Here is a 49740-nt window from a genome sequence, read left to right as displayed (position 1 = left end):
TGATCAAGCGGTGGCCGTGCCCATGTCAAAGATCAACAGCCCCCTGGTTAAAACACCAGATCCACGTGAGGTGGATGAAAGAGCCCTTCATCGGTCTTACCGGTAGGTGCCTACAGGTAGGTGCCGGTGTTCGTGGCCGTGTCGATCGCGCGGCCCGCCTCCTGGTTCTTCCCGGTGACGAGCGTGCGGATGTAGACGATCCGCTCGCCCTTCTTGCCCGAGATGCGAGCCCAGTCGTCGGGGTTCGTCGTGTTCGGCAGGTCCTCGTTCTCGGCGAACTCGTCGATGATGGCCGCCTGCAGGTGCCGGACCGAGAGGCCGGGCTGCTTGGTGTCGAGCAGCGACTTGATCGCCGCCTTCTTGGCCCTGTCGACGATGTTCTGGATCATCGCGCCGGAGTTGAAGTCCCGGAAGTACAGGACCTCCTTGTCACCGTTGGCGTAGGTGACCTCCAGGAAGCGGTTCTCCTCGGACTCCTCGTACATGCGCTCCACGGTGTGCTGCACCATGCCCTCGATGCAGGCCTTCGGGTCCCCGCCGAACTCGGCGAGGTCGTCGGCGTGCAGCGGGAGGTTGGGCGTCAGGTACTTGTTGAAGATGTCCTTCGCGCCCTCGGCGTCCGGTCGCTCGATCTTGATCTTCACGTCGAGGCGGCCGGGGCGGAGGATCGCCGGGTCGATCATGTCCTCGCGGTTGGAGGCGCCGATGACGATGACGTTCTCCAGGCCCTCGACACCGTCGATCTCGGAGAGCAGCTGGGGCACGATCGTCGTCTCGACGTCGGACGACACGCCGGAACCGCGGGTGCGGAAGATCGAGTCCATCTCGTCGAAGAACACGATCACCGGGGTGCCCTCCGACGCCTTCTCGCGAGCTCGCTGGAAGATCAGGCGGATGTGCCGCTCGGTCTCGCCGACGAACTTGTTGAGCAGCTCGGGGCCCTTGATGTTGAGGAAGTAGGACTTGGCCTGCTTGTCGGTCTCGCCGCGGATCTCCCGCACCTTCTTGGCCAGGGAGTTCGCCACCGCCTTGGCGATGAGCGTCTTGCCGCAGCCGGGAGGGCCGTAGAGCAGCACGCCCTTGGGCGGGCGCAGCTCGTACTCGCGGAAGAGGTCCGCGTGCAGGAAGGGCAGCTCCACGGCGTCGCGGATCTGCTCGATCTGCCGGGACAGGCCGCCGATGTCGCTGTAGTCGATGTCCGGGACCTCTTCGAGCACGAGGTCCTCGACCTCGGCCTTGGGGACCCGCTCGTAGGCGAAGCCCGCCTTCGAGTCGACCAGCAGCGAGTCGCCGGGCTTGAGCGGCGAGTCGAGCAGCGGCTGGGCGAGCCAGACCACCCTCTCCTCGTCCGCGTGGCCGACGACCAGCGCGCGGGCGATCTGGTCCTCGCCTTCCTCGGCGAGCACCTCCCGCAGTGCGCAGACCTCACCCGACCGCTCGAAGCCGCCGGCCTCGACGACGGTCAGCGCCTCGTTGAGGCGGACCGACTGGCCGAACGCCAGCTTCTCCGGCTCGACGGCGGGGGACACGGCGACCCGCATCCGCCGGCCGGACGTGAAGACGTCCACCGTCCCGTCGTCGAAACGCGCCATGAAGACGCCGTACCCGCTGGGCGGCTGGGCCAGCCGGTCGACCTCCTCACGCAGCGCGAGCAGCTGGCTTCGTGCTTCGCGGAGGGTGTCTATGAGCTTCGTGTTTCGCTCGGTCAGTTGGCTGACCCGCTCCGTCGCCTCGGCCAGCCGCTGCTCGAGCAACCGGACGTGGCGCGGGGACTCGGTCAGCTTGCGACGCAACGACGCGATCTCGTCCTCGAGGAACCTGATCTGCGCTGTCAGCTCAGCAGAATTGTTGCCCTGGTTCAGCTCGCCACCCTCGTCGGGCTGGCTGCCGGGATGACCGTGCTGCATGTCGGCACCCTCCTCCCGTGTTCGTACCGATTACGGTACCGGCGATCACCGACAAAATGGGGTACTCACAACATCATCTTCGCTCGTGTGACGCAACGGTCACGCCTCCAACAGAGGTCAACTGCTCCATCTCGGTGTCAGGTGGAACCGCCCACCCGCTACGGTGCGTCCCAGAAACCGCGACCGGCGTTTCGCCCAGCGACACGCCGATCGACCTGCGAGAAGTCCGAGGAGAGGGTCATGGGAGCACCAGGGCGGGCGCCCGGTCCCCACGCTCCGCGACCACCCTCGGACGAGGGTGACCACGCCTCGTGCGGCTCGCGGCCCGGCGACGGGCGGCAACCCGTCGTCGTCCCACCAGGTGGACCAGAGGCTGGTCCGATCGGTGGTCACGCACCGCAACACACCCCGTCCGCGTTCGTCGGAGGACCCGCTCCCGCGCGGCTCCGGTGCGACCGGAGGCCGTGCAGCCAACCGGGTGGTTCTGCCGGCGCAACCGGCGCACCACCCCGACAGCGCAGTGCATCGCGCTCGATTCGCGCTGGAGTTGCCGCAATCGTTATCAGACACGGCCTTCGCGCGGCCAGATGGCAACTGCACATGGTGTGCATAACCACTCGTGCGTGTCGATAGGCCCCATTCGGCCGCGCATTAGTCCACGACGTACCACAATGTCCACCTGAAAGATCACCTCATCCGCATCGGGGGAGTTTCATGACCTACCCGCCGCAGCAGCCCGGCCCCTACGGGCAGCAGCCGCCGCCCGGTGGGCCGTACGGGCAGCAGCCGCCGCAGCAGCCGGGATACGGCCAGCAGCCGCCTCCCGGCTACGGCCAGCAGCCGCCACCGGGTTACGGCCAGCAGCCCGGTCCGTACGGCCAGCCGCAGCAGGACCCGTTCGGCCAGCAGGGTCCGTCCAGCGGTGGCTTCCCGCAGCAGGGATTCGGCCAGCCCGGCCAGCCCGGTCCGTACGGGCAGCAGCAGCCCGGCTACGGCAGCTTCGGCGGCCCGCCGCCCAAGAAGAGCAACACCGGCCTGATCATCGGTGTCGTCGTCGGCGTACTGGTGCTCGTCGGTGGCGGCATCACGACCGCCGTGATGCTCTCCGGCAACGACTCGAAGAGCAGCTCGTCGAGCTCGTCCGACTCGGGCAGCAAGGACAGCAGCAGCAGCGGCAGCGACGACGCGGCCGAGGTCAAGAAGGTCGCCGAGGAGTACTTCTCCCTCGACTACCGCAAGGACCAGAGCAAGGCGAAGACGATGGTCTGCCAGGAGGTCATCACCGAGGCCGAGGAGGCCGAGAAGAGGCTCACGCCCGAGCAGCGCAAGGCGGCCGAGCAGGCGAAGAACCTGCCGCTGCCGGAGACCAAGTTCACGGTGAAGGACGTCTCGGTCTCCGGTGACGAGGCGAAGGTCAAGGCGAACATGACCATGTCCTACCAAGGCCAGACCCAGAGCCTGGACACCGAGTACAAGTTCAAGAAGATCTCGGGCGACTGGAAGTTCTGCACGCTGGCGAAGGACATCAAGCTCCCGACCACCAAGTGACGGTGTGTGCGGTGCCCGGCCGCGTTCATCCCGGCCGGGCGCCCACCGCGAACGTCGTGCCGAAAAGATCAATCTCATTCATGTCGGGGGATTTCCGATGACGTACCCGCCGCAGCAGCCCGGGCCCTACGGGCAGCAGCCGCCCAATCCGTACGGCCAGCCGCAACCGGGCTACGGCCAGCAGCCGGGGTACGGCCAGCAGCCGGGACCGTACGGCCAGCCGCAGCAGGACCCGTTCGGGCAGCAGGGCCCGTCCAGCGGTGGCTTCCCGCAGCAGGGGTTCGGCCAGCCCCAGCCGGGGTTCGGCCAGCAGCCCGGCTACGGCGGCTTCGGCGGGCCGCCGCCCAAGAAGAGCAACACCGGCCTGATCATCGGCGTCGTCGTCGGTGTCCTGGTGCTCGTCGGCGGTGGCATCACGGCCGCCGTGCTGCTCTCCGGCGACGACTCGAAGAGCAACAACACGGCGTCGACGGACACGAGCTCGCAGCCGACGAACGGCAGCACGAAGCCGACCACTCCGTCGTCGAAGAGCTCGTCGGGCGGCGGCGACTCGGCCGCGAAGGAAGTCGCCGAGGAGTTCACCGAGATCGTCCTGAAGGGCGTTCGTGCGGGCAACAGCAAGCCGGAGGACGTCAAGGCCCTGGTGTGCTCCGCGGAGTACCCCAAGCTGAAGTCCCAGCCCACCACGCCGCAGCCGACAGCGTCAGCCACGGTGACGGACGTCAAGGTGTCGGGCGGCAGCGGCACGTTCACGCAGAAGCTCAGCGGGCTCGCCGATCCGAGCAAGCCGGGCACGACCACCTCGGGCAGCATCATCTACAAGCTGTCCAAGGAGGGCGGCGACTGGAAGGTCTGCGGCATCGAGAAGATCGAGTCCAACTGACCCGACGCGAAGGGCCCCGCACTTCGGTGAAGTGCGGGGCCCTTCGCATGTCTCAGCGAGTCGCGCTGGCACCGATCGCGCGGCCGTACGTGTCACAGGACGCCCGGGAAGTGGCACCAGGCCCAGCCCAGTTGCCGTAGACGGTGTAGACGACGCCGCCCATCATGTCGTGACAGGTCAACATGAGCCGCTGAACCCCGTCGCTGCAGGTCGACGCACCGGAACCGCGCTGCGTGGACTGGTTGTACTCCTCATACGCCGCCGAACAGCCCGGAACAGCGTGTGCCGCCGGAACATGCAGCAGCGGCGCCCCCACCGCAACGACCGCGATCATGAACTTGCGCAAGTCAGCCCCCTCGAGTTGGACGTTCCCTCTCCGCCGTGATCCAACTGGATCCGCTGGCGCGCTCGGACCCAAATGTTGATCTTTGTCCGGAACCGGACAAAGATCAGCCCTTGCTGGGACGGCGCTGCGGCTTCGGTGCCGTGACCCCGTCCGCGAGCTTGCGCGTGGTCAGCAGGAACGCCGTGTGCGCGATCATCCGGTGCTCCGGCCGCACCGCGAGGCCCACGACGTGCCACGGGCGCACGAGCGTCTCCCACGCGTGGGGCTCGGTCCAGCACGTCATCTCCCGCAGCGCCTCCGTGACCGTGGAGAGCTGGGTGGTGGTGGCGACGTACACGACGAGGACGCCACCGGGGATGAGGTTCTTCGCGATCGTGGGCAGGACCTCCCACGGCGAGAGCATGTCGAGGATGACCCGGTCGACCTCGCCCTCGTGGTTCTTCACGTCGTCGACGGTGATCGACCAGTTGCCGGGCCGTTCGCCGAAGAACTGCTCGACGTTGCGGATCGCGTGGACGGCGTGGTCGTCGCGCACCTCGTACGACTGGACGCTGCCCTTCTCCCCCACCGCGCGCAGCAGCGAGCAGGACAACGCACCGGAGCCCGCGCCCGCCTCCAGGACGCGCGCGCCGGGGAAGATGTCGCCGTACATGACGATCTGCGCGGCGTCCTTCGGGTAGATCACCTGCGCGCCGCGCGGCATCGACAGCACGTAGTCCGGCAGCAGCGGGCGCAGGGCCAGGAAGTTCGTGCCGCCCACCGACTGCACCACGGACCCCTCCGGCTGCCCGATGAGCAGGTCGTGCGGGATCGCACCGCGGTGGGTGTGGTACTCCTTGCCGGGTTCGAGGACAACGGTGTAGTGCCGCCCCTTGGGGTCGGTCAGCTGAACCCGGTCGCCCGGACGGAACGGGCCACTTGCGCTAATCACCGCGCAATGGTGTCAAACGCCCTTCTCAATGGCCGCACGCAGGTCCTCCCTGCGCAGCACACCGGCCGGCCTGCCCTCCAGGTCGACGACGAGGAACTGCCACGCCGCGGTGCCCTGGACGCGTTCGACGATCTCCTCGCCGGGCTCGTCGGCGAGCAGCACCGTCTCGGGCAGGATCGGTTCGGCGGCCTGTTCCGCCGGCGCGAACGGGCGTGCGGCGGCGAGCTTCTCCGCGGCTTCGGTGTCGAGCAGCCCCGCCGCGACGCCGTCCGCCCTGACCAGCACCACACCGCGGCCCGCCGACGTGCTCAGGGCGTCGGCCACGGGGCTTTCCGCCGGCAGCTGGAGCACGGGGCGGATGAGGTCGTTGAGCGTGACGCCTTCGGGCCACGTGCGGCGTCGTTCGCTGGCCAGCTCGCTCTTCGCGCCGGCGACGACGACCCACGCCGTGAGCGCGCACACGCCGAAGCGCAGCCACCGGTCCTCAGCGCCTTCGGCAACGCCGTAGAGCGCCCACGCCATCAGTGCGATGGCGACGGCGAAACCACCGACCACGGCGACGCGCGTGCCCATCGCCCGTTGCCCTGTCACGGCCCACACGCCCGCCCTGACGATCCGGCCGCCGTCGAGCGGCAGGCCGGGCAGAAGGTTGAAGACGGCGACCGCGACGTTGGCGGCGGCGATCTGGAAGACCAGCACCCACACGACGTCGCCCGGTTCCATCACGAACGCGCCGACGCCGAAGACGACCGCCAGCGCCACCGACACGACGGGTCCCGCGCCCGCGACCACGCCTTCGTGGCTGGGTTTGCCGGGCGTGCGCATGATCTCGGACAGCCCGCCCAGCAGGTACAGGCGCAGCCTGCGCACCGGCAGGCCGAGCCGCAGCGCCGCGACGCAGTGGCCGAGCTCGTGGGCCAGCACGCTCAGGCCCAGGAACACGGCGAAGAGCGCGGCCAGGAGAAGACCCACACCGGGCGGTGTGCCGGGCGCGAGGTCGTCGACGAGCGGCGCGTAGAAGGCCACCACGATCGCCGACCCGATCCACCACGACGGCGCGAGCAGCACCGGGATGCCCGCCACCCGGAACAGCAGCAGGCCGCCCTCTCGCTCACTGATCCGCGCGGCCACGGGTGCACTGTAGATCGGCCGGTGTGATCTCGCGGTGTACCGCTTCCGGGAATTGTCAGACCTCTGTCCTAGGGTGCCAATCATGAGCACCACGTTGCGCAGGCCCGCCCTGTCCCCGTCACGAGCAGGGGACTTCAAGCAGTGCCCGCTGCTCTACCGGTTCCGCGCGGTCGACCGGCTGCCGGAGAAGCCGACGAAGGCGCAGGTGCGCGGCACGGTGGTGCACGCGGTGCTGGAAGATCTCTTCGCCCTGCCCGCCGCGGACCGCGTTCCCGACCGCGCCCGCGCGATGATCGCGCCCGCCTGGGAGCGGGTGAAGGCGGAACGTCCGGAGTTCTCCTCGTTGTTCGAGGCCGAGGGCACCGACGAGGAAGCGCAGTGGCTGGAGTCGGCCTCCGCCCTGCTGGACGGCTACTTCGGCCTGGAGGACCCGCGCCGCCTCGAACCGGAGTCGCGCGAGCTGCTGGTCGAGTCCGAGCTCCCGTCCGGCGTGCTGCTGCGCGGCTACATCGACCGCGTGGACGTGGCCCCGACGGGTGAGATCCGCGTGGTGGACTACAAGACCGGCGCCGCGCCCCGCGAGGTGGGCGAGGCGAAGGCGTTGTTCCAGATGAAGTTCTACGCGCTGGTGCTGTGGAAGCTGCGCGGCGTCGTCCCCCGCCAGCTGCGCCTGATGTACCTGGCCGACCGCCAGGCCCTCGCCTACACGCCGGACGAGTCGGAGCTCTCCCGCTTCGAACGCACCCTGGAGGCCATCTGGCAGGCGATCATGCGCGCGGCGCCGACCGGCGACTTCCGCCCGTCCCCCAGCCGCCTGTGCGACTACTGCGACCACAAGGCGTTCTGCCCGGCGTTCGACGGCACCCCGCCGCCCTACCCCGGCTGGCCGGAGCCGGACGACACCGAACCCCTCCAGGACCGCGACTGATGCCGGCCTTCTACCTGCCCCTGGGCGACAACGCGTTCCGCTCCACCGACCACACGGTCGGCCCGTGGGGCCCGGACAGCCAGCACCTGGGCCCGCCGTCCGCCCTGCTGATCCACTCGCTGCTGACGCACCGCCCGACCTTCGCCCGCGTGACGTTCGAGGTGCTCGGCCCGGTACCGGTGGCCAACCTGACGGTGTCCACGTCGGTCGAACGCCCCGGCCGCTCCGTGGAACTGCTGTCGGCCACCCTGTCCCACGAGGGCCGCGCGGTGCTGACCGCCCGCGCCTGGCACATCGTCGGCTCGGACACCACCGCCGTCGCGGGCGGCGCCGTCGCCCCGATGCCACCACCCGCCTCGGCCGTGCCGATGGAGATCCCCGACTTCTGGTCCGGCGGCTACCTGGCCGCCGTCGAGTGGCTGTCGGTGTCGGGCGGCATCTTCACGCCGGGCGACGCCCAGGTGTGGGCCCGCCCGCGCGTCGCCGTGGTCGAAGGCTCCGAGCCCTCACCGCTGGAACTGTTGTTCGCGGTGGTCGACTCGGCGAGCGGCGTGTCGTCCCGAGTGGACATCCGCAAGTGGTACGCCATCAACACCGACCTGACGGTCCACCTGCACCGGCAACCCGTCGGCGAGTGGGTGGGCCTGGACGCGCGGACCACGATCGGGCCGGACGGTGTCGGCATCGCCACCAGCGTGGTGCACGACGTGGAAGGTCCGGTGGGCACGACGGCGCAGGCGCTGTTCGTCCGCGAGCGAGGCTAGAGATATCGGTGGAACGGTCCGTCAGAGACCGTGCGCGAGGTCGCTCATCGTCGACCGGAGCGCGATGGCGAAGTCGCGTTCATAGCCCACGCGCGTCTGGAACTCCCAGTCGTCCACCAGTTCCAGCGCCTCGTTGACCGAGCCCATCAGGGTGAGGAACTCCGCCTTCGTCAGCGACAGGGTGAGTTCCTCGCCGTCGGAACGGATCATCTCCACGTTGCTCTCCCCCAATGCACAGTGCCAGTGACCGAAATATGGTACTGGCTAGTTCCGCAAACACCTGGGCGGGCCTCGCGACCGCGCGATCTCTCGTCTCTTCGGGGTTCTCGTGATCTTCTGCGCCGTCGCGATCAACCGCGAGAACCACTGGCGCGCGGTGACGTTCGCCGTCGTGGCGGTCTGCTGGATCAGCGCCGCGCGCTTCCCCGTCAAGTGCGCTGTGACCACGGACGAGCCCCGGCGGGCCACCGTTCTCTTCTGGCTGACCGTCGTCGCGACCAGCGCGGGCTTCATCTCGATGACCACCGACGTCATCGCGCTGTTCGACCGAGGCGTGAACCGGCGTACCGTCAACCGACTGTGAAGAGGTTCGCGAACCGGCGGGAGGCGGGCCGCGCACTGGCCGCGCGGCTGGCGGACCACGCCTGGCACGAGCCGCTGGTGCTGGGGCTGCCGCGCGGCGGGGTGCCCGTCGCCAAGGAGATCGCCGCGCACCTCGACGCCGAGCTGGACGTCGTGGTGGCGCGCAAGATCGGGGCGCCTGGGCATCCCGAGTACGGGGTCGGGGCGGTCACGGCCGACAGCGAACCGATCTACGACCCGGCGGTGCTGCGGGCGTTGAACCTCACCGAGGAGCAGTTGTCCGGCACGTGCGACCGGGAGCGCGAGGAGGCGGCCAGGCGCACGACGCTGTACCGGAAGGACAGGCCGCCGCTCGACCTCCGGGACCGTGACGTGATCGTCGTCGACGACGGGCTGGCGACGGGGGTCACGGCCAAGGCGGCGCTGCACTGGATCGCGGGACACGCGCCGCGGAGCGTGACGCTGGCGGTGCCGGTGGCCGCGCGGGAGTCGCTCGGCACGTTCCGGACGCCGGTGGTCGCCGTGCTCGTGCCGAAGCACTTCGGCGCGGTCAGCCGGTGGTACGAGCGGTTCGATCAGACCACGGACGCCGAGGTGCTCAGCGCGCTCGAGTAGTGCTCGACCGTCGGGAACGGCGAGTAGAACCCGTGCAGCAGCGACGACCAGCGTTCGTAGGACGGCCCCTGGCGGAAGCCGACCGTGTGCGCCTCGACCGACTCCCACCGCACCAGGAGCAGGTAGCGCGAGGGCGTTTCCAGGCACCGCAGCAGTTCGAGGCCGAGGAAGCCCGGCGAGGCGGAGATCAGCTCCCGCGCCTCGCCGAACGCCCACTCGAAGTTCGTCTCCTGGCCCGGCAGCACGTCCAGGACGGCGTGCTCCAGGATCACAGGCGGCAGAACCTGATGTCCGAGGCCAGCACGGCCTTGGCGCCGATCGCGGCCAGCTCGTCCATCACCTGGTTCGCCTCCTTGCGCGACACCATCGCGCGGACGGCCACCCAGTTGTCGTCGGCCAGCGGTGCGACGGTCGGCGACTCCAGGCCCGGCGTCAGGCTGACGGCCTTGTCCAGGATCGAGCGCGGGCAGTCGTAGTCGAGCATCAGGTACTGCTGCGCGAACACGACGCCCTGCAGGCGGGCCGTGAGCTGCTTCTTCGCGGCGGAGAGCTCCGAGCCGGCCCGGTGCACCAGCACGGCCTCGGACTCGCAGATCGGCTCGCCGAACGGCACCAGGTCGTGCTGGCGCAGCGTGCGGCCGGAGCCCACGACGTCGGCGATCAGGTCGGCCACGCCGAGCTGGATCGAGATCTCCACGGCGCCGTCGAGGCGGATCACCTTCGCGTTGATGCCGCGGGCGGCGAGGTCTCGGTTGACCAGCTTCGGGTACGCCGTGGCGAGGCGCTTGCCCTCGAGGTCGGAGACCTTCCAGTCGGTGCCGCGGGGACCGGCGTAGCGGAAGGTCGACGAGCCGAAGCCGAGTGCGAGGAGCTCCTCGACCGAGGAGCCGTTGTCGTCGGCGCCCGAGTCGGCGGCCAGGTCGCGGCCGGTGATGCCGAGGTCGAGGTCGCCGGACGCCACGTAGATCGCGATGTCCTTGGGGCGCAGGAAGAAGAACTCAACGTCGTTGTTCGGGTCGAGCACGGTCAGGTCGCGCGGCTCGTGCCGCTGCCGGTAGCCGGCCTCGGTCAGCATGGCGGAGGCGCGTTCGGCGAGCGCGCCCTTGTTCGGGACTGCTACGCGCAGCATGTGAATGTCTTCCGTCAGAGGTACTTGTAGACGTCTTCGAGGGTCAGGCCGCGGCCCAGCATGATCACCTGGAGGCGGTACAGCAGCTGCGAGATCTCTTCGGCGAGCTTCTCGTCGGACTCGTACTCGGCGGCGATCCAGACCTCGCCCGCCTCCTCCAGGACCTTCTTGCCCTGCGCATGGACGCCGGCCTCGAGCGCTGCGACGGTGCCGGAACCCTCCGGCTTGGTGGCGGCTCGTTCGGTCAGTTCGGCGAACAGGGAGTCGAAGGTCTTCACGACTCGACATCCTCCCATCTCGCGCACCCCGGTCCACACCGCGGTCACATCGGTCCCACGCCGTGGACGTGATCTGTCCTGCATGGACACCCGGTACGGTGAATTCTCGTGTCGGAGTTCGCGGAGGTTCTGGAAGCGCTGCGCCGGGTGCGCGGCATCAACCCGTTCTTCGCGCTCGACGTGGGCCGCCCGGACGAGACGTGGCTGCCGGGGACGGCGCTTCTCGAAGGCCCTGCTCTCAAAACCACCATCGACGCCATCGCGACCCGGTACAAAGCCGAGGAACCCCGCGTCGCGGCGAGCCTGTTCTTCCTGAGCTACACCGCCCGGCTGCTGAGCCCGCTCACCGCCGCGAACCTCCCGATCGACGTGCGGCCGGAAAACCTGTGGTGGCGCCACGACATCGCGAACGGTCTGAGCGTCCGCATCGACGAACCGCGGCTCGGCCCACCGGCAGCGGAAGCGCTCGAACCCGTGGTGGAAGCGATTCAGGCCGTCACGCCGGTGGCGCGCGGATTGTTGTGGGGCAACGCGATGTCGAACATCGCGGGTGCGCTCAAAATGGTTGTCCGCGCACGCATGCTCACGGCCGAGGAAGCAGAAGAACGCGGCATCGAGCTGATGAGCGCGCCACCGTTCGAACAGGCGGGAGAATTTCTGAGCTTCCCCGGCGAGGTCACGTTCCGGCGTCGGTCCTGCTGCCTTTACTACCGCGTCGCCGCTGGTGGGAAGTGCGGCGACTGTCCACTCGTGAAGTGAGGAACGCAACAACTCTTATGGCCGGTTGTGCTTCAGCCCCGGCTCAAATTACGGTTCACGCGCCGCAGTGACGGGAAGCCGGTGAAAATCCGGCGCGGTCCTCGCCACTGTGACCGGGAAGCGATCCCCGCCGAGAACGTCACTGGCACCCGTGAGGGCGCTGGGAAGACGCGGGGGCAGCGTTGATCCGGGAGTCAGGAGACCGGCTGCGGCGCCGCAAGGAGAGTTGACCTTCCACGAGGTATGGAGGAGCCCGTCATGACGAGCCCCGCAGCACATCTGTCCGCCGTCCGCGTGCCCAAGTGGGCCTTCGCCGTCGCTTTGCTCGGCCTGATCGTCACCTACCTGGTCCTGCAGGAGAACGGCCTCGCGCTCGGTGCGAGCTCGGAGCTGCTGCACGAGTTCTTCCACGACGGCCGGCACGCGCTCGGCGTCCCGTGCCACTGATCTGATCTCCAGATCAAGCCCATGATCACGACGTACAGGTCCCTCGCGCTGCGGGGGATCGCGGCGGGCGGCATCGCCGGTGCCGCCTCCGCGCTCGTGCAACTGCTGGTCACCGAGATCCCGATCAGGGCGGCGCTCGCGGTCGAGGAGGCCAGGGAACCAGCCGCCGGCGAAGGCCATTCGCACGGTGAGGAAGAGCTGGTCAGCCGCGGCGCCCAGGTCGTGGGCGGCATGCTCGGTGTGATCATCGTCGGCATCGCCGTCGGGCTCGTGTTCGCCACGGCCTACGCGCTGTCGAAGCGGTGGTTCACCGACCGCACGCCGTTCAGCCGCAGCCTCGCGCTCGGTGCCGCGGTGTTCGGTGCCGTCGCGCTGCTGCCGTGGATCAAGTACCCCGGCAACCCGCCCGCGGTCGGCGACCCGGAGACGGTGAACTACCGGACCGCGCTCTACCTCGGTGTGGTGGCGGCCGGACTGGTGATCGTGTGGGGTGCGAGCTGGCTCGCCGAGCGGCTGCGGACCCTGACGCAGCCGGTGCGGGTCACGGCGGTGCTGCTCGCGGTGGTCGCGGCCGTCGCGGTGGTGCTGCTCGCGTTCCCCGCGCCGCCGGACACCATCCCGGCGGACATGCCGGTGACCGTGCTGTGGCAGTTCCGCCTCAGCTCACTCGCCCAGCTGGCCACGCTCCACGTCGGTCTCGGCGTGGTGTTCGGCCTGCTGATCGACCCGGCCACGCGCAGGAGCAAGGCCGCCCAGACGGCCGCTGTCGCCTGATGGTGTGGGGTGGCCGCGGATGCGGCCACCCCACCCAGGCGGCGTTGGTACGTTCGGCGCATGCCGGACAGCGCTGAGTTGCTGGACCAGATGCGTCAGAAGCTCGAGTTCTTCGAGCAGGCCAACCGCGCGGCCGAGGCCCGTGCCGCCGGGTACGACGCGATGGGCACCGAACTCAGAACCGTCGAAGCCAGCGCCCAGTCCCCCGACCGTTCCGTCACGGTCGTCGCCGGCTTGTCCGGTTCCATCAAGGACATCCGGTTCACCGAGGACGCGAGGCGCCTCTCGCCCACCCAGCTCTCCCAGGCGGTGATGTCGGCGCTGCAGCAGGCCGTCGCGGCCGCCGCGCGTCAGCAGGCCGAGATCGTGCAGAGCCACGTCGGCACGGACATCCCGGTCGCCGAACGCGTCATGAAGACCCAGCAGGAGATCTTCGGTCGGCCCGCTGATCAACCCCCTCGCCCGCCGGTGGACGACGACGAGGACACCGGCAGCATCTTCCGCGGGGACGACCGCTGGTGAGCGACTTCATCGTGCACCCCGGCGAGCTCACCACGTGCGCCAGGAACATCGGCGCGCTCTCCGGCACCTCCACCAAGCTCAACGACGCGGCCACGACCGCGTCCGTCCCGGCGGTCAGCTGGGGCGCGCTCGGGCACCTGCTCGGCCTGTACGAGCAGTACGACGGCCTGCTCGGCGACCTGCACGGCCACTTCGGCAAGATGACCGAGGGCTTCGGCAAGATCGACGCCGCCCTCGTGGCCACCGCGCAGACCTACGCCGACAACGAGAAGGCGACCGCCGACGCGTTCGGCAAGACCCTCCGAACAGGACTGGACAACGCGACCGCGCCGCCGATGGTCAGCGGTGGCAAGGCGAAGTCGAACCTGGGCGCGATCGGCGGCAGCTACGGCGACCAGTACTCCGGGAGCAACGTCGGCAAGCAGGCGGCGAAGCTGGTCCCGTTCGGCGGCAGCAGCTACTCGTTGATGAAGGACAGCTCCAAGCTGGCGGACGACCTGAAGAACGGCGACGGCGTGGCCATCGCCCGGGACGTCGTCACCGTCCTCTCCGACATGAACAACTTCATGCAGGACGGCATGAAGCTCGCCGGCTCGATAGCCGACCCGTTGAACTTCCTGATCAGCAAGGGACTCGGCTTCCTGCTGGAGCTCGTCGCCCCGCTCAAGCAGGCGGTGGACCTGGTGACCGGCGACCCCGCCGCCACGAGCAAGGCCGCCGGGACGTTCAACGACATCGCGAAGCAGACCGAGGAGCTCGCGAGGACCTTCGACGAGAACCTGAAGGAAGGCCTGCGGAGCTGGAAGTCCGAAGCCGGCGACAAGGCCGCGGAGAAGCTCGGCGGCTTCCACCACGGCATCGAGGGCACCGCGGCCACCGCAGGCCACATCGCGTCGCTGTTGCAGGGCAGCTCGATGTTCATGCAGGTGGCCGAGGACATCGTCAAGGGGATCCTGAGCGACCTGATCGAGTGGCTCGTCGTCACGTGGATCGCCGCGCAGCTCGCGGCCGTGCCGACCTGCGGCGCGTCCGAGGTCGCGGCGGCCGGTGCGTCCACGGTCGAGGCGGGTGTCTCGACGGCGAAGGCCACCGGCGAGGTCAACAAGGTCCGCTCGCTGATCCAGAAGATCATGGACGTGCTGCGCAAGATCCGCGCCGTGCTCGGCCGTTCCAAGATCGGCAAGGCCTTCGTCGAGGGCGCCGCGAAGAGGCCCGACTCGTTCGGCAAGGCGCTGTCGGAGGCCGGGTTCAAAGCCGGGGAGAAAGCGCTCGGCCTCGACCAGAGTGGTCCGGACGGCATGAAGTACACCGACCCGGTCAAGATCGCGAACAAGGTGGCAGGGTACGCCGACGGCATCTACAAGACCGTGGCGTACGACCAGCACGGCGCCGACCAGGAAGCTGGCAAGACGGACCAGGAGCTCGACATCTGATGTTCGGGTCCAGGCGACGGCCCACCGTGCAGACCGTCGGCGGGCGCTCCTTCACCGTGTACTCGGAGATGCGCAATGTCGGCCCGGAGACGGCAGCCGGGACCCAGTACGAGGAGAGGCACGTCTGGATCAGCACGGCCATCGGCCCGTGCCCGCCGCTGCGCGTCTCCGTCCGTGGCAGCAACCACCTCGACGACCGCAACGACGGAGCGGTGGCGACCGGGGTGCCCGCCTTCGACGACAGGTTCCTCGTGCACTGCGACGACATCGCCTTCGTCCGGCGGGTGACACCAGCGCTGACGGCCGCGCCCCGCGAGTCGACAGGATTCCTCGAACTGCGTGGCGGATGGATCACCGTGCACCGCACGGGCACGGAGCACGACGGTCCCGCCGCGAACTACCTGAACGCCTTGATCCCCCTGCTGCCACCGGAGCTGCGCCGATGACCGACGCGCCGATCGTGGTGCCGCTGTCGCCCGACGTGGCCGTCGTGATCGAGCAGAACCGCGTGTACTTCAGCCGTCTGGTGGCCGGCGCCCCTGTCGACTCGCCGGTGTTCGGCACACCGCTCGCCGCCGTGCTCCTGGTGCAACCCGGCGAGTTGCGCAAGGAGCTCAAGTACAAGATCGACCAGCGCGACGGCCTGCGGACGAAGGTCGCGCTGCCACCGGGCCCGGCCGTGTGGATCCGCTACAAGGAGGACATCTTCGTCCCCACCCCCGACCCGCGCCGGCTCGCGGCCGAGATCGAACGCCGCCGCCGCAGGGTGGCCCGCTACGGCGGCCTGGCGGCGCCCGAGGTGTGGAAGATCAATCCCAAGCTGCGGGTCACGGGTCCGCACGGCTTCGAGCCCGGTGGCGCGGAGTTCGCTCCCGCGCGTCCGGACAAGGCCAAGTGGGAGGCACTCACTCCCGGTCCGGTCGGCGAGCCTTCACCGGGCAGGCCGCCGTCGGCGCCCGTCGTGCCCTCCTCGGTGCCGTACCCGGAATCGCTGCCGGTGATCACCGAGACGCTCGCCACCGGGGTGCGGTTCTCGGTGTCGGTGCGCAGGACGTTCCTCGGGTACGAACCGGTGCCGGCCGGGCTGGTCACCGAGACCCCGCCGGTGTCGTCGCTGCACGTGCCGCTGGCGGCCTGGCACGTGGTGCAGGCGGGCACGCTGCGCGGCGGGCTCGCGCCGATCCGGTGGTGCGCCGCCGACGGGCGGACCGAGATCAGGATGGACCTGTCCGACGGACCCGCGCTGTGGCTGTGGGGCCCGTTGCGCGAGTGGGTGGTCGCCACGCCGCGGGCCGCCGAGCTGGCGGAGGAGATCCGGCTGCGGCAGGCCGTGGGGATGATGTTCCCGCTGTCGAGCGATCTCGGGGCCGAGCGCAGGACGTGGCTGGACCTGCCGACGACCAGGCCCGTCGACACGCCGTCGGGGCGGGCGCTGCCCGGCGTCCCGGAGTGGGCGCCGGTGTCGCCCACCCTCGTCCCGCCGGGGTGCTGGATCACGAACGACTGACGAGGTGTCGCGCCAGGTCGACGATCGGGCCGATCGAGGTGTCGTAGTTGCCGAGCACCACGGCCACCCACTCGTCGCCGGGGAAGACGTCGAGGTTGGTGGCCCGGCCGGGACCGCTGCCGGGATGCCCGAAGACGTGCCGGCGGCCGTACACGTGATCCTCGAACCCGTAGCCGGTCAGCCACTGGTCGGCCGTGGTGGGCCGTTCTCCCGGCGGCACGGGCAGCTTGCCGCCGGTGACCAGGCCGACGAGCGCGGGAGGCAGCAACCGGCCCGCCCGCAACGCCGTTGCGAACCGGAGCAGGTCCCCGGCGGTGGCGTAGGCGCCGCCGTCCGGTCCGCCGACGAACCAGTGGTGCGGCGTGGCGGTGAAGTCGCCGCGACCGCCGGACGGCTGGGTCCAGTACGGCCGGGCGATGCGGGGATCGACCAGCACCTGCGGCCGCGTGTGGAAGTCCGAGCGGGTCATCCCGGCCATGGCGAAGACGTTGCGCCGCACGTAGTCGAAATAGGACAGTCCGCTGACTTTCGCCACGATCGCGCCGAGCACCCAGAACGCGTCGTTGCTGTAGCCGTACCCGGTGCCGGGGGCGAACCGCGGCGGGGTCTGCCGGATGAGGGCCAGGGTGCCCTCGACCGTCGCCTCGACGCTGTCCCACACCGGCAGCGGACCCGTCCCCACCGGAGGACGGCCGAGGCCGGACGTGTGGGTGAGCAGCTGGTGGACGGTGACACCGGCCGGGAACCCGGTGAGGTAGTCGCTCAGCTGCGCGTGGAACGCCACCTTGCCCTGGTGCACCAGCTGGGCGATCGCCAGGCCGGTGAAGCACTTCGTCACCGACGCGAGGGAGAAGACGGTGTCCGGTCCGTTGGGCACACCCTCGCCGGCCATCCCGTACGACCGGGTCAGCACGGGACGGCCGCGGTGGGCGAGCAGCACGGTGCCGGAGAACAGGTCCTGCTCGGCCCGGCACGCCACGAACCGGTCGAACGTGCCACCGGGCAACAGCTCCGGGTTGGTCATCGGGACTTCCCTCCGGTGATGAGCTTGCGCGCTCTCGCGGCGACGGGTGCCACGAACTGGGGGTCGTAGTTGCTGAGGATCACCGACACCCAGTCGCCGTCGGGGTACATCTCGACGTAAGCCCCTTCGCCGGGGGCACCGCCGTTGTGCAGGTGCACCCACTGGTCGTTCAGCAGCAGCGAGAGTGGCCCGTACGCCTGGAAAGCCGCCTGGGGAACGATGTCCGGCGAGTCCGTCCAGCGCCCGATCGGCTCCTTCCCGCCGAGCACGAGTTCGGTGTACGCGGGGTTGAGCAGCTTCGCGCCGGTCAGCGCGCGAGCGAAGCGGGTCATGTCCCGCACCGTGGAGAACGCGTTGCCGGCCGCGCTGCCGACGAAGGTCGTCTGGTCGACGACGTCGACCCGGCCGGACGGGCGTGACGCGTAGGGCCGGGCGATGCGCCGGTCGCTCTGCCACTGCGGCCGGGTGAAGAAGTCCGAAGTGGACATTCCGGCCGGTGTGAAGACGTTGCGCCGGACGTAGTCGTAATAGGACAGTCCGCTGACCTCGGCCACGATCGCCCCGAGGACCTCGTACCCCGAGCTGCTGTACCGGAAAGCGGAGCCGGGCGCGAACTCCGCGGGCAGCGATCGGATGATCGCCAAAGTGCCGTCCCACACCTCACCGACGCTCGACCATGCGCGGGAACCCTCCTGGAAGGCCGGGGTCTGGCGGTACTCCGCGAGCCCTGACGAGTGGCTGAGCAGGTGGTGGACGGTGATGCCGGCCGGGAAACCGGCGAGGTGGTCGCTCAGCTGCGCGTGGAACGCCACCTTCCCCTGTTGCACCAGCTGCACGAGAGCGACCGCGGTGAACAGCTTGCTGATCGACGCGAGAGCGAAGATCGTGTCCGGTCCGTTCGGCACCCCTTCGCGTGCCTTGCCGTACGAACGCGCCAGCACGGTCTGCCCGCAGCGGGTCAGCAGCACGGTGCCGGAGAACTCGTCCCTGGCCGCCCGTTCCGCGAGGAAGCGGTCGAACTCGCCTTCCGGGCCCAGAGGCGAAGCCGTGGCGGGCGCGGCGGCCAGCAGCAGCGGGGTCGCGCCGAGCAGGCCGAGCACCGAACGTCGAGTCGTGGTCATGCGGCACTTCTATCGACGGGCGGCTACGGGGAACCGATCCGCAGGCCATACGTGATCCATATGTCGTGGCCGGAACACTGGGCGAATGCGGGTGTTGTTGGTCGAGGACGAGCAGCCCCTCGCCAAGTACGTCGCGGCCGGGCTGCGCAAGCACGGGTTCGCCGTCGACATCGCGAACGACGGGCGGATCGCCATCGACAAGTGCGAGGTGACGCCGTACGACGTGGTGGTGCTCGACCGGGACCTGCCGCTGGTGCACGGCGACGTCGTGTGCCGGCACCTGGCGCGGCAGGGCACGGCGCGGGTGCTGATGCTCACCGCGTCCGACGCCGTCGAGGACCGGGTCGAGGGCCTCACCCTCGGCGCGGACGACTACCTGGGCAAGCCGTTCGCGTTCACCGAGCTCGTCGCGAGGGTGCGGGCGCTGTCACGGCGCAGCACCCCTGCGCGCCCACCGGTGTTGCGCGCCGGCGACCTGGTGCTCGACCCGGCACGGCGCACCGCGGAACGCGCGGGCCGGCTGCTGAACCTGACGCCGAAGGAGTTCGGTGTCCTGGAACAGCTGCTGACCGCGGCGGGCGACGTCCGCAGCGCGGAGACGTTGCTGGACAAGGTGTGGGACGAGCACGCGGACCCGTTCACCAACGCGGTCCGGATCACCGTCGGGACCCTGCGCCGCAAGCTCGGCGACCCGCCGCTGATCGAGACCGTGATCGGCGCCGGCTACCGGATCCGCTCGTGCGACTGACCGCCCGCAGCCGGTTGGCACTGCTGTACCTCGGGCTGGTCCTGGTCACCGGCGTCGTGCTGATGGCGCTGACGTACGTGCTGGTGCGGCAGAGCATGAACCGGCGGGTCCTGCTGGGCTTCACCACCGACCGGCCCCCTGACCTGACGGCTCTGCGCGAGCGGTTCCGCGCCGAGACCCTGTCGGAACTGCTCACCCAGGCCACCATCGCGCTGGCGGTGGTCACCCTGCTGGCCGCCGTCCTGGGCTGGCTGGTGGCCGGCCGGATCCTGCGCCCGATCCGCGCGATTTCCGCCACGGCGCAACGGCTTTCGGCGGAGAACCTGTCCGAGCGGGTCCCGGTGACCGCACCGGCGGACGAGCTGGCCGCGCTGGCCGGCACGATCAACGGAATGCTGGACCGCATCCAGCACGGCATCGCCGAACGCGACCGCGTGCTGGCGAGCCAGCGGATGTTCACCGCCAACGCCGCCCACGAGCTGCGCACCCCGCTGGCCACCATGCGCACGGCGATCGACGTGACCCTCGACGGCGACCCGAGCAGGGCCGAGCTGCTGGCCATGGCCGGTGACGTCGCGGCCGCGGTCGACCACAGCAGGCGGACGCTGGACGGGCTGCTCGCGCTGGCCCGCAGTCACCCCCGCGACCAGCGTCCGGCGGACCTCGCCGAGGTGGCGCGCGCGAGCCTCGCCGCCGTCACCCGCGCGGACGTCACCCTGCACGCCGACCTGCGGCCGGCGCCGGTCAGCGGCGAACCGGTCCTGCTGGAACGCCTGGCGAGCAACCTGCTGGACAACGCCGCCAGGTACAACCACGCCGGCGGCCACATCGCGGTCGGCACGGGCACGGACGGCGGCCGCGCGTTCCTCCGCGTCAGCAACTCCGGCCCGGCGATCCGCGCGGAGGAGGCGGAAGCGCTGCTGGAACCGTTCGTCCGCGGTGACGGCGTCCGCACCCACACCGACGGCGGCGCCGGGCTCGGCCTGTCCATCGTGCGCGCGATCGCCGCCGCCCACCACGGCGAGGTGACCGTCGCCGCCCGCGAGGCAGGCGGACTGGACGTCACCGTCCTCCTGGGCTAGAGCGCCTTGAGCACGTCCAGGTCCACGCCCACCAGCGAGTCGCGGAAGATCCGCCGCTCCCCCGCCTCGACCTCGACGTCGCACGGCACCACCAGCACGGTGCACCCGGCCGCCACCGCGGCCGCGACACCGGTCGGCGAGTCCTCGATCGCCACGCACCGCGCCGCGTCGACACCGAGCAGCCGCGCGGCCTTCAGGTACGGCTCCGGCAACGGCTTGTTCAGCCCGTCGACCTCGTCACCGCACACCGTGACGTCGAAGAGGTCCCGCCCGATCGTGTCCAGCGCGACCTCGGTCAGCGCACGCTCGGTCGACGTCACCAGCGCCATCGGCACGCCCGACGACCGCACCGCCCGCAACGCCTCCTGGGCACCCGGACGCCACGGCAGCCCGGCCCGGAAGACCTCCTCGGTGCGGCGCGAGATCCACGCGGCGCCGTCGAGCAGATCAGCGTCCGTGGGCTCGATGCCGACGTCGGCGAAGAGCAGGCGCATCGTCGTGGGCACGTTGGTGCCGACCATGCGTTCGCGGGTCTCCAGCGACAGCACGCCGCCGAGCTTCTCCGCGTACTCGTAGAGCGGGATGTCCCAGAGCTTCTCGGAGTCCAGCAGCGTGCCGTCCATGTCCCACAGGACAGCGTGCGGGTCAGACATTGAAGTACTTCGCCTCCGGGTGGTGCGCCACGAAGGCGTCGGTGGACTGTTCGGGGTGCAGCTGGAGCTCCTCGGACAGGGTCACGCCGATGCGTTCCGGGTCGAGCAGGTCGACGATGCGCTTGCGGTCTTCCATCTCGGGACAGGCGCCGTAGCCGAACGAGTACCGCGCGCCGCGATAGCCGAGTTTGAAGAACTCCTCGACGTCGGCGGGGTCTTCCGCGGCGACCGTGCCGCCCGTCGGCCACACGAGTTCCTCGCGAACCCGCTTGTGCCAGTACTCGGCCAGCGCTTCGGTGAGCTGGACCCCCAGTCCGTGGACTTCCAGGTACTCACGATACGCGTTCTTGCCGAACAGCTCGTTGGCGTAGTCGGCGATCGGCTGGCCCATCGTCACGAGGTGGAACGCGACGACGTCGACCTCACCGGACTCCTTCGAGCGCCAGAAGTCCGCGAGGCACAGGCGGCGATCCCTCTTCTGGCGCGGAAAGGTGAAGCGGAAGCGCTCGGGGGAATCCGCGGCGGGCTCTTCCAGGATGATCAGATCGTCGCCGTCGGACACGCACGGGAAGTAGCCGTAGACCACGGCGGCGTGGGCAAGAACACCTTCCGTGGCAAGGCGTTCCATCCAGTAGCGCAGCCGCGGGCGGCCCTCGGTCTCGACCAGCTCCTCGTAGGTCGGGCCGCCGCCGCGCGTGCCCTTGAGGCCCCACTGACCCATGAACGTCGCACGTTCGTCCAGCAGCGCCGAGTAGTCGGCGACCGGGATGCCCTTCACGACCCGGCTGCCCCAGAACGGCGGCGTGGGGATCGGGTTGTCGGTGGCCACGTCCGAGCGGCCGGAGAACGGCTCCTCCGGTTCGGCTGCAGCCTTGCGGGCGGCGGCGATGCGCAGCGAACGTTCGCGCCGGGCCTTGCGTTCGGCGGCCTTGGCCTGCGCCTCGGGATCCACCAGCGGCGCTTCGCCGCGCTTGGCCGCCATGATCGCGTCCATCAGGCGCAGGCCCTCGAAGGCGTCGCGGGCGTAGCGAACTTCTCCGTAGTACATCTCCGTCAGGTCGTTCTCGACGTACGCGCGCGTGAGAGCCGCGCCGCCGAGCAGGACCGGCCACCGTGCGGCGACACCCCGGGAGTTCATCTCCTCGAGGTTCTCCTTCATGATCACGGTCGACTTGACCAGCAGGCCGGACATGCCGATCGCGTCCGCGCGGTGTTCCTCCGCGGCTTCGAGGATCGCGTTGATCGGCTGCTTGATGCCGATGTTCACGACCTCGTAGCCGTTGTTGGACAGGATGATGTCGACGAGGTTCTTGCCGATGTCGTGGACGTCGCCCTTGACGGTGGCGAGCACGATCCGGCCCTTGCCGCCATCTTCCGAGCGTTCCATGTGCGGTTCGAGGTGCGCCACGGCGGACTTCATGACCTCGGCGGACTGCAGCACGAACGGCAGCTGCATCTGGCCGGAGCCGAACAGCTCGCCGACGGTCTTCATTCCCGCGAGCAGCGTGTCGTTGATGATCTGCAATGCCGGGCGCTGCTCCAGCGCGGCGTCGAGATCCGCTTCCAGGCCGTTGCGCTCACCGTCGACGATCCGCCGCTCCAGGCGTTCGAACAACGGCAGCGCCGCCAGCTCCTCGGCACGCGACGCGGAGTTCGACTTCGTCGTGACGCCCTCGAACAGCTCCATGAGCTTCTGCAGCGGGTCGTAACCCTCGCGGCGGCGGTCGTAGACCAGGTCCAGCGCCACCGCGCGCTGCTCGTCGGGGATGCGGGCCATCGGCACGATCTTGGACGCGTGCACGATCGCGGTGTCGAGGCCCGCCTGCACGCACTCGTGCAGGAACACGGAGTTGAGCACCTGGCGGGCGGCCGGGTTGAGTCCGAAGGAGACGTTCGAGACGCCCAGCGTCGTCTGCACCTCGGGATAACGGCGCTTGAGCTCGCGGATCGCCTCGATCGTCTCGATGGCGTCGCGGCGGACCTCCTCCTGGCCGGTGGAGATCGGGAACGTCAGGCAGTCGACGATGATGTCGGAGACCTTCATGCCCCAGTTCGTCGTCAGGTCCTCGATCAGCCGGACGGCGACGCGGACCTTCCACTCGGCGGTGCGGGCCTGCCCCTCCTCGTCGATGCACAGCGCCACGACGGCCGCGCCGTGCTCGGAGACGAGCCGCATGATCTTCTGGAAGCGGGAGTCGGGCCCGTCGCCGTCCTCGTAGTTCACCGAGTTGACGGCGCAGCGGCCCCCGAGACACTCCAGGCCCGCCTGCAGCACCGCGGGCTCGGTCGAGTCGAGCATGATCGGCAACGTCGACGCGGTGGCGAGGCGGGAGGCCAGCGCGCGCATGTCCGCTTCGCCGTCGCGGCCCACGTAGTCGATGCAGAGGTCGATCAGGTGGGCGCCCTCGCGCGTCTGGTCGCGTGCGATCTCGATGCAGTCCTCCCACCGCTCGGCCAGCATCGCCTCGCGGAACGCCTTGGAACCGTTGGCGTTCGTGCGCTCGCCGATCATCAGCACCGAGGCGTCCTGCTTGAACGGGACGGCCTGGTACAAAGAGGACACACCGGGCTCCGGGCGCGGCCGCCGTTGCGTCGGGCCCAGGTCCTTCACCGCTTCGGCGACCTGGCGCAGGTGCTCGGCGGTGGTGCCGCAGCAGCCGCCGACGAGCCGCGTGCCGAACTCCCGCACGAACCCGGCCAGCGACTGCGCCAGCTCCTCCGGCGACAACGGGTAGACCGCGCCGTTCGGGCCGAGCTCGGGCAGACCGGCGTTCGGCATCACCGACAGCGGGATGCGGGCGTGCTTGGACAGCGTCCGCAGGTGCTCGCTCATCTCGGCGGGGCCGGTGGCGCAGTTCAGGCCGATCAGGTCGATGCCGAGCGGCTCCAGCGCGGTGAGCGCGGCGCCGATCTCCGAGCCGAGCAGCATCGTGCCGGTCGTCTCGACGGTCACCTGGGCGATGATCGGGACGACCCGGCCCTCCGCCGCCATCGCGCGCTTGGCGCCGATGATCGACGCCTTGGTCTGCAGCAGGTCCTGCGACGTCTCCACGATGATCGCGTCGACACCGCCGGCCAGCAGGCCCTTGCACTGCTCCTGGTAGGCGTCGCGCAGCGTGGCGAACGGCGCGTGCCCGAGCGTCGGCAGCTTCGTGCCGGGGCCGACGCTGCCGAGCACGAACCGCGGCCGGTCGCTCGTGCTGAACTCGTCCGCGACCTCGCGGGCGAGCGCGGCACCCCGTTCGGACAGGTGGAAGATCTGGTCGGCGATGTCGTACTCGGCGAGGTTCGCGAGGTTCGCACCGAACGTGTTCGTCTCGACCGCGTCCACGCCGACCTCGAGATAGCCGCGGTGCACGGCCTTCACGACGTCCGGGCGGGTCACGTTGAGGATCTCGTTGCACCCCTCGAGACCGTTGAAGTCGTCGAGGGAGAGGTCAGCGGCCTGAAGCATGGTGCCCATGGCGCCGTCGGCGACGACAACACGGTTCACCAGCGCTTCCAGGAATGGCGACTCTCCGCGATCACGCATGGGCCAAGCCTACGATGAGTTACTCGAGCGAGGCCGTAGTCTGGCGCCGTGAACGATCCGTCCCAGGAATCCCCGACCCGTGCGAACCCGCGCAAACCGCTCACGAGCCCGATCATGGTCTGCGCCTTCGAAGGGTGGAACGACGCGGGCGATGCCGCGAGCACCGCCATCGAGCACCTGCAACTCACCTGGGACGCCACCCCGCTCGCCGAGATCGATCCGGACGACTACTACGACTTCCAGGTGACGCGGCCCACTGTCCGCATGGTGGACGGTGTCACCCGAAGGGTCGACTGGCCGACGACGCGGCTCTCGGTGTGCCGGCCTCCAGGCTCGTCCGTCGACGTGATCCTCGTGCACGGCATCGAGCCGAACATGCGGTGGCGCAAGTTCGCCGCCGAGCTGCTGGGGCACATCGAGGCCCTCGGGGTGACGACCGTGGTGACGCTGGGCGCCCTGCTCATGGACACGCCCCACACCCGTCCCGTGCCGGTCACCGGCACCGCCTACGACCCGGACGCCGCCGCGAAGTTCGGCCTGGAGCACTCGAAGTACGAGGGCCCGACCGGCATCGTCGGCGTGTTCCAGGACGCGTGCGTGCAGGCGGGTGTCCCGGCGATCTCGTTCTGGGCCGCGGTGCCGCACTACGTGTCGCAGCCGCCCTCCCCCAAGGCCACGCTGGCGCTGCTGCACCGGGTGGAGGAGGTGCTCGACATCGAGGTCCCGCTCGGCGCGCTGCCGGAGCAGGCCGAGGAGTGGGAGCGCACCGTCACCGAGATGGCCGACGAGGACGAGGACGTGCGCAACTACGTGCGCGCGCTGGAGGAGCGCGGTGACGCGGCCATCCAGATCACCGAGGCCTCTGGTGACGACATCGCGGCGGAGTTCGAGCGGTACCTGCGGCGGCGCGGGCGCGGGCCCGGCTGGCCGTCGACCGGGCCCCGCTGAGGTTCGCCGGACCTGTCGATTTCGCCGGCTTCCGTTCGTCTCACTGCGTCCGAGTCCCGTTGAGGAGGATGCGTTGAAGTACGTGATGCTGGTCTACCAAGGCGACGCGCAGGAGCGGCAGGCGGCGCTGTCCGACGAGGAGCGCGAGCAGGTCCACGCCGACTACCAGGGCATCACCGAGATGCCTGGTGTGACCTCGATGCCGCCGCTGGGTCCGGCGCAGAACGCGACCACCGTGCGGGTCGAGGGCGGCAGGACGCTGACCACGGACGGCCCGTTCGCCGGGATGAAAGAGGCCGTGGGCAGCGTGTTCGTCCTGGAGGCCGACGACCTGGACGCGGCGATCGAGGTGGCCGCCCGCGTCCCGGCGGCCCGCTACGGCGGCGCCGTCGAGATCCGGCCGTCGGAGGTCTATTGGTAGCGGGGCTCGACCAGGTCTTCCGCGAGGAGTGGGGCCGGGTCCTGGCCGTCCTCGTCGGCTTCCTCGGCGACTTCGACCTCGCCGAGGAAGCCGCGCAGGAGGCGTTCGCACTGGCCGCGGACCGGTGGCCGCGCGACGGCGTGCCGGCGAACCCGCGGGCCTGGTTGATCACCACGGCCCGGAACCGGGCGACCGACCGCATCCGCCGCGACCGGGTCCGCACGGCCAAGTACGGCCTGCTCGACACCCGTGAGCACGTGGAGGAGCCGGTGGAGGCCTCGGCGTTCCCGGACGAGCGGCTGGAGCTGATCTTCACCTGCTGCCACCCCGCGCTCGCGCTGGAGGCCCAGGTCGCGCTCACCCTGCGGGCCCTGGGCGGGCTCACCACCGACGAGATCGCCCGCGCCTTCCTCGTCCCGGAGCGCACCATGGCGCAACGGCTGGTGCGGGCCAAACGCAAGATCAAGGCCGCGGCGATCCCGTTCCGCGTGCCACCGCCCCACCTGCTGCGCGAGCGGCTCGACGCCGTTCTCGCCGTCGTGTACCTGATCTTCAACGAGGGCTACGGCGGCCGGAACGAGCTGGCGGCGGAGGCGATCTGGCTCGGGCGCGCGCTCGCCGAGCTGCTGCCGGACGACCCGGAGGTGCGCGGGCTGCTGGCGCTGATGCTGCTGCACGACTCCCGGCGCGAGGCCCGGTTCGACGGCGGCGAGCTCGTCCTGCTGGCCGACCAGGACCGGTCGCGGTGGGACACCGGGCAGATCGCGGCCGGCCGCGCCGAGCTCGACCGTGCGCTGGCGTTGGGCGGCCGCGGACCGTACGTGCTGCAGGCCGCCATCGCGTCGTTGCACACCGAGGTGCCGTGCGACTGGGCGCAGATCGCGGCCCTGTGCGGGCAGCTCGGGCGGTTGACCGGCTCGCCGGTCGTGGAGCTCGAGCGAGCCATCGCCGTCGCCGAGGCGGAGGGTCCCGAGGCCGGTCTGCGCATCGTCGACGGGCTCGGTCTCGACGACTTCCGCTACCTGCACTCCACCAGGGCCGAGCTCCTGCGCCGGCTGGGGCGGGTGGACGAGGCGCGGGAGGCGTTCCGGCGGGCGATCCGGCTCACCGGCGACGGCGCGGAACGCCGGTTCCTCGAACGGCGGCTGACCGAGCTGGCCAGAACCACCCCGTGAGCGGCCGCGTCAGCGTGCGAGCTTCTCGACGGCCGCCGGGGTGACCGGCGTGAAGAAGTTGACGAGGTTGCCGTCGGGGTCGTGCAACAGCAGCGACCGGTTGCCCCAGGGCATCGTGGTGGGCTCGGTGACGAAGTCGGTGACGAAGCTCCTCAGGTTCTGGTGCACGAGGTCCACGTCGTCGACGAGGAACTCGGTGATCACGCTGTGGTTGTCCGCCGGGCGGGCCGAGCCGGGGGCGAACAGCCCGACGGTGCGGGTGCCGCCGATCGCGAGGGTGGCGCCCCCGATCCTGAGTTCGGCGAAGTCCTCGGTGGCCCACGCCGCCCGCGCTCCGGTGGCGCGCTCGTAGAACTCGACGAGGCGCGCCACGTCGCTGGTGATGATGCGGATCGAGACGAAGTCCATCGGTGTGTCTCCTCGGCTGTGCTGGGACGTGCACGGCGGAGGCTAGGAGAAATACTGGACACAATCGGTCCGGTATTCGCGTTAGGCTGCGGAGGTGCCCCGACCCACCGGCCGCGTGCTGACACTCCTGGAGCTGCTGCAGTCGGGCGGCACCCGGACGGTGGCCGAGCTCGCCGGCCGGCTCGGCGTCGAGGGGCGCACCGTGCGCCGGTACGTGGACCAGCTGATCGACCTCGACGTGCCGGTGGAGTCGGTGCGCGGCCGCTACGGCGGGTACCGGCTCGCCCCCACCTACCGCCTGCCCCCGCTGATGCTCAGCGACGACGAGGCGCTGGCCGTGCTGCTCGGCCTGATCGCCGGCCGCCGGGCGGGTGTAACGACGGAGCTCACGGCGAGCGAGACGGCATCGGCGAAGATCCGGCGGGTGCTGCCGAAGCACGTCGCCCGGCGGCTCGGCGCGCTGCTGGACGCTCTCGCCTTCACGGATCAGCCCGGCGAGTCCGACACCCCGGACGCCGCCGTCCTGCTCACGATCGCCGACGCGGTGCGCCACCACCGGCCGGTCTCGATCCGCTACACCGACCGTGCCGGACAGCGCAGCGAACGCACGCTGCACCCGTACGGGATCGTCGCCCACGCGGGCCGGTGGTACGTCACCGGCGAGGACGCCGGGCTCGGCGAGGACCGGACCTTCCGGCTCGACCGCGTCGCGGACGCGCGGACCCTGCCCGGCTCGTTCGGCGTGCCGGCGGGTCCTGACCCGGCGGAGCGTGTGGTGACGGGGTTCGCCACGGCGGAGTACCGGCACGAGGTGACCTTGCGGATCCACGGGACGGTCGAGCAGATCCGCGCCCGCCTCCCGGTCACCGTCGCCTGCCTGGAGGCGGACGAGCCCGCGGCCGAGCGCTGGCGGCACGTCGAGCTGCGGGCGGAACGCCTCGACTGGGTGCCCGGTGTGCTCGCCGCACTCGACCGGCCGTTCGTCATCGAGCGGCCCGACGAACTCCGCGACCTCGTCGTCGCACTCGCCGATCGCCTCACGTCCTGCACCGCGAGAAAAACTTAGCTCTGACAACCATCGGCCACTAGGGTGGGCGGTGGAGGTGTCTGTGGGCCGCTTGGCGCGCGCCGGGTTGTACGCCGGTGCATTGATCGGGCCGTTCGGCGGCGCCATCACGACGTCGATCCTGCCCGAGATCGGGACCACCTTCGGACGATCACCGGGCGCGGCGGCCTCGACGCTGACCTTCTACCTCGTGCCGTTCGCGGTGCTGATGCTCGTGTCCGGGACGCTCGCCCAGCGCTGGGGTCCACAACGGACGGTCCGGATCGCCTACGTCGCCTACGCGGTGACCTCCGCGCTGGCGGCGAGCGCCTGGACGTTCGAGGTGCTGCTGGCCTCACGGGCGTTGCAGGGCGCGGCCAACTCGTTCACCACGCCGGTGCTGCTCGCGGTGATCGCCGCCTCGACGCCGAAGGAGAAGCTCGGCCGGGCCCTGGGCCTCTTCGGGTCGATGCAGGCCGCCGGGCAGACGTCCGCGCCGCTCGTCGGCGGGCTCACCGCCGAGATCGACTGGCGGCTGGCGTTCGTGGTGATCTCGGTCGTGGCCGTGGGGCTCGCGGTCCTGGGCGTGCCGCAGACGGACGCGGAGCCGGAGCGCAACGCGAGCCTGCGCAGTGCTTTCGTGCCGAGCACGCTGCGGCCGGCCCTGGTCGCGTTCGTCGGCTGGGCCTGCCTGGGCGGGCTGTCGTTCCTGGTGGCGTTCCGGCTGGACGACGTGTTCGGGCTCGGCGCGGGTGAGCGCGGGATCCTGCTCACCGGGTTCGGCGTCGTCGGGTTCCTGACCGCGCGGCAGGTCGGCAAGGCCATCGACCGGTACGGGGCCACGACCACGGTCGTGATCGGCGCGACGCTGGGCGGCGGTCTCATCGCGGCGGTCGGCACGTCGCCGATCGCGGCGCTGGTCGTCATCGCGTGGGCGCTGACCGGAGCGGCCGCCCAGGGTGTGCTGGTGAGCGTCAACGCGCTGGTGCTGCAGAGCGACAACGCCAACAGGGGCGGCAGCGTCAGTGTCGTGCAGTCACTGCGCTTCATGGGCGCTGCCGCGGCCCCGCTGGCGTTCGTCCCCCTCTACCAGGCCCATCCGCTGCTGGGGTTCCTCGTCCCGGCAGCCCTGCTGATCACGGTGCCCGCGATCGTCACGTGGTCAGGTCGCGGCGCCGGAACCCGGCGAACCCCGCAGCCAGAAGCACCACCGCCACCCCGGTGAGCCACAGCAGCGGCCCGGCGACGATGTCCGGGTACTTCGGCACGTGCGTGAACGGCGCGACGTCGAGCACCCACTGGTCGAGCTGGAGCGCCGGGCCGAGCAGGGTGATCACCAGCGACGCCGACACCACCGCCCAGCTGACCCCCGTGAGCTGCGGGAACAGCCCGAACAGCAGCAGCGCCACGCCCGCGACGACCCAGGCGGCCGGGAGCTGGACGAGCGCGGCGCCGAGCATCTTCGGCAGGACCGTGCCGACGTCATCGGTCTGCAGGCCGTGCACCAGCCCGAGGCCGAGACCGGCGAAGGCCAGCACGATCGCGCCTCCGGCCAGGGCGAACACCGCGTGCGACGCCACCCAGCCCCAGCGCGAGACCGGCGTGGCCAGGATCGGCTCCGCGCGGAACGACGTCTCCTCCGACCGCAGCCGCAGGACCGCCTGCACGAGGTAGATGGACGTGATCAGGCCGATCAGCTGGGTGATGGTCGCGAAGAACGCGTCCACCATCGCGTCCGCGCCGCCGATCTTCTGCACGATCTGGCCCAGCGCCGGGTTGTCCTGCACCATCTCCCCGACCGCCTGCGCCACGCTGCCGTAGATCATGCCGACCACGAACAACGCCAGCGACCAGCCGATCAACGAGCCCTTCTGCAGCCGCCACGCCAGGCCGAACGGGGTGCCGATCGTGCCGTGGGCAGGCCCGAGGCGCGTGGCCAGCAGCCCGAGACCGACGTCCCGGCGCGTCACGACGTAGGCCGAGACGCCCACCAGGACCACGAACGCGGCCAGCGAGAGGCCGAGCACCCAGAACCGGTTGTCGCCGAACGACCGCACGTGCTCGGTCCAGCCGATCGGCGAGAGCCAGGTCAGCCACTGCGGGCCGGACTCCCCCGCCGCGTCGCCCGCCGCGCGGAACAGGTACGTCACGCCCAGGAAGCCGCCCGCGATCGCGTTGGAGACGCGCGAGTTCTCCGACAGCTGCGCGGTGAACGCGCTGACGCCGGTGAAGACCAGGCCGACCGACGCCGTCGACAGCCCGAACGCGAACGAGCCGGCCACGTCCAGGTCCTTGCCGATCAGCACCACCGCCTGGAGCACGCCGATCAGCAGGCTCGCGCCACCCGCGACGATCACCGAGGCGGCGAGCGGCGCGTGCCGGCCGACGACCGTGGCGGCGATCAGCTCGGTGCGGCCCGCCTCCTCCTCGGCACGGGTGTGCCGGGTGACGACCAGCAGCGCCATGATCGCGATGAACAGGCCGGCGAAGACGCCCCAGCGCCACACGACCAGACCGCCCAGCGACGACCAGTCGTGCAGCGGGCCGAGCATCGCGAGGAACGCGGAGTTCGCGTTCGCGGTGACCCCGAGCAGCGCCCTGGACTCCTGGGTGCCGTAGAGCTCCTCCAGCGCGGTCGTCGTCGACAGCGTGGTGAAGACCAGGAAGAAGATCCAGATCGGGAGCAGGATCCGGTCGCGGCGCAACGCCAGCCGGACGAGGTGCCAGGTGCCGATCATTTCGCGTCCTCGTAGTGCCGCAGGAAGAGCTCCTCCAGCGTCGGCGGCTGCGAGGTCAGCGTGCGCACGCCCGTCGACACGAGCTGCTTGAGCACGAGGTCGAGCTTGTCCGAGTCGACCTCGAACTTGACCCGGTTGCCTTCTGCGACGAGGTCGTGCACGCCCGCCAGCGACGTCAGCCCGTTCGGCGGCCCTGCCAGCTCGGCGGAGATCGACGTGCGGGTCAGGTGCCGCAGGTCGGCCAGCGTGCCGGTCTCGACGCAGTGGCCGTTGCGGATGATGCTCACCCGGTCGCACAGCGCCTCGACCTCGGCCAGGATGTGGCTCGACAGCAGCACGGTGCGGCCGCGCTCGCGTTCGTCGTTGATGCAGTCCTGGAAGACCGCCTCCATCAACGGGTCGAGGCCCGACGTGGGCTCGTCGAGGATCAGCAGCTCGACGTCGCTCGACAGGGCGGCGACGAGGGCGACCTTCTGCCGGTTGCCCTTGGAGTAGGTGCGGCCCTTCTTGCGCGGGTCCAGCTCGAAGCGCTCCAGCAGCTCCGCGCGGCGTTGCTTGTTCAAGCCGCCGCGGAGCCGTCCGAGCAGGTCGATGACCTCGCCACCGGTCAGGTTGGGCCAGAGGTTCACGTCGCCGGGGACGTAGGCGAGGCGGCGGTGGAGGCTCGCGGTGTCCTTCCACGGGTCGCCGCCGAGCAGCCGCGCGGTGCCGGAGTCGGCACGCAGCAGGCCGAGGAGGATCCGGATCGTCGTCGACTTGCCGGCCCCGTTCGGGCCGAGGAAGCCGTGCACCTCACCGGTCTGGACGTCCAGGTCGAGATCGTCCAGTGCACGCGTCGGGCCGAAGGTCTTCACCAGGCCCGACACGGATATCGCAGATGTCATGGCCGGTAAGCTACACTTCTTTCACAAGTTCGTGAAGTACGTAAATTTTGCTCGATCGGCTGACGAAAGGGGATGATGCGGCCGTGACGAGAGCTACGCAGCGTGACCAGCAGGCGGTGAGCCAGTTCGTCGAACGCTTCGGCGGAATTCTGGCGGACACCGGCGTGCCGCGCATGCCGGCGCGCATCCTCGCGGCGCTGCTGACGACGGACTCGGGACGGCTCACTGCGGCCGAGATCGCCGACCTCCTGCAGATCTCCCCGGCGGCGGTGTCGGGCGCGGTGCGCTACCTGACCACGGTCCAGATCGTCAGCCGCGAGCGGGAGCCGGGATCGCGCCGGGACGTCTACCGGATGCGCGACAACGTCTGGTACGAGGCGACTTTCCGCAAGGACCAGATGCTGGCCATGGTCGACGAGGTGCTGGGCGAGGGCGTCGAGGCGCTCGGCGCGGGCACCGAAGCGGGGACGCGACTGGACGAGACCCGCGAGTTCTTCCGGTTCTGCCACAGCGAGCTCGGCTCGATGCTGGACCGGTGGCGCGCGCACCGCGAGAAATGGCTCGAAGAGCGGCAAGCCTGAGCCATACGATCTTCGCATGGGGTACGTGAGCAGCAGGCACTACTTCTTCCTGTGATCGGAAGTGACGAGGGCGATGCCATCGGCGTCGCCCTCTTCGGTGTGCCCGCTTCCCGTCCCAACCAGGAGTGCTCGCGTTGTTCCCCCATGCCCTCGCTCAGTCCGTCGACCTGCTGCGGTGCCCGGTGTGCCGCACCGGCCTGTCCCCCGCTCGCACCGCACTGCGCTGCCCGGCGAGCCACACGTTCGACATCAGCAGGAGCGGCTACGTCAGCCTCCTGTCCGGCACCCGCGCCACCAGCGGCGACGCGCCGGACATGGTGCGGGCGCGCGACCGGTTCCTCGCCACCGGCAACTACTCCCCCATCCGCCGGGCCGTCGCCCACCTGGCGGGCGACGCGTTCCCCGGTCGCGGCACGGTGGTGGACGTCGGCTGCGGCACCGGCTACTACCTGGCCGGAGTCCTCGACCACCTGCCGGGAGCCCGCGGCCTCGGCCTGGACACGTCGGTGCGGGCGTTGCGTTCGGCGGCACGAGCCCACGCACGGGCGGCCGCGGCGAGCTGGGACGTGTTCCGCCCGTTTCCGCTGGCCGACGCGGTGGCCGACGTCGTGCTGGACGTGTTCGCGCCCCGCAACCCCGCGGAGTTCCGCCGGGTGCTCCGCGCGGACGGCCGGTTGGTCGTCGTGCGTCCCACCGGAGCGCACCTGGCGGAGCTGCGCACCGCGGTGCGGGTCGACCCCGCCAAGGAAGAACGCCTCGGCCGGGCGCTGGGCCGTCACTTCGACGCCGTGGCCACCGAGCACGTGACCTACCCGATGGTCCTGAACAGCACGAACGTCGTCGACCTGGTCGCCATGACGCCGAACGCCCGGCACGCGCCCCCGCGGGAGCACGTGCCGGGCGTCGAGGTCACCGTCTCGGTGCTGGCCACGGCCTACCGGGTCCGGTGACCGGAGGACGTCAGCCCGTGACGAGCGTCAGGCCGTACACCGAGAGGATCTCGTTGACCGGCTGGAAGTAGGTCGTGCCGCCGCTGGTGCAGTTGCCGGAGCCACCCGAGGTGACGCCCTGCGCCTGCGTGCCGCTGACCCACGAGCCGCCGGAGTCACCGGGCTCCGCGCACACGTTCGTGCGCGTCAGACCGCTGACCGAGCCCTCCTGGTAGTTGACCGTCTGGCTCTTGGCCTGGACCTCGCCGCAGTGCCAGCCCGTGGTCGAGCCGGAACGGCAGATCGAGGCGCCGACCGCGGCCTCGGTGTGACCGGAGACGATGACGTCGGCACCGCCGTAGTGGTTCACCTTGGCCGTCGCCGTCCACGCCGAGTTGGTGCGGACGAACGAGTAGTCGTTGCCGGGGAAGGACGACTTCTCGAACTGGCCCATCGCCGACCGGTCGACACCGTTCACCGTGTCGCCGGGGGAACCGCAGTGCCCTGCGGACACGAAACCGCCCTGCACCGCGAACCCGACGGAGCACCGTCCGGCGTTGTTGATGTAGTAGGCGTCGCCGCCGCGGATGTCCTTCAACAGCCGCGGCGCCTCGTCGGTCTCGACGACCTTGGCGAGCGCGCCCACCTTCTCCACCAGGGACTTCGCCGCGTCGGCCTGACCACGCCGGACGGTGATCGTCACCGCGTTGGCCTTGGTGTCCACGTACCAGCCGGTGACCTCGGCCGGCGCCGGCGAGGCGTCGAGCCTGGCCTTGGCCGCGTCGAGATCACTGGCCTTGTGGGCGACCGTGCGGGGCTCGGCGCCGAGCCTGCGCAGCCGGTCGGCCTTGGCGCCGTCCGTCACACCGACGACGAGCTTGCCGATGGACGCGTCGAACCACGCTCCGCCGAACTCGTCACCCGCGAACCCCTTCGCGACGTGCTGCAGGACCGCCGCCGCGCTTTCCTGACGCAGCCGCTCCGCCGCCTGCTGGGCGTTCAGTCCGAGGTCGCGCTGCATCGCGGCGAGCAGGTCAGCTGACGGCTCCTGCGCGGCGACAGCGGCAGGGGAGACCGTCGTCGCGAGTGCACCCGCCAGCACGGCGACAGCCGCGACAGCCATGCGCTTCATAGGCATTTCTCCTTGATCTTCGGTTGTGCAGGGCCGGTGTAACGCCCGACCGGGCAACCGCGATGAGGAGATCGGCTGTGCTGCAACACAGCCCGCACGACACCGGTAGCAATGGCGTCCCCAGGCGGTCGAACTGCCCGATCAGTTCGTTCCTCCGTCTGGGTGACGCTATGTCGTGCTGCCTACCGGACGGTAGGGCCGATCGAGGGTGGACCTCTCGGCACCCGTGTTGGTATAGGGAAATCAAATGCGTTCTCTCAGCCTATTTCCGTGACGCAGAGCGACTGTTCGTCTTGACACGAAATGTCAAATCTGTCAACAGTTCGCACTCGACGGCGTATCCCTCTGACCTGCGGCTCAGGGCTAGCGTGCAGGTCACCCTGTTCCCTGCACGAGGGAGAAACCCTGCCATGCGAAGAGTCTTGGGTACGGGACTCGCCGCCGCCGCTGCCGTGTGTCTGGCCGCCGCTGTGGTGCCCGCTGCTTCAGCACAAGAAAACGTGGGGACGATTCTCGGCGCCGACCGCGCCGATGTCGTGAAGGACAGCTACATCGTCTCGCTCAAGGCCGACACGGCGTCGAGGGCCGCCGCGCCGGGCCTGGCGAGCAAGTACGGCGGTCAGGTCGACCAGATCTGGCAGCACGCGCTCAACGGCTTCTCGGTGAAGATGACCGCCAAGCAGGCGGCCAGGCTCGCCGCGGACCCGAAGGTCGCGTACGTGCAGCAGGACGCCCAGGTGCACCTGCTCGACGTCCAGCAGAACCCGCCGTCGTGGGGTCTGGACCGCGTTGACCAGCGGGACCTCCCGCTGAGCAACAGCTACCAGTACGACACGACCGCGTCCAACGTGACGGCGTACGTCATCGACACCGGTGTGCGCACCACGCACTCCACGTTCGGTGGCCGCGCGACCTGGGGCACCAACACCTCCGGTGACGGCAACAACAGCGACTGCAACGGCCACGGCACGCACGTCGCCGGCACCATCGCGGGCTCGCAGTACGGTCTGGCCAAGGCCGCGAAGGTCGTCGCCGTCAAGGTGCTGAACTGCCAGGGCTCCGGCACCACCGCCGGTGTCGTCAGCGGCATCGACTGGGTGACGGCGAACGCGGTGAAGCCCGCTGTCGCCAACATGTCGCTCGGTGGCGGCGCCGACTCCACCCTGGACGCGGCCGTGCGCCGCTCCATCGCGGCCGGCATCACCTACGCCATCGCGTCCGGCAACTCGAACACCGACGCGTGCAGCACCTCGCCCGCACGCGTGACCGAGGCGATCACCGTCAACGCGTCGACCAACACCGACGCGCGCGCCTCGTTCTCCAACTACGGCTCCTGCACGGACATCTACGCGCCGGGTCAGAACATCGTGTCGTCGTGGAACACCAACGACACCGCGACGAACAACATCTCCGGCACGTCGATGGCCACCCCGCACGTCGCGGGTGCCGCGGCGCTGTGGCTCGCCACGCACCCGAACGACAGCCCTGCGGCCGTCTGGGCGGGCCTGGACGCGGCCTCGACGCCGAACAAGATCACCAACGTCGGCGCCAACACGCCGAACAAGCTGCTCTACACGCTGTGGGGCGGCGGCCAGCCCGGCACCCCGTCGGTGACGAACCCCGGCAACCAGACCTCCACGGTCGGCTCGCCGGTGTCGCTGCAGCTGTCGGCGTCCGGCGGCACCCCGCCGTACACCTGGTCCGTCTCCGGCCTCCCCGCCGGTCTGTCGGCCTCCGCCTCCGGCGCGATCTCCGGCACGCCGACCACGGCGGGCACCTCCACGGTGACCGCCACGGTGACCGACTCGGCTGGCAAGACCGGTTCCGCGACCTTCACGTGGACGGTCAACGCCGTTGGTGGCGGCTGTGACGCCAAGACCAACTCCACGCCGGTCACGATCGGCGACCTGTCCACGGTCACCAGCACCATCGTGATCTCGGGCTGCGCGGGCGACGCGTCAGCGACGTCGTCGATCAAGGTCTCGATCACGCACACCTACAAGGGCGACCTCGTGGTGGACCTGATCGCGCCCGACGGCTCGGTCTACAACCTGCACAACCGCTCCGGCGGCTCGGCGGACAACATCAACGAGACCTACACCCGCGACCTGTCGGGTGAGGCCGCCAACGGCACCTGGACGCTGCGCGTGCGCGACGCGGCGTTCCTGGACAGCGGCACGTTGAACAGCTGGACGCTCGACGTCTGAGCTGATCCGCGATGACGAGACCGCCCCCGGTGCTTCCGCCTCGGGGGCGGTTTCCTCTTTCTCGGCGGAACGACGATCCAGCAGGCGTTCACCCGGCAGTTCGGCCACTGCGGCCAGGGGTGCGCGGTTCGCCGAACTGCGGGCGGGTCACCGCGACCGGTATCCGGTGGCAGCACTGAGCCCCGGTGTGGGCGTCGGCTCGGCGCCCACACCGGAGTCGCTTCAGAGCTCGACGCCCAGCAGCGCGTCCACCGCGGTCCGGATCTGCGACGGGCCGTGCGTGTCCGAGCCGCCGTGCGCCAGCGCCTCGTCCGCCCACGCGTCGACGGCCGCCAGCGCCTTCGGGGTGTCGAGGTCGTTGCCGAGGTGGTCGCGCAGCCGGGAGACAGTGTCCACAGCGGACGGTCCGGACGGCAGCGTCGCCGCCCGGCGCCACTTCGCCAGGCGCTCCAGGGCCTCGTCGAGCAACGACTGGGTCCACGGGCGGTCCGAGCGGTAGTGGCCCGCCAGCAGGGCCAGGCGGATCGCGTTCGGGTCGACCTTCTGCGCGCGCAGCTTGGAGACGAAGACCAGGTTGCCGCGCGACTTCGACATCTTCTCGCCGTCGAGGCCGATCATGCCCGCGTGCACGTAGTGGCGGGCGAACGGGTGCTGGCCGGTCTGGGCCTCGGCGTGCGCGGCCGAGTACTCGTGGTGCGGGAAGATCAGGTCGGAGCCGCCGCCCTGCACGTCGAAGCCCATGCCCAGGCGGTTGTGGGCGATGGCGCTGCACTCGACGTGCCAGCCGGGGCGGCCCTCGCCCAGCTCGGACGGCCACGACGGCTCGCCGGGGCGCTTCATGCGCCACAGCAGAGCGTCGAGCGGGTGGCGCTTGCCGGGGCGGTCGGGATCGCCGCCTCGTTCGGCGAACAGCTCCCTCATCTGCTCGGCGGAGTAGTTCGACTCGTAGCCGAAACGGCCCGTGGCGTCGTGCGAGTAGTAGATGTCCGGGTACTCGGGGTCGTCCGCGCGGTAGGCGTGGCCGTCGGCCACCAGCTTCGCGACCACCTCGACGATCTCGGGAATGGCCTCGACGATGCCGACGTAGTCCTGGGGCGGCAGGACGCGCAGCGCCTCCATGTCCTCGCGGAACAGGGCGGTCTCGCGCATCGCCAGCACGACCCAGTCGTCCTGGTCGCGTTCGGCGCGCTCCAGCAGCGGGTCGTCGACGTCGGTGACGTTCTGGACGTAGTGCACGTTGTGGCCGTTGTCGAGCCAGATCCGGTGGACGAGGTCGAACGCGAGGTAGGTGGCGGCGTGGCCGAGGTGCGTCGCGTCGTACGGCGTGATGCCGCACACGTACAACCTGGCGGTGTCTCCCGGCGCCGTGGGGCGCACTTCGCCCGTAGCCGTGTCGAACAGCCGCAGCGGGCGGGGGTCCCCCGGAACCCGCGGCACAGGAATCGATGACCAGGTCTGCATACATCCGACACTAATGCCTGCCACCGGCCGGAGTGCACTTTCCGGCTGTTGGGACGACCACCCCCGATCGGACCAGGACAGAAAGATCGGACATTCGTTGACGACGTTGTCATCACGTCCCTAGCGTCCAAGGGCATGCTTCGTGTCGTCGTAGCCACGGTAGTAGCGCTCTCACTCTCCCCCGCCACCGCACAGGCCGAGCCGCTGGACGCGTTGGCGTACCTGGAGAACCCGCGGATGACGGGTGAGAACCAGGAGCCTCCTCATCCCGATCTGAAGCCCGAACGGCGTCTGACCCTCAACGGCGAGTGGCGCCTGCGGATGTTCGACAGGCCGCAGGACGTCAGAGACACCCGGGAGGGCTGGCGGACGGTCCAGGTGCCGCACACGTGGCAGACCGACTTCCTCGACCACCCGATGTTCCGCAACATCCCCACCGAGATGTACCCGGACGACCCGCCGGCGATCCCGCACGACGTCAACCCCACGGGGGTCTACGAGAAGACGTTCGACCTGCCCGCGGACTGGGACCGCACGCTGCTCAGATTCGAGGGCGTGACCAGCGGATACTTCGTCTGGGTCAACGGCGCGTACGTCGGCTACGACCAGGGCGGCTACACCCCCGCCGAGTTCGACGTCACCAGCAGGCTCAAGGCAGGGCGCAACACCGTGCGGGTCCAGGTCCACCGCTGGGGCTCCGGCTCGCACCTCGAGGACTACGACCAGTGGCGGTTCTCCGGCATCTTCCGCGAGGTCTGGCTCTACTCGACGCCCAGGACGTACATCGCCGACGTCACGATCAAGACCGACCTCGACGCCCAGTACCGCGACGCCACCATCAGCGCCGACGTCAAGATCGGCGGTCCGCAGGAGGGCCACACCGTCCGGACGAGGCTCTTCGACCCGCAGGGCCGCGAGGTCGCCGTACGGGACGGCAAGGTGAGCAACCCGCTGAAGTGGACCGACGAGACCCCGAACGTCTACGAGCTGCGGATCGACCTGGTCAGGGACGGCAGGGTCGTCCAGACCGGCAGGCAGCCCGTCGGGTTCCGCGAGATCGAGATCATCGACCGGCAGCTCAAGATCAACGGTAAGCGGGTGCTGTTCCGCGGCACCAACCGAGCCGAGACCAGCGTCCGCGGCAGCCGCCACGTCACCCGCGCCGAGCAGGAAAAAGACGTCGAGCTGATGAAGCGGTTCAACATCAACGCGGTCCGCACCTCGCACTACCCGAGCGACCCGTACTTCTACGAGCTGGCCGACCGCAACGGCCTGATGATCGCCGACGAGGTCGACATCGAGACCCACCACCACGACGGCTGCCCTGCCAACTGCCTCGCCGAACGCCCGGAGTGGCAGGACGCGTTCCAGGACAGGTTCGTCGCGATGATGCAGCGCGACAAGAACCACCCGAGCGTGATCATGTGGGACACCGGCAACGAGGCGGGCCTCGGCAAGGCGCACTACACGATGGCCGAGTACGCGAAGAAGAACGACTCCCGCCCGCTGTACCACCAGCCCAACTCCCCCGACGGTGACGCGCCGTTCGCGGACGTCTCCGGGCCGCGCTACCCGTCGCCCGCCGGCCTGGAGGCCAAGGCGAAGACCACGACGAAGCCGATCATCATGGGCGAGTACGCGCACGCGATGGGCAACAGTCTCGGCAACTTCAAGGAGTTCTGGGACGTCGTGCGCGCCCACCCGCAGGTGCAGGGCGGCTTCATCTGGGACTGGGCCGAGCAGAACATCGCGCTGCCGCTGTACACCACGCCCGATGACGCCAACGGGATCCTGACGTGGCTGTCCGGCAAACCGTCGCACGTGGACGGTCCGCACGGCAAAGCGGTGCAGCTCAGCGGACTCGACGACTTCGTGGAGGTCTATCGCGACCGCAAGCTCGACGAGGTGAGCACCGGGCTGACGCTCGACGCGCAGGTCAAGCCCGCCGAGTGGACCGGTGACTTCACGGTGATCTCCAAGGGCGACCACCAGTACGCGCTGAAGATGGCCAACCGCACGACGCTGCAGTTCTTCATCCACAGCGGCACCTGGCGCACGGTCGAGGCGCAGGTCCCCGCCGACTTCTACGGCAACTGGCACCGCCTCACGGGCACGTTCGACGGCACGAAGCTCCGGCTGCTGATCGACGGCACGGAGGTCGCCACCACGCCCTATACCGGCACGATCGACTGGTCGCACTGGCCGGTCAACATCGGCCGCAACGCCGAGACCATGCAGGAGAACGTCCAGACCCGCATGGCGCACGGCACGATCGACCAGGTCCGGATCTACCACCGCGCCCTGACCGACGCCGAGCTCGCCGGGGATCCGAAGAAGACGGCCGTCCTGGCGCTCGACTTCGAGAAGCTGGAGGACAAGGGCCGCAAGGAGTCCTACGGCGCGGGCACCGGTGGCGTCGACGGCGTGGTGTGGGCCGACCGCAGGCCGCAGCCGGAGACCGCCGAGCTGATGGCCGTCCACTCCCCGATCCGCTTCTCCTTGCAGGACAACAAGCTCACGATCGTCAGCGAACGCCAGTTCACCGGCACCGACGACCTCGAACTGCGCTGGCAGGTCCAGGACAACGGACGCACGATCGCCCAGCACCGCGGCGCGCTCCAGCCGGGCACGATCACGTTGCCCGACTTCCGCGCCCGCACCGAACGATGGCTGACCGTCCGCGCGACCGACCGGCGGGGCAACGACGTCGGCATCGCAGGGTTCCCGGTGGGCGGCAGGCAGATCGCCGGCCTGCACACCCCGAGCGCCCCCGGCAAGCTCACGACCGCCCAGGACGACAACGAGATCGTGGTGTCCGGCAAGGACTTCCGGTACGTCGTCAGCAAGAGGTCCGGCACCCTCACGTCGATGCGCGTGCGCGGCACCGAACTGCTGAAGACCGGTCCGGAGCTGGACGCCTGGCGCGCGCCGCTGTCCAACGAGTTCATGAGCGAGGACGGCTCCTGGTACCGCAACGGCCTCGACCGGCTCCGGACCACGCCGTCGAGCGTCACCGTCACGCAGAACGGCCAGGACACCGTCATCACGGCGAAATCCACCGCACAGGCCGTGCAGAACGCGTCGTTCGGCCAGACCTTCACCTACCGGATCACCGGCGACGGCGAGATCCACGTCGGCCACCGGGTCGCGGCGAAGGACGGGATGCGCGACCTCGCGTACCTGCCGGGCATCGGTTTCACACTCAAGGTTCCCGACAGGTACACCAGGTTCACCTGGTACGGCCGAGGTCCCGGCGAGAACTACGACGACCGCAAGTCCGGCAACCCGATCGGCGTCTACCAGTCCACTGTGGACAAGGAGTTCAACGACTACTACAAGCCGCAGGACTTCGGCAACCACGCCGACACGCGCTGGGCGACGCTCTCCGACGGCCACGCGGGCCTGCTCGTGGCGGGCGACCTGGACGTCCGGGTGTCGCGCTACGACGACCTCGACCGGGCGCCGTACCCGTTCGCGCTCAAGAAGAACGACGGCTGGACCACCCTGCACGCGGCTCATCGCGTCACGGGTGTCAGCGAGACGTTCCACGAACCGCTGCCGCAGTACCAGGTGGAAGCCGACAACGAGTACGCCTACTCCGTGCTGCTGCGCCCCCTCACCCCGCAGGAAGCGGCCACGGGCAAGCTCGGCGACCGGGTGGACTGCGCGCCCGCCGTCGAGCTGAAGGCCGCTGACACCGCACTGGAACCCGGCGAGCAGGTCGAGGCCGAGCTCGTCGTGACCGAGCCGTGTCCCGCCACCACGAGGGCCACCCTGTCCGCACCCGAGAACTGGTCGGTCTCCCCCGCCTCCGTCGACCTCACCGGCGGCTCCGCCAGGGTGACGATCAGGCGGGACGGCGGCGAGACCGGCAGCAGGCCGGTGTTCGTCGAGGTCACCGCGGGCAAGGCGACCACGACGGTGACGAAGGACTTCACCGCCACGCCGCGTCCTCCGCAGGGCGAGGCACCGGTGTCGGCGCTGGAGTTCCTCGGCGAGCGCAACGGCTGGGGCCCGCTCGAACGCGATCGCAGCAACGGCGAGAACTCCGGCGGCGACGGCAACCCGATCAGCATCCGGGGAGCGAGGTTCGACAAGGGCGTCGGCGCGCACGCGGAGTCGGAGTTCACGGTCTACACGGGCGGGAAGTGCACGACGCTGACCGCCACCATCGGCGTCGACGACGAGACGGACGGCAGCGGCAGCGTCGCGTTCGAAGTCCTGAAGGACGGGCAGCGGGCCTACCTGAGCCCCACGCTGACCGGGCAGAGCGCGGCGCTCCCGATCACGGTCGACACGAGCGGGGCGACGGTGCTGACCTTCCGCGTCGCGGACGGAGGTGACGGCAACGCCCACGACCACGCGGACTGGGCGAACCCGGTGCTGAGCTGCCGATGAGAGGTACCGTGAGATCAAGGGAATTCGCCGATGAAAGGCGGGTCTCATGGTCGTGGAAATCCTCGGCGGACTGGTCGCGCTCGGGGGCTTCGGCCTCGCCATGAGCGCCAGAGTCATCAAGCAGTTCGAACAGGGACTCGTGTTCCGGTTCGGCAAGCTCCAGCAGGCCGTGCGCGGGCCGGGGCTGACGATGATCATTCCGGGCGTGGACACGCTGCGGAAGGTCAGCATGCAGATCGTCACCCTGCCCGTGCCGGCGCAGGACGGCATCACGCGTGACAACGTCACCGTGCGCGTGGACGCCGTCGTGTACTTCAAGGTGCAGGACCCGGCGAAGGCCGTCATCAACGTCGAGGACTACCGGTTCGCGATGTTGCAGGTGGCCCAGACGTCGCTGCGGTCGATCATCGGCAAGAGCGAGCTGGACGACCTGCTGTCCAACCGCGAGCGCCTCAACCAGGGCCTGGAGCTGATGATCGACACCCCCGCGCTGGAGTGGGGCATCGACATCGACCGGGTCGAGATCAAGGACGTGGCGCTGCCGGAGAGCATGAAGCGCTCGATGTCCCGGCAGGCGGAGGCCGAACGCGAACGCCGCGCCCGCATCATCACCGCGGACGGCGAGCTGCAGGCGTCCAAGAAGCTCTCCGAGGCGGCGGGGACGATGGAACAGACGCCCGCGGCGCTGCAGCTGCGACTCCTGCAGACCATCGTCGAGGTGGCGGCGGAGAAGAACTCGACGCTGGTGCTGCCTTTCCCGGTGGAGCTCCTGAGGTTCCTGGAGAAGAACAGCAACGTCGAATTACCGAAGGGTGATTCGTCCGACTGAGTTAACCCGAGTAACGCCTCCGGCCCGGTAGCGACGTCCGGACAGGGGGTTGTGAGGCATGCGGGAGAGGGTCAGAGGCAGGTTCGTCGGCATCGGCGTCGGCTCCTACGAGCTGGTGCAGCCGCTGCAGCACGCCGTGAGCGACGTGCGGGAGCTGCGCGCGCTGCTCAAGGGGTACGAGGGCGAACCGCTGGCCGACCCGACCGAGGCCGACGTCCGCGCGCACATGAAGGCGCTGCGCCAGAAGCCGCAGGACGGTGGCGCGCTGGTGGCGTTGTGGAGCGGGCACGCCATCCCCGTCGCGAACAACCTCAGGCTCCTGGCCAGGGACAACGACGGCGTCGTCGACGGCATCATGCTGCACGAGTTCGCGCTGTGGTGTGCCGCGTCGGGAGCGCACCAGGTGCTCATCATCATCGACGCCTGCTACTCGGGCGCCCAGCTCGACGAGGCCGTCCGCACGGTCGCCGCCGTGCAGGACGAGCTGCTCGCGGGCCAGGTGCACTGGGCAGGCGTGCTGGTGTCGTGTTCGAGCATCGAAACGGCCCGTGACGGCTTGTTCGGCGGGAAGCTGCGCAAGCTGCTGCGGACCGGCCCCACGGCCGATGAGGACGCACGGCGGTGGAGCGATCGCATCGCGTTGGTCGACGGTGGCGCCGTCGGCATGGCGCTGCTGAACGCGTGGGACAGCGACATCCAACGGCCGCGCTTCATGCAGTACGGGTCCGCTCAGCCGATGCTGCCCAACCCGGTCTACGCCGCGAACACGGTCGTGAAGCACCTCCTGCTCGCGGCGAGAGGCGGTGACTCGGCGGACAACCGGTCGTGGTTCACCGGCCGAACCGCCCAGGTCGACAAGGTCGTGAGCTGGGTGAAGTCCGGGGTCGCCGGGCTGCGGGTGGTCACCGGGTCGCCGGGCACCGGCAAGTCCGCCGTCGTCGGCCGTGTCGTGAGCCTGTCCAACTCGGCCGAACGCGACCTGCTGCTGACCACGGGACCGCCGTTCCGGCACGCCGACCCCGGCCCCGACTCGGTCGACGCCGCCGTGCACGCCCGCGCGATGGACGCCGACCGCGTCGCCGACCTGCTCAGCCGCCAGCTGGTGGGCGCGGGACTGATCCCGGAGCCGGAGGGGCCGCGCCGGGGCGCCGCCGAGCTGGTCGGCGTGGTCAGCACGCTCGCCACGCCGCCGGTGCTGGTGATCGACGGCCTGGACGAGGCGCGCGGCGAGTCGTTCTCAATCGCGACCTCGCTGCTGACCAAGCTCGCGAACTACGCCGTCGTGATCGTCTCGACCCGGCAGGCGCACCGCGTCGCCGGTGGCGCGCCGTTGCTCACCGAGCTGGCGCCGGTGGAGACGCTCGACCTCGACCAGGCAGACAACGAGAACGACGTCCGCGAGTACGTGCTGGCGCGGCTCGGTCCCGACGCGCCGCAGTCCACTGTGGACGAGCTGGCGAACCTGCCGTTCCTGACCGCGTGGATGATCACCGACCAGGTGCTGGCCGACGGTGGCGCCGACCTCAAGCTCTCGCTGGACGCGGCTTTCGACCGTGAGCTCGCGAAGGTGCCGTCCGCACGTGCGCTGCTGACGGCGCTGACGTGGAGCTACGGCGCGGGTTTTCCCGAGGCCGAGTGGATCGCGGTCGCGGAGGCGTTGTCCGGGACGAAGTTCGACCGCGACGACATCACGGCCGTGCTCACCGAACTCGGCCGCCACGTCGTGCAGGACGGCGAGGAGGGCACCGCAGTCTTCAAGCTGACGCACCAGACGTTCGCCGACCACCTGCGGCCGCCGTTCGCGCCGAGCAGGGACGCGGTGTTCGCGCCGGACGCGGAGAAGGTGGCGTGCGCGCTGATCGAGCTGTACCGGCAGCGGATGGACGCCGGTGTGCCGCCGGACGTGCCGGGCTACCTGTGGAAGTACGCGTGGCGGCACTGCGGGCACGCGGGCACCGAGGCGTTGGACGGCCTGCGCGAGCTGGCGATGCTCAACGAGATGTTGTTGCCGGACATCGCTCTCGCGGCGACCACGGCGGCCAACGAGCTCACGCACTGGGGTCGTGGCGATGAGGCCATCCCGCCGTTGGAGGAGGCCGCCGAGCACTTCCGCACGCTCGTGCCGACCACCCGGATGTACCTGGCGGACCTGGCTTTCGTACTCAACCGGCTCGGCCAGCGGTTCCGCGAGGCGGGGCGGCTCCAGCAGGCCGTCGCGCCCGCCGAGGAAGCCGTGGTGCGGTATCGGGAGCTGGTCGCGTCGACTCCGACGACAGCGGAAACCCTTACGCACAAACGACTCGCGCAACGCATCGCGAAGACGACGACGCACGGCGGCGACAACCCGACGTACGCGGCGCACCTCAGTGGCGCGTTGGTGGACCTGAGCGACGTCTACGCCATGCTGGGCCGCAGGCACGAGGCGTTGTCGACGGCGAGAGAGGCCGTGGCCGCGGTCGACTCCGACGCCCCGCTCGCGCGCGCCATGACGTGCCTCGCGGCCCGGTGCAGCGAAACCGGCCGCCGCTACGAGGCGATGCAACGCTCCAGGCAGGCGGTCGAGCTGTACTTCGCCCTCGCGCAGACGAACCCCGTCTTCCTCGCACATCTGGTCAGCGCGCTGGTCGAGCTGAGCCGCGACCACCTGGCGCTGGGCAGGCTGGCCGAGGCCAGTCGCACGACGCAGCAGGCCGCGGAGATCAGCGGCACGCTCGGCCGGCACGCCGCGTTCCGCCCGCAGCTCGCGGACGCCGCGCTGAGCCTGAGCGTCGCCTACAGCATGGTCAACAGCCGGGAGCAAGCGCTCGAGACCGCACGGCAGGCCGCGGACCTCGCCGACGGCCTGCGGATCCACGGGCAGGCGCTGCACAACCTGATGCGGCGGCAGCGGGACGCGGGCAAGCCACAGGAAGCGCTCGTGACCGGGCTGAGGACGGTCGAGGTGTGCCTGCTGCCGGAGCACCAGCACCGGTTGTCGACGCTGGCGGCCGCGCTGTTCACGCTCGACACGATCTGCGCGGGCCTGGGTCAGCCGGAGATCGTGGACGAGGCCTGGGACCGGGTGACCGCGCACTTCACCGGCCCTCACCTCGCGACCCTGCTGATGCTGCGCGCGGCCGCGACGTCGGCTGGTGACCCGGTGGCGGCGAAGTGGCTCTGCCAGGCGCTCACCCACGTCGGGCAGTCCCGGCAGGCGATCCACGACGTGCACGACATCGCCCGCCGCCACTACGACTCCGGCCGCCCCTGGCCGTGGGACACCACGCCGGACTGGCTCACGGTGGACCGGACGCTGCTGCGGACCGCGCGGAAGTGGGTGTTCGCCCGCTCGTACGCCGAGGAGCGCGCGGTCCTGCTCGACCACCCCGAGCTGCTGTCCACCGACGCCGACGTGGCGGTCACCGAGGCGTTGTACGGGACGAGCCTGATCGAGGCCCAGACGATCCAGTCGCGGCGCACGGCAGCGCAGCAGCAGGGCGTGCCGCTCGCCTACCGGCCGTGGCTGCTGGCGAGCCTCGCGGACGAGTTCGTCGACGCCACGCCCGCCCGCCGCCGCGAACTGCTGGCGACGCGGCGGGAGGAGCTGCTGGACAAGGAAGTCCTGAAGAACGTCCGCGACAACCGGCCCGCGCACGCGTTGCTGCTGCTGGCCGACGACGATTCGGACGTGCTCGACCTCGTGCTGGACGCGCTGGAGAGCCCGGAGCGCGCCACCGAGATCCTGCGCGGCCTGGCGGCGAGCGCGTCCCCCCAGGCGCTCTCCCAGGCCGTGACCGCGCTGGAGCCGCACCCGCTCGCGGGGCTGTACCGGGTGGTCGCGCGGGCCAGGGCCGGTGACGCGCGGCTCGCGTTGCCGTCCGCCGGCCAGCGCCTCGCGTGGATCCACGAGCTGACCTACCTGGTGCCCGCGAACCTCACGCTGCTCACCCTCATCCGCAAGCTCGCAGAAGAACCTCACCCAGCGGAGTCCTAGATGAGCGATCTGGTCGTCGTCCTGCCCGGCATTCTCGGCAGCACGCTGCGCGACGGGGACGGCATGGTGTGGGAGGTGTCCGGCAAGGCCGCGCTGAGGGCCGTGCTGACCCTCGGCCGCAGCCTGCAACGGCTCAAGCTCCCCGCCGGGATCGGCGACGAGCACCCCGGCGACGGCATCGAGCCCGTGGCGTTGATGTCGGACCTGCACGTCATCCCCGGCATCTGGACGCCGTTGAAGGGCTACGACCGGGTGACCCGCAGGATGAACTCGCTCGGCTACACCGTCGAGAAGGGCAACCTGCTGCTCTTCGCCTACGACTGGCGGCTGTCCAACCGCTACAACGGCGCGTTGCTGGCCAAGCGCGTCGACGAGGCGTTGGACAGGATCGGGCCGAACGCCAAGGTCAGTTTCGTGTGCCACTCGATGGGCGGGCTCGTCGCGCGGTGGTGCATCGAGCAGTGCGGGATGGCCGAGCGCACCGACAAGCTGATCACGATGGGCACGCCGTTCCGCGGTGCGGCGGCGGCGCTGGACCAGCTGGTCAACGGGGTGCGCAAGGGGCTCGGGCCGCTCGCGATCGATCTGACCGAGTTCGCGAGGTCGATGCCGTCGCTGCACCAGCTGCTGCCCGAGTACGCGTGCATCGAGTCGCCGAACGGCCTGGTCAAGACGACCGAGACGACGTTGCCCGAACAGGACACGAAGATGGTCGAGGACGCGATGGCGTTCCACGGCGCGTTGACCGACTCGTTCGCCGACCAGACCTACGCGATCCTCGGCGGCAAGCAGCCGACCGCCACGACCGCCCGCATCGCCGACGGCAAGGTGACCTGCTACCGCACGTACGAGGGCGACGAGCTGTACGGCGACGCGACGGTTCCGATGGTCGGAGCCGCGCGCCGAGGCCTGCAGTTGTCCTCGAACACGCTGCACCGCGTCGTCGAGCAGCACACGTCGTTGCAGGACAACTCCACGGTGCTGGACATGGTGGAGGCGTTCCTGACCTCGACCACGATCGTCCCGCGCAATGTGACGGCGACGGAACCGCAGGTCAGCGTGCCCGACCTGGTGCTAGCCGACGAGGACCTGGAGGTCACCGTCGAGCTGAAGGACACCACGCCGCGCGCGTTGAAGGTGGCGTTGGTCGACGAGAACGGCAAACAGGTCGAATCGCGCAGCCCCGCGATCTCCGAGACCATGACGATCAAATTCGGCGGATTGCCCCCTGGCGCGTACTACGTGCAGGTCAGCGGCATCTCGCCGGGTGCTCCGGTGGTGCCGGTGACGTCGGCGGCGCTCGTCATGGATTGCCCCGGAGTCTGACCGGGAGGACGATGTTCCGGTCACGGAGGAGGCGCGATGACGACTATCAAGCCAACGCCCGTAGTACCCCACCCCGGGGCCGCTCGCGTGCGCCCGAAGGGCTCGTACTTCCTCTCGCTGTTCAAGACCACGGATCCCAAGCAGATCGGGATCATGTACCTGACCACGTCGTTCGCGTTCTTCATGATCGGCGGCGTGATGGCGCTGCTGATGCGCGGCGAGCTGGCGCGGCCGGGACTGCAGTACCTGTCGAACGAGCAGTTCAACCAGCTGTTCACCATGCACGGCACGATCATGCTGCTGCTGTACGCGACGCCGATCCTGTTCGGGTTCGCGAACTTCATCCTGCCGTTGCAGATCGGCTCGCCGGACGTCGCGTTCCCGCGCCTGAACGCCTTCTCGTACTGGCTGTACCTGTTCGGCGGCATCATCGTGGTCCTCGGCTTCGTGACGCCGGGTGGCGCGGCCGACTTCGGCTGGTTCGCCTACACGCCGCTGTCGTCCGCCGTGCACTCGCCGGGTGTCGGCGCGGACATGTGGATCATGGGCCTGGCTGTGTCCGGTCTCGGCACGATCCTCGGCGCGGTCAACATGACCACCACGGTGATCACGTTGCGGGCGCCGGGCATGACGATGTTCCG

Annotated in this window: 45 protein-coding genes and 1 riboswitch (1 of these 46 cut by a window edge); of the genes, 28 read left to right on the top strand and 17 right to left on the bottom strand. The window is 70.0% G+C overall.

The genetic code is table 11. The features are described 5' to 3' along the window. Nucleotides 1-110: 110 nt before the first annotated feature. Nucleotides 111-1907, bottom strand: a complete 1797-nt coding sequence (gene arc / locus IEZ09_RS14415; RefSeq protein ID WP_189254167.1) for a proteasome ATPase — start codon at nt 1905-1907, stop codon at nt 111-113. A 714-nt stretch (nt 1908-2621) separates the two neighbouring features. Between arc and IEZ09_RS14410 the strand changes: the two genes are divergently transcribed. Next, nucleotides 2622-3455 carry an Rv0361 family membrane protein gene (locus tag IEZ09_RS14410; RefSeq protein ID WP_189254166.1) on the top strand — a complete coding sequence of 278 codons (834 nt, stop codon included), beginning with the start codon at nt 2622-2624 and terminating at the stop codon, nt 3453-3455. 97 nt (nt 3456-3552) lie between these two features. Further along, the gene (locus IEZ09_RS14405) at nt 3553-4338 is read left to right on the top strand and encodes a hypothetical protein (RefSeq protein ID WP_189254165.1); all 786 of its coding nucleotides are present in this window, start codon (nt 3553-3555) and stop codon (nt 4336-4338) included. 52 nt (nt 4339-4390) lie between these two features. Here IEZ09_RS14405 and IEZ09_RS14400 read toward each other — a convergent pair whose 3' ends face one another. From IEZ09_RS14400 to IEZ09_RS14390, 3 genes are all read right to left on the bottom strand, one after another. Continuing rightward, complete coding sequence (locus tag IEZ09_RS14400; RefSeq protein ID WP_189254164.1) at nt 4391-4684, bottom strand: hypothetical protein; 294 nt, start codon at nt 4682-4684, stop codon at nt 4391-4393. Between the two features lie 103 nt (nt 4685-4787). Continuing rightward, complete coding sequence (locus IEZ09_RS14395; protein WP_189254185.1) at nt 4788-5612, bottom strand: tRNA (adenine-N1)-methyltransferase; 825 nt, start codon at nt 5610-5612, stop codon at nt 4788-4790. 15 nt (nt 5613-5627) lie between these two features. Beyond that, nucleotides 5628-6746 carry a site-2 protease family protein gene (locus IEZ09_RS14390; protein ID WP_229812549.1) on the bottom strand — a complete coding sequence of 373 codons (1119 nt, stop codon included), beginning with the start codon at nt 6744-6746 and terminating at the stop codon, nt 5628-5630. Between the two features lie 82 nt (nt 6747-6828). Here IEZ09_RS14390 and IEZ09_RS14385 point away from each other — a divergent pair, with 82 nt between their 5' ends. Beyond that, complete coding sequence (locus IEZ09_RS14385) at nt 6829-7674, top strand: RecB family exonuclease (protein WP_189254162.1); 846 nt, start codon at nt 6829-6831, stop codon at nt 7672-7674. After that, nucleotides 7671-8438, top strand: coding sequence for a thioesterase family protein (locus IEZ09_RS14380; RefSeq protein ID WP_189254184.1), 768 nt, complete (start codon nt 7671-7673; stop codon nt 8436-8438). The genes IEZ09_RS14385 and IEZ09_RS14380 overlap by 4 nt, the downstream gene beginning before the upstream one ends. 21 nt (nt 8439-8459) lie before the next feature. On the opposite strand, the gene IEZ09_RS14375 is transcribed toward IEZ09_RS14380, so the two are convergent. Beyond that, entirely contained in the window at nt 8460-8654 is a 195-nt protein-coding gene (locus tag IEZ09_RS14375; protein ID WP_189254161.1) for a hypothetical protein, read from the bottom strand. A gap of 112 nt (nt 8655-8766) precedes the next feature. Here IEZ09_RS14375 and IEZ09_RS14370 point away from each other — a divergent pair, with 112 nt between their 5' ends. Both IEZ09_RS14370 and IEZ09_RS14365 read left to right on the top strand, forming a co-directional pair. Next, nucleotides 8767-9021 (top strand): hypothetical protein, encoded by a 255-nt coding sequence (locus IEZ09_RS14370; RefSeq protein WP_189254160.1) that lies wholly within the window; start codon nt 8767-8769, stop codon nt 9019-9021. Beyond that, on the top strand, nt 9018-9635 hold the full coding sequence (locus IEZ09_RS14365) for a phosphoribosyltransferase (protein ID WP_189254159.1): 618 nt from the start codon (nt 9018-9020) through the stop codon (nt 9633-9635). Before IEZ09_RS14370 ends, IEZ09_RS14365 begins: the two co-directional genes overlap by 4 nt. On the opposite strand, the gene IEZ09_RS14360 is transcribed toward IEZ09_RS14365, so the two are convergent. From IEZ09_RS14360 to IEZ09_RS14350, 3 genes are read right to left on the bottom strand one after another with little or no spacing between them, the layout of a single operon-like run. After that, the gene (locus tag IEZ09_RS14360; RefSeq protein ID WP_189254158.1) at nt 9596-9907 is read right to left on the bottom strand and encodes an antibiotic biosynthesis monooxygenase family protein; all 312 of its coding nucleotides are present in this window, start codon (nt 9905-9907) and stop codon (nt 9596-9598) included. The two genes, IEZ09_RS14365 and IEZ09_RS14360, sit on opposite strands and share 40 nt — an antisense overlap. Beyond that, entirely contained in the window at nt 9904-10764 is an 861-nt protein-coding gene (gene hisG, locus IEZ09_RS14355; RefSeq protein WP_189254157.1) for an ATP phosphoribosyltransferase, read from the bottom strand. Before hisG ends, IEZ09_RS14360 begins: the two co-directional genes overlap by 4 nt. 14 nt (nt 10765-10778) lie before the next feature. Next, the gene (locus IEZ09_RS14350; RefSeq protein WP_189254156.1) at nt 10779-11042 is read right to left on the bottom strand and encodes a phosphoribosyl-ATP diphosphatase; all 264 of its coding nucleotides are present in this window, start codon (nt 11040-11042) and stop codon (nt 10779-10781) included. Between the two features lie 108 nt (nt 11043-11150). Here IEZ09_RS14350 and IEZ09_RS14345 point away from each other — a divergent pair, with 108 nt between their 5' ends. The 7 genes from IEZ09_RS14345 (at nt 11151) to IEZ09_RS14315 (ending at nt 16484) form a co-directional block, all read left to right on the top strand. Then, on the top strand, nt 11151-11801 hold the full coding sequence (locus IEZ09_RS14345; RefSeq protein ID WP_189254155.1) for a (2Fe-2S)-binding protein: 651 nt from the start codon (nt 11151-11153) through the stop codon (nt 11799-11801). 16 nt (nt 11802-11817) lie between these two features. Next, nucleotides 11818-12026: riboswitch (cobalamin riboswitch) on the top strand. Between the two features lie 33 nt (nt 12027-12059). Further along, nucleotides 12060-12248 carry a CbtB domain-containing protein gene (locus IEZ09_RS14340; RefSeq protein ID WP_109640378.1) on the top strand — a complete coding sequence of 63 codons (189 nt, stop codon included), beginning with the start codon at nt 12060-12062 and terminating at the stop codon, nt 12246-12248. A gap of 21 nt (nt 12249-12269) precedes the next feature. Next, nucleotides 12270-13022 carry a CbtA family protein gene (locus tag IEZ09_RS14335; RefSeq protein WP_189254154.1) on the top strand — a complete coding sequence of 251 codons (753 nt, stop codon included), beginning with the start codon at nt 12270-12272 and terminating at the stop codon, nt 13020-13022. Between the two features lie 60 nt (nt 13023-13082). Further along, the gene (locus IEZ09_RS14330) at nt 13083-13544 is read left to right on the top strand and encodes a YbaB/EbfC family nucleoid-associated protein (RefSeq protein ID WP_189254153.1); all 462 of its coding nucleotides are present in this window, start codon (nt 13083-13085) and stop codon (nt 13542-13544) included. Continuing rightward, nucleotides 13541-14977, top strand: coding sequence for a hypothetical protein (locus tag IEZ09_RS14325; protein ID WP_189254152.1), 1437 nt, complete (start codon nt 13541-13543; stop codon nt 14975-14977). The genes IEZ09_RS14330 and IEZ09_RS14325 overlap by 4 nt, the downstream gene beginning before the upstream one ends. Continuing rightward, nucleotides 14977-15423, top strand: a complete 447-nt coding sequence (locus tag IEZ09_RS14320; protein WP_189254151.1) for a hypothetical protein — start codon at nt 14977-14979, stop codon at nt 15421-15423. Before IEZ09_RS14325 ends, IEZ09_RS14320 begins: the two co-directional genes overlap by 1 nt. After that, a complete protein-coding gene (locus tag IEZ09_RS14315) occupies nt 15420-16484 on the top strand; it encodes a hypothetical protein (RefSeq protein ID WP_189254150.1) in 1065 nt (354 codons plus the stop codon). Before IEZ09_RS14320 ends, IEZ09_RS14315 begins: the two co-directional genes overlap by 4 nt. Here the strand turns inward: IEZ09_RS14315 and IEZ09_RS14310 are convergent. Next, on the bottom strand, nt 16471-17508 hold the full coding sequence (locus IEZ09_RS14310) for a serine hydrolase domain-containing protein (RefSeq protein WP_189254149.1): 1038 nt from the start codon (nt 17506-17508) through the stop codon (nt 16471-16473). The two genes, IEZ09_RS14315 and IEZ09_RS14310, sit on opposite strands and share 14 nt — an antisense overlap. Further along, complete coding sequence (locus IEZ09_RS14305; protein WP_189254148.1) at nt 17505-18629, bottom strand: serine hydrolase domain-containing protein; 1125 nt, start codon at nt 18627-18629, stop codon at nt 17505-17507. Before IEZ09_RS14305 ends, IEZ09_RS14310 begins: the two co-directional genes overlap by 4 nt. Before the next feature lie 85 nt (nt 18630-18714). Here IEZ09_RS14305 and IEZ09_RS14300 point away from each other — a divergent pair, with 85 nt between their 5' ends. Both IEZ09_RS14300 and IEZ09_RS14295 read left to right on the top strand, forming a co-directional pair. Then, nucleotides 18715-19377 (top strand): response regulator transcription factor, encoded by a 663-nt coding sequence (locus IEZ09_RS14300; protein ID WP_189254147.1) that lies wholly within the window; start codon nt 18715-18717, stop codon nt 19375-19377. Next, a complete protein-coding gene (locus IEZ09_RS14295; protein ID WP_229812548.1) occupies nt 19368-20459 on the top strand; it encodes a sensor histidine kinase in 1092 nt (363 codons plus the stop codon). Before IEZ09_RS14300 ends, IEZ09_RS14295 begins: the two co-directional genes overlap by 10 nt. Here IEZ09_RS14295 and IEZ09_RS14290 read toward each other — a convergent pair. Then, on the bottom strand, nt 20456-21112 hold the full coding sequence (locus IEZ09_RS14290; RefSeq protein WP_189254146.1) for an HAD family hydrolase: 657 nt from the start codon (nt 21110-21112) through the stop codon (nt 20456-20458). The genes IEZ09_RS14295 and IEZ09_RS14290 overlap by 4 nt on opposite strands. Further along, complete coding sequence (gene metH / locus IEZ09_RS14285; RefSeq protein WP_189254145.1) at nt 21105-24644, bottom strand: methionine synthase; 3540 nt, start codon at nt 24642-24644, stop codon at nt 21105-21107. Before metH ends, IEZ09_RS14290 begins: the two co-directional genes overlap by 8 nt. A gap of 114 nt (nt 24645-24758) precedes the next feature. Between metH and IEZ09_RS14280 the strand changes: the two genes are divergently transcribed. From IEZ09_RS14280 to IEZ09_RS14270, 3 genes are all read left to right on the top strand, one after another. Further along, nucleotides 24759-25592 (top strand): PAC2 family protein, encoded by an 834-nt coding sequence (locus tag IEZ09_RS14280; protein WP_109640379.1) that lies wholly within the window; start codon nt 24759-24761, stop codon nt 25590-25592. An 82-nt stretch (nt 25593-25674) separates the two neighbouring features. Then, nucleotides 25675-26013 (top strand): YciI family protein, encoded by a 339-nt coding sequence (locus IEZ09_RS14275; RefSeq protein WP_229812551.1) that lies wholly within the window; start codon nt 25675-25677, stop codon nt 26011-26013. Further along, complete coding sequence (locus tag IEZ09_RS14270) at nt 26007-27188, top strand: RNA polymerase sigma factor (RefSeq protein WP_189254143.1); 1182 nt, start codon at nt 26007-26009, stop codon at nt 27186-27188. Before IEZ09_RS14275 ends, IEZ09_RS14270 begins: the two co-directional genes overlap by 7 nt. A 9-nt stretch (nt 27189-27197) precedes the next feature. Here the strand turns inward: IEZ09_RS14270 and IEZ09_RS14265 are convergent, their stop codons facing one another. Continuing rightward, complete coding sequence (locus IEZ09_RS14265) at nt 27198-27596, bottom strand: VOC family protein (protein WP_189254142.1); 399 nt, start codon at nt 27594-27596, stop codon at nt 27198-27200. A 94-nt stretch (nt 27597-27690) separates the two neighbouring features. Here IEZ09_RS14265 and IEZ09_RS14260 point away from each other — a divergent pair, with 94 nt between their 5' ends. Together IEZ09_RS14260 and IEZ09_RS14255 are read left to right on the top strand one after the other, a co-directional pair. Beyond that, entirely contained in the window at nt 27691-28662 is a 972-nt protein-coding gene (locus IEZ09_RS14260) for a helix-turn-helix transcriptional regulator (RefSeq protein ID WP_189254141.1), read from the top strand. Between the two features lie 43 nt (nt 28663-28705). Continuing rightward, on the top strand, nt 28706-29866 hold the full coding sequence (locus IEZ09_RS14255; protein WP_229812547.1) for an MFS transporter: 1161 nt from the start codon (nt 28706-28708) through the stop codon (nt 29864-29866). On the opposite strand, the gene IEZ09_RS14250 is transcribed toward IEZ09_RS14255, so the two are convergent. Next, nucleotides 29796-31379 carry an ABC transporter permease gene (locus IEZ09_RS14250; RefSeq protein ID WP_189254139.1) on the bottom strand — a complete coding sequence of 528 codons (1584 nt, stop codon included), beginning with the start codon at nt 31377-31379 and terminating at the stop codon, nt 29796-29798. The genes IEZ09_RS14255 and IEZ09_RS14250 overlap by 71 nt on opposite strands. Further along, entirely contained in the window at nt 31376-32263 is an 888-nt protein-coding gene (locus IEZ09_RS14245; protein ID WP_189254138.1) for an ABC transporter ATP-binding protein, read from the bottom strand. Before IEZ09_RS14245 ends, IEZ09_RS14250 begins: the two co-directional genes overlap by 4 nt. Nucleotides 32264-32346: 83 nt before the next feature. Here IEZ09_RS14245 and IEZ09_RS14240 point away from each other — a divergent pair, with 83 nt between their 5' ends. Next, entirely contained in the window at nt 32347-32844 is a 498-nt protein-coding gene (locus tag IEZ09_RS14240) for a GbsR/MarR family transcriptional regulator (RefSeq protein WP_229812546.1), read from the top strand. Nucleotides 32845-32978: 134 nt separating this feature from the next. Then, complete coding sequence (locus tag IEZ09_RS14235) at nt 32979-33794, top strand: putative RNA methyltransferase (protein WP_229812545.1); 816 nt, start codon at nt 32979-32981, stop codon at nt 33792-33794. A gap of 10 nt (nt 33795-33804) precedes the next feature. Here IEZ09_RS14235 and IEZ09_RS14230 read toward each other — a convergent pair whose 3' ends face one another. Further along, the gene (locus IEZ09_RS14230; RefSeq protein ID WP_189254136.1) at nt 33805-34905 is read right to left on the bottom strand and encodes a S1 family peptidase; all 1101 of its coding nucleotides are present in this window, start codon (nt 34903-34905) and stop codon (nt 33805-33807) included. A 410-nt stretch (nt 34906-35315) separates the two neighbouring features. Here IEZ09_RS14230 and IEZ09_RS14225 point away from each other — a divergent pair, with 410 nt between their 5' ends. Then, nucleotides 35316-37112 carry a S8 family peptidase gene (locus IEZ09_RS14225; RefSeq protein ID WP_189254135.1) on the top strand — a complete coding sequence of 599 codons (1797 nt, stop codon included), beginning with the start codon at nt 35316-35318 and terminating at the stop codon, nt 37110-37112. A gap of 222 nt (nt 37113-37334) precedes the next feature. Here IEZ09_RS14225 and mshC read toward each other — a convergent pair whose 3' ends face one another. Continuing rightward, entirely contained in the window at nt 37335-38573 is a 1239-nt protein-coding gene (gene mshC, locus IEZ09_RS14220) for a cysteine--1-D-myo-inosityl 2-amino-2-deoxy-alpha-D-glucopyranoside ligase (protein ID WP_189254134.1), read from the bottom strand. A gap of 135 nt (nt 38574-38708) precedes the next feature. Between mshC and IEZ09_RS14215 the strand changes: the two genes are divergently transcribed. The 5 genes in view from IEZ09_RS14215 to ctaD are tightly spaced (at most 58 nt apart) and all read left to right on the top strand, a layout consistent with a single transcriptional unit that may run on beyond the window. Then, nucleotides 38709-42971: a glycoside hydrolase family 2 TIM barrel-domain containing protein gene (locus IEZ09_RS14215; RefSeq protein WP_189254133.1), complete on the top strand. Its 4263-nt coding sequence runs from the start codon at nt 38709-38711 to the stop codon at nt 42969-42971. 46 nt (nt 42972-43017) lie between these two features. Further along, nucleotides 43018-43800, top strand: coding sequence for a slipin family protein (locus IEZ09_RS14210; RefSeq protein ID WP_189254132.1), 783 nt, complete (start codon nt 43018-43020; stop codon nt 43798-43800). Nucleotides 43801-43858: 58 nt separating this feature from the next. Continuing rightward, the gene (locus IEZ09_RS14205) at nt 43859-47773 is read left to right on the top strand and encodes a caspase family protein (RefSeq protein WP_189254131.1); all 3915 of its coding nucleotides are present in this window, start codon (nt 43859-43861) and stop codon (nt 47771-47773) included. Next, entirely contained in the window at nt 47774-49099 is a 1326-nt protein-coding gene (locus IEZ09_RS14200) for an esterase/lipase family protein (protein ID WP_189254130.1), read from the top strand. A 36-nt stretch (nt 49100-49135) separates the two neighbouring features. Beyond that, on the top strand, nt 49136-49740 hold the 5' end (the start) of the coding sequence (gene ctaD / locus IEZ09_RS14195) for an aa3-type cytochrome oxidase subunit I (RefSeq protein ID WP_189254129.1). Its footprint extends 1159 nt past the window's final position; the window shows 605 of its 1764 coding nt (coding positions 1-605); its start codon is at nt 49136-49138; its stop codon lies off the right edge, out of view.

It is taken from the genome of Lentzea flava (genome assembly GCF_014648475.1).
GTDB classification, from domain to species: Bacteria; Actinomycetota; Actinomycetes; order Mycobacteriales; family Pseudonocardiaceae; genus Lentzea; species Lentzea flava.
Note: the sequence above shows the minus strand (reverse complement) of the source record. Positions and strands in the feature narration are given on the sequence as shown.

Bases quoted from the DNA above. Each gene is read 5' to 3' on its own strand.
- arc (WP_189254167.1), bottom strand. From the start codon at position 1,907: ATGCAGCACGGTCATCCCGGCAGCCAGCCCGACGAGGGTGGCGAGCTG.
- IEZ09_RS14410 (WP_189254166.1), top strand. From the start codon at position 2,622: ATGACCTACCCGCCGCAGCAGCCCGGCCCCTACGGGCAGCAGCCGCCG.
- IEZ09_RS14405 (WP_189254165.1), top strand. From the start codon at position 3,553: ATGACGTACCCGCCGCAGCAGCCCGGGCCCTACGGGCAGCAGCCGCCC.
- IEZ09_RS14385 (WP_189254162.1), top strand. From the start codon at position 6,829: ATGAGCACCACGTTGCGCAGGCCCGCCCTGTCCCCGTCACGAGCAGGG.
- hisG (WP_189254157.1), bottom strand. From the start codon at position 10,764: ATGCTGCGCGTAGCAGTCCCGAACAAGGGCGCGCTCGCCGAACGCGCC.
- IEZ09_RS14340 (WP_109640378.1), top strand. From the start codon at position 12,060: ATGACGAGCCCCGCAGCACATCTGTCCGCCGTCCGCGTGCCCAAGTGG.
- IEZ09_RS14335 (WP_189254154.1), top strand. From the start codon at position 12,270: ATGATCACGACGTACAGGTCCCTCGCGCTGCGGGGGATCGCGGCGGGC.
- IEZ09_RS14330 (WP_189254153.1), top strand. From the start codon at position 13,083: ATGCCGGACAGCGCTGAGTTGCTGGACCAGATGCGTCAGAAGCTCGAG.
- IEZ09_RS14320 (WP_189254151.1), top strand. From the start codon at position 14,977: ATGTTCGGGTCCAGGCGACGGCCCACCGTGCAGACCGTCGGCGGGCGC.
- IEZ09_RS14315 (WP_189254150.1), top strand. From the start codon at position 15,420: ATGACCGACGCGCCGATCGTGGTGCCGCTGTCGCCCGACGTGGCCGTC.
- IEZ09_RS14310 (WP_189254149.1), bottom strand. From the start codon at position 17,508: ATGACCAACCCGGAGCTGTTGCCCGGTGGCACGTTCGACCGGTTCGTG.
- IEZ09_RS14305 (WP_189254148.1), bottom strand. From the start codon at position 18,629: ATGACCACGACTCGACGTTCGGTGCTCGGCCTGCTCGGCGCGACCCCG.
- IEZ09_RS14300 (WP_189254147.1), top strand. From the start codon at position 18,715: ATGCGGGTGTTGTTGGTCGAGGACGAGCAGCCCCTCGCCAAGTACGTC.
- IEZ09_RS14290 (WP_189254146.1), bottom strand. From the start codon at position 21,112: ATGTCTGACCCGCACGCTGTCCTGTGGGACATGGACGGCACGCTGCTG.
- metH (WP_189254145.1), bottom strand. From the start codon at position 24,644: ATGCGTGATCGCGGAGAGTCGCCATTCCTGGAAGCGCTGGTGAACCGT.
- IEZ09_RS14280 (WP_109640379.1), top strand. From the start codon at position 24,759: ATGGTCTGCGCCTTCGAAGGGTGGAACGACGCGGGCGATGCCGCGAGC.
- IEZ09_RS14265 (WP_189254142.1), bottom strand. From the start codon at position 27,596: ATGGACTTCGTCTCGATCCGCATCATCACCAGCGACGTGGCGCGCCTC.
- IEZ09_RS14250 (WP_189254139.1), bottom strand. From the start codon at position 31,379: ATGATCGGCACCTGGCACCTCGTCCGGCTGGCGTTGCGCCGCGACCGG.
- IEZ09_RS14245 (WP_189254138.1), bottom strand. From the start codon at position 32,263: ATGACATCTGCGATATCCGTGTCGGGCCTGGTGAAGACCTTCGGCCCG.
- IEZ09_RS14230 (WP_189254136.1), bottom strand. From the start codon at position 34,905: ATGAAGCGCATGGCTGTCGCGGCTGTCGCCGTGCTGGCGGGTGCACTC.
- IEZ09_RS14225 (WP_189254135.1), top strand. From the start codon at position 35,316: ATGCGAAGAGTCTTGGGTACGGGACTCGCCGCCGCCGCTGCCGTGTGT.
- mshC (WP_189254134.1), bottom strand. From the start codon at position 38,573: ATGCAGACCTGGTCATCGATTCCTGTGCCGCGGGTTCCGGGGGACCCC.
- IEZ09_RS14215 (WP_189254133.1), top strand. From the start codon at position 38,709: ATGCTTCGTGTCGTCGTAGCCACGGTAGTAGCGCTCTCACTCTCCCCC.
- IEZ09_RS14210 (WP_189254132.1), top strand. From the start codon at position 43,018: ATGGTCGTGGAAATCCTCGGCGGACTGGTCGCGCTCGGGGGCTTCGGC.
- IEZ09_RS14205 (WP_189254131.1), top strand. From the start codon at position 43,859: ATGCGGGAGAGGGTCAGAGGCAGGTTCGTCGGCATCGGCGTCGGCTCC.
- IEZ09_RS14200 (WP_189254130.1), top strand. From the start codon at position 47,774: ATGAGCGATCTGGTCGTCGTCCTGCCCGGCATTCTCGGCAGCACGCTG.